The following is a 50758-nucleotide window of genomic DNA, read 5'->3' on the forward strand; positions in this document are numbered from 1 at the left end:
GACCGGGACACAATGGGGGGGGGGGGTACTTTCTTTTATCTCGACCCACCCTATCCAGGAGCGTACCAAGGACATTACAGAGGCTTCTCTCTCGAAGATTTGGAAGAGTTGCTCTCTTCTCTGGGCGCCATCAAAGGGAAATTCATTCTATCCAATTACTGGAGTGATACACTCAAAGATCACATTGATAAAAATGGTTGGAATTATAAAGAGGTTGATGTATCACTTCGGATCACCAATCTGGGCCGGTTCAATCCGGACAAAAAAACACAGAAGCGCACGGAAGTGCTGGTATATAATTACGATGTACAACAAGGATTATTTTATTAAATATCAATAATATGGCAAAAATATATGTAGCAAGCAGTTGGAAAAACAAATATCAGGAGGATGTCGTCAGCTTTCTCACGGATCATACGCATGAGGTATATGATTTCAAAAATCCCCCGCACGGAAAAGGAGGTTTTGCGTGGGCAGATATAGACGAAAATTGGGAGGAATGGAGTGTGAATGAATATATAGATGCCCTCAAACACCCGATAGCATCCCATGGGTTCAACTCCGATTTTGATGGCATGAAATGGGCGGATGTTTGTGTGTTGGTCCTTCCCAGCGGTCGGTCGGCTCACTCCGAAGCCGGTTGGATGAAAGGAGCCGACAAGAGAGTCTATGTCTACCAACCCATCAAACAAGAACCGGAGCTGATGTATAGACTCTATGATGGAATAAGTGCCTCTTTGAATATAATCAACTATATGATCACATATGATCAGAACACTTGCTATAAAACGGGTAAACCCTGCGGATGCGAGGGGTTATGCCGGGATGGATATTGAAAAGAATGACATTCAATGGAATATTTTGATGCCGATTTCAATAAAGCGCTTGGAATAATTAATTCGATATATTGATGCTATGGACCTCTCCCACTACCGCCTCACAGATCTCTCCCAATTAGATTCCTTTAAGGAGAAAATGGGAGAACGGAAATTCTACGATTACGCTTTTTCCGTCTATGGGCGCCTGTTCAATATGAAGCCGGGAGAGACGTTCGATATCACTAAAAAGGTCTCAGAAGAGAACCGGGAGATGTTCATAAAAATTGCCTGCAGCTATATAATAGACCAGCAAACACCCACACATTTCAATGATACGTTCACCATAATTAGACGATTATGAATCATACAGAAAAAGATACCCCGCCCAGGGAAAGATGGACCCTGCAGGAAAAAGAATTCGTCCTGAGCCAACTCGGAAAAAAGAATTTCGACGATATCGGCCGGGAAATCGGTCGCTCAGGAATGGCCATCAAATTGTTTGTACACAGGCAACGCTTACCTGTAAGGCGAACGGTAAAGAACAATATCCTGATCCGTCTACTCGAGTTAAAATTTGGGAAACCCGAGTATTTCACCCCGACACGCGAATTCTACCGTGAAGTAGGGATGACACAGATGCGTTTTTGGGCGTTGTACAAAGGTGAAGCACAAATCACGGAGAAAGAATATATTGACATTCGAGATCACTTCAAGATAGACGCTGAAGTGGCATTTGAATCTCGTCAATTGAATCTTTTTACCCCCCCCCATAAAAAAATAGCTAAATGATTCCACAAGAAGTAATCGATCGGATCCTGCACACGGCCGATATCGTTGATGTATTATCAAATTATGTCACCTTGCACCGCACGGGCGCGAACTACAAATGTGTATGCCCGTTCCACGACGAGGACACCCCCAGCATGGTGGTCAGTCCGGCAAAAAACATCTGGAAATGTTTCGGCTGCGGCAAAGGCGGCAACGTGGTCAATTTCATCCAGGAACATGAAGGGATATCCTTCCCTGAAGCAATCAAGCTTCTGGGCGACCGCTACCAGATCACCGTGCCTCAGAAAGAGATGAACGAGAAAGAAAAGGAAGCCCTCAAGCACCGGGAATCCCTTTTCATCGCGCTCGAGTTCGCCCAGGAGCAATTCCGGGCACAAATAAAAGACAAGGGAGCCGCCGAATACCTGGCCGACCGGAAGATTCCGGAAGAAATTCTCCAACGCTATGGTGCCGGCTTCGCGAGAACCCAGCCATCACTCAACCACCTATTTCTTGAAGGGCAGAAAAAAGGATATTCAAAGGAGGTGCTGGTGGCCGCCGGACTTGTCAACGAAAAGGAACCCGGCAAGGTATATGACCGGTTCATCAACCGCATCACTTTCCCGTTTTACTCGCTATCCGGCAAGATCATCGGCTTCACCGGCCGGAGCATCGAGAAGGAGTCGCAGATAAAATACCTGAACAGCCCCGACACGGAACTTTTCTCCAAGGGAAATATCCTGTTCGGTTTGTACCAGGCACGCCAGCATATCGCGGGTCAGGACAAGTGCTACCTGGTGGAAGGGCAATTCGATGTTTTGTCGCTGGTCGCGGCGGGACTGCCCAATACCGTCTGCGGATCCGGCACCGCCTTTACCCCCGCCCAGGCAAAGACGCTCCGGAAGTTCACCCAGAATGTCACCGTCATATACGACGGCGATGCTGCCGGCATGAAAGCCTCCATCCGGAACATCGATATCCTTCTGGCCGCCGGTCTCAACGTGCGGGCCGCATTGCTTCCGGAGGGTGAAGATCCCGACTCCTTCGCCCTTAAAGTGGGAGGTGCCAAGCTCAAGAAATGGCTCAAGAAAAACGAGGTCGATTTCATCTCCTTCGTCTGCCAGCTGCATGAAAATGAACTGAACGACCCCATCGAGAAAACACGGGTCACCGAACTCCTCGCCAAGTCCATGGCCTGCATACCCAACCAGTTGCAGCGGGAAAACTTCATCAATAACCTGGCCACCCGTTTCAATTCCGATCCCGATCTCCTCCGGAACCTTGTCCGGAAAGAGATATCCGCCAAGGTCGCCCGTAAACCCAAAGAAGACAACACCGACCGGGACCCGGATCCCGGCAGCACCATTGTCGGTCTCGACGATGCCCGTGAATTCATCGGCCAGGGAAAGAAAGAACTCACCATCACTTTCGACCGGGATATCTACGCCGAGGACTGGGGATCCGCCCCCACCGTCTTCATCGCCGGCGATCCCGGCAACAACGATATCCAGGAACTCCGCTCCGTGGCGTATGTCATCCGGTGCCGGGATACATTTTCCGTCAACGCTGACCTCGACGAACCTGAAGGGTTGGAACTCCTCAAGCACTTAGTAAAATCCGGCTTTACCGTCATCATGTCCATCTTCCGGTATCGCTTCGAGGAGATCGACGGCAGCCGCAAGAAAGTGGAAAAGGAGGAGCGGTACGGCTTCATCGAGTATTACATGCAGCTCTATTCCGGATTCAGGAACGAAACGGAATACATCCAACAAATAGCCGTCGAGCGGTGCGCCGAGTTGATATCCTACGCCCCCGCCACCACCCGCACCCTGAAGATGAAGGACTACGCCGCCGACCTGGGTATCACCAAGGCGGGGCTTGAAGATGTGGTGAAACAGTTCATCGACGTGCGCCAGTCCGATATGAAGTTCCGCAACGACGTGGAAGACGACGACTCCGGATACATGATGCAAAGCTACTCATCGGTACCGGGATATGTGGATGAAGACGAAGAACTATCCCGCATGTACCGGCAGTTCGGATTCTTCCCGCTCCTGGACAGGGACAAACGCCGGGTGGCATACATGTTCCACCGCAAACGGGCGTTCGAGCGGGTCGGAAACTTCTTCATAGAACCCCTGCTGCACATCCAGTCCAAGAATTCCGACGAGAACAAACGCATCGTGGAACTCACACAGCGACGCATCCCCTACCCGCTCTATATGGAGTGGATATCGCGCGACATGATCACTTACCAGTCGTTCCGCCAGCGCCTGTGGGAGGAAGGCGACATCAACTTCTCCAACGGCAACCAGGATGCCCTCAACTCCATCGTGGAATCGTGGGAAGGAAAGTTCCGCAAATGCACCGAGCTGCGCATGTACGGCTATTACGACGAAGGGTTCTTTGCCTTCTCCAACGCCATCTTTCACGAAGTAGCCGGCAAGTACATGGTCGATCATATCGACGAGCTGGGCATCGTCACCCACAACGAGTTGAATTATTACATTCCGGCCTTCTCCAAGATCTACGCCAACGAGCGCCGCGATACCGACAAATACTACTTAGATCGCTTTATGATGTACCGGCCACAGAAACAGAAAACCACCTTCAAGGAGTGGGCTTCACTCATGGACGAAGTTTACAAGTACAACCACAACGGAAAGTGGGCCATCCTCTACGCCTTCATGTGCATGTTCCGGAGCGACATCTTTGCCGTAGACCGTATTTTCACAGCATTATTTTTCATCGGTCCCACCGGATCGGGCAAGTCGGAGATCGCCTACTCCATCCGGTCGCTCTTCATGCCCCGGGAGGCGCCGGTGTTCGACCTTAACTCCGGTACCGCGGCGGCCCTCTTCACCCTCATGGAGAAATACCGGAACGTCCCCATCATGCTCGAGGAATATAACGACCAGCAGATCGACGATGTGAAGTTCCAGGGCCTCAAGTCCGCCGTCTATGCCGGTGAAGGCAAGCAGAAGCGGAAGGATGCCAGTTCCAAGGAGATCGACAGCTCAGAGGTGAACGCACCCCTCATCATCCTGGGACAGGAAAGCCCGCAGCGAGACGACAATTCACTCTCCAACCGCTGTATCATCTGCGATGTCCCCAAGAAGGACGACCGCACCGAACACGAAGACATCATTTTTAAACGACTGAAAGATATGGAAAAAGAAGGACTGCACGATATCCTGCTCGAGCTGCTAAAGCTGCGTGGCATATTCCGGGAAAAATACACCCGTGTGCAACGCGAGGTATACCGGGAACTGAAGAACATAGTACAGGTATCTACCACCAATACCGACGGCCTCAGCCGTATCCTCAACACATCCTCCATGTTCCTGGCCGTATGCCGGATCATCGAGACCGACACGACCCTCGAACTCCCGTTCACCTACGAGGATTTCTTCGGGATCGCCGCCGAAAAGGTACTTAAACAAGTTGAAAGTATCTCCACCAGCAACCGCCTGCACGGATTCTTCTCCGCCATCAACTACCTTGTCGACAAAGGTGCGGTCAAGGAAGGCCGCGATTTCAAGATCGAGCAGCCCGGAAAGATCACCCTGCAGAAGCAAGGCAGGGAAACATTCCAGAAAATACTCGAGCCGGCCGACATGCGCCTGATACATCTGAATGTGGAGAACATCCATCACGAGTACCTGAAGACAGTACTCCCCAAGGAAGCGCTCTCCAAGCAGTCGCTCATGACCTACCTGCAGAGTCACGAGGCATACGTGGGCCGTACCCGGTCCACACGCTACCAATGGAAGGATGTGGTGGAAGTACCCCGGGTGGCACCATTCAAGACCGCCGACGGCGAACTGGTCGACCCCGACAATACCATGAAGCGTATCCTGCAGGACAGACAGTCCGTCACCTCATCGGTAGTCCTGAATTACGACATCCTTCAGGAGTTACTGAATGTAGATTACCAGCGCGATGTTCCCACACCGGAGGCGCAGGCCGCCATAGAAGAAAATGAAGTTGAATTTTAAATAATAGCTAAACATATAAAGTAAACCGGTTTCAAAGCCTTCTCCGTTAAAAGGCACACGCGTTCTCTCGGTTCAACCCCGCCCCCGGCAGCCACAAGCAGTGCCCGGGGGCTTTTTTTCGCCCTGGCCGCTTGGGTTCCTCTCCCTTTCCGCCCGTTTCTTCCCTTCTCTCCCGGTTCCCCCGCACCCCCTTCCTTATAAACAAAACCGCCGCCCCCGGCGGCGTATATAAGGCGTGAGCGGCTTTGTTGTTCCCCGGTAGCGAAGCGCGCAGCGCGAGCGTCCGGGAACAACAAACAAAGCGAACACCTTTTTCTTTGCATTCAAAAAAAAGAGGGATCAAAACATCAAAATCCCCCCCCATCCCCCCCCAATTAAAAAAAGAGTATTACAGTAAATATTTTTCCGAAAAGTTTTCACCCAAACAGGACCTACAGACCTACAGACCTACAATCCGCTAAACTTTTCAAGAACGTAATATATAACTATATAATAATCAATAATATATAATATAATAATATCCCTGTAGGTCTGTAGGTCGCTGTTGTCGGGGCATTCCTTTTTGTAGGTCGCTGTAGGTCGCCATTCCTACAACCCGCGGGCCGGAAACATCCCAATATACCCGGGTTCTTTCTTCCACCAGCTGGTGACACCTCACCGTTTTTTCTCCCTCCGGCCGGCGATATCGCCCGGGATTTTTCTTCTCGATCTGGAAATTTACGACAGGCCGTCCAAGGAGCGACCTACAACATGACCTACAAAACTACGGAGCGACCTACAAGACCTACACGATTTTTTAACGTCGAAAATTTTCCTATTAAATTTATTATTAGTAACTTACACAAAATTTGGACTCTATTTTCTGACCGTCTGTAGGTCTGTAGGTCTGTAGGTCACGAAAAAAGAGGGTCAGAGTGCAAAAAACATGAAAACGAGGGTAGTCGTTTTTCATTTTAACATTTTAAACGATTATATATTTAAATATCAAGATATTATAAAATTGAATTAACATTATAAAATGATGATTACGACGAAAATTAACATTAAACCCCATTTGAAGGAGTATATTATCGGAAGGTATAACAATTTCGATGAGAATTCCCCGGTACGTTTCCCCGACCATACCGACATATACATGCTCATCTGGGATCTCCTGGTGAAACGGCCGGTCAACTGTTTTGTGGACGAAGGGAACCTGGAGATTGTTTTGCCGGAGAGATACGGTTCCAAGTCTCCGGAATATTACAATTATCTGGGCACTCGATCCCAAAAAAGGATTGAACGGAAAATACAGATGATGATGTGGGCCGATTTCCGGGAATTCATGGAAATAGAGCGTTACCGGAATGGCAGCGGAATAGTTATTTCGGTGCATATTTTCATGAAAAAGTACGGGATCACCTCCATCTCGGAAGATGCGCTGGTAAAAAGTTACTACCGTTGGAGAAATCGTGTCCGTGAACGTGAAAAACGGCCCTATTCCATGGCAAGCAAATGACTAACTTTTATGGAAAATTTCAATGAGCAAGTGTACCTGTTTTTCCTGAAAAGTGTCAACGACTAACCGATTAAACTATATAATTGATTATCAATATAATATTTCTGTATATGGCAAAAATTATTTGTAACTCCATCGAATTCGTGTTTTTATCGGAGATCCGGCTGATGGTTCCCGATAACGTGATCCTGAAAACCGGTCATGACTGGAAAAAACTGAACGTGAAAGAAAAGCCGGTTTACCGTTCCGAAATAAACCAGGCGGATGCCGGTCCCGTGAAGGAGATATCCGTTACGGCTGTGACTGATTTCAACACGGATGCTATCCTGAAACAATTCAGTGGTTTTCCCATAATACTCCGGATGAAAACAAACATGACCACCTTTTATGTGGGCTCTCAGGAATACCCTGTAATAACGGAAATATCCGATGACGCAATCTTTGACACCTACGCTTTCAAATGCAAGTCACCGGCGTAACCCTTTTTAGTCCTTTACACCCTAATAAATAAGGAATAACATTGCGTAAATTTATTACGCATAATGTTAAGACAACAGTTTTTACAGGAAATACAGGCATCAAACCTGATGATCCATTCATCAGGTTATGAGATGCTGAATCATATTTCCAACGCGATCATCGATGGAACATTCACTCCTGAAGCAATCGAACAAACCATACTATCTACCCGTGGAGACATCTACCTCGAAAAAGATGACGCCGGAAATCCGGTAAACCCCTTTGATTCCTGGACGGAAGGATCCATCGCGATCATCCCGTTGACGGGAATCATGATGAAGTATGGCTACTGGTGGAGTTACGGCGTGGACGATATCGCCGCCATCATCAGCATGGCTTACCTGTCTGAGAAGATATCGGCCGTCATCATCAAGGGAGACACACCGGGCGGATCCACAGACTCTCTCTTTTTACTGCAGGAAGTATTATTGAACAAGACTAAGCCCACGTATGGATTTATTGACGGAATGTGCGCCTCCTGCGGATACATCGCTTTTTCATACCTCGATAAAATATACGCAATCAACCGGATGGCCCGCGTGGGCGGTATTGGCGTGTTTGCCCGGATGATAGTACCTAACAAGGATAATGCCTATTACCGGGTGGTTGAAGTGTATCCCGATGAATCGAAAGACAAGAACCTGCCTGAACGTGAAGCCATCGAGGGCAACGACAGTAAGATGAAAGAGGATCTCTCGAAGCTTGCCATCTATTACCGCGATACAGTCACATCCAACCGCCCTGGAATTAGTGAAGAGACCCTCACCGGTAAAGTCTATTACGCATTCGAGGCGGAAGGACTCGGAATGATCGACGGAATAAAATCCCTGTCACAAACAGTAAAAGAACTGGAAACCCTTGTGGCAAAGAGAAAAGAAATATTATCCATAATTTAATTTTTTGAACGATGAACAAAACAGCTAACAAAACAGCTCTACAAAGAATCAGCGCTGTACTTGCGATCCTTGGATTTTCTACCAAGGAAAAACGCACTGCGATGACAAATGAGGACTGGAACAAATTCAAGGCCGAATACAAGAATAAGTACGGCACTGATTTTCAGGAAGACCTGGAGCAACCGGAAGAGGAAGAAACACCTCCGGCCGTAACGGATCCCCAGGGATCCATCAGCCCGGAGATCCGCGCGCAGATACTGGGCGCACTCGAAGGGGCATCCGAAGCAACCGGAGAAGCTGCACCGGTAAATGTGCCCGATAGTGTGGAAGGAGCCACCAGCTCACTGATCTCCGCCCTTAATTCTGCCACCGAAACCATCCGCACGCTGGGAAGGCAACCGGAGAATGACCGGCCTGCAGCAGTTGTCACAGGTGCGGGGTTTGCCATGACACCCCAGACAATGGCCATTGTGATGGGGCACGCCCCTCACACACCCACACATGTGTTTGGAATTGAAAATGATTATTTCAAACGCGGCAACTGGTGGAATGACCTGGTTGTTTCCGGAAAGGGAAAAGATGATTACCGCGATGAAGACTCAACCGCCTTCCGTGCTGCGTTCAACAACTTCGCCAAGGACTTCAAGGCAAGGTGCAATGAGCTGGCCACCACCAACCAGATCGGTCTGCTGGATTACGGCAAGATGGTCAGGGGTGAATCCTATCTGGATTACTCCAAGATGAACACCAAGCTGGGTGAATACATCGTGCGCCGCATGGATACCATCATCGCTTATCTGCGTACCTTGAAATCAGTAGCCGGTATCTTCCCGGTGGTTTCCAATGTACAGAATAAGATGACCGCCCCCACGGCGTTCTTCGAGGAATTGTCACAAAGCTACAAATCAGGCCACCACTTCAAGGGTGCCGTCAATTTTGATGGAGAGATCTATCATGTGGACGACGTGATGTTCAAATTCTTCTTCGATGATCCCAAGCAGCTCGAAAAGGAATACATCGGTTATATGAACCGTGAAGGCTCCAACCCAATGAAATGGACACTCTTTGAATGGTGTATCGTGCACTTCGGCACTTTGTTGTTCAATGAACAGCAACGTCGCCGGGTGGTAGGTGTGAAGGTTCCCCGCCAGGGCGACTTCCCGCAACCGGCAATGCTGGCGGCTGATGGAGCATTGCGCGCCATCCAGCGTGTGGAAGAAGAACGGAAAGTGCTTCCGTTCAAAGACCTAAAGGTCTATGACCGGTCGACTATCGTGGATTACGTGGAAACATTCTACGAATACGTGATGGCCATCCTGCCTAACATGGAAGGCTATGTCGTTCACGCGAACGAAAAGCATAAACCCTGGTACCTGAAAGGTTTCCGTGAGAAATACGGCAAGGACACCGATTTCACCGGTACAAAAGAGAACATCGCCGATCTTTCCCCGGCCAATATCGTTTGGGTACCCAATATGGCCATGAACGATTACAAGATGTGGATCGTGAAGCCCGGAAACGTGGAGAACTACGAGAATAGGCCTAACGAGATGTACGGTTTCTATTTCCAGCAGGATCTGGAACAGCTGATCCTCGCATCATGGTGGAAAGAAGGATCCGGCGTATTGGCCCCGGGCGTCCAGTTCAACACCCTGGCAGACCTGGAGAAATCCGGCCGGCGGATGCAATGGCTGTTCACCAACTATCCGGTGGTCGCCTTGGATCCCGATGCCACCGTGATCAACGGGCTGGATGGTTTCGAGATCGAGACCGGAGAAAATACGGCTGCAACTGCCATCACCGATATTGAGAACGCCTCCATGGAGCGTGTGTACAAGATCATTTGCGGCTCGCTGACCAACAAGTCGACCATCGCCAAGGCGGGTAAATTTGCAGGGATCACTGCAGCCTGGTCACCCAATGCTGTGGGAGATTATATCAAGGTTTACGCTGAACTGACTGAGGAAACTCAGACTATCAACGGTAAACAAAAGAAGGTTGTGGTTCATTCCGGGAACTTCCTGGAGTTAGAACGCAAAGTCACCGTCTGATCCATTCTTGCCTGGTAGGGATGTGAATTGAGTAGCATCCCTATTTTTCATAACTCATTAAAAAAGAATATTATGTTATTCAACTTAGACAAACAGAATAAGAATTCGAAACAGAATTCTCCCAAATACCGCATCTGGCTTGCACTGCTCAACGATGTTGACGTGGAAAACTGGCCGAAACCGGAGGATGCTACCATTTCTGAAACTGTACTGAAGGAAGGGAAAAAATGGAATTACCTCGATTCAACGCCAACTTCCATCAATCCCAGTGCCGCGCCCGGTGAATCTCCGCTCAATGGTGTGCTTACCCTTACTCCTGTCATAGAGGGGATATCAAAAAAATCCCTGCAGTGGGTTTTTGACAATACAGGGGAAGATGTCGTTGTCATTTGGGAACGTTGTGCCGACGGCCAGAAATTTATTGGTGGAAATCCCTGTTCCAGCGGATTGAAACTCTCCTACACCAATATCGGCACGCTCGATGGAGGCATCGGAGGTATTGGACTGCAGCTCCAAGGGCAGGAATGCCCGGAGCCGTTCTATTTTTACGACGGCCCCCTGGAAGTTGAACCGGACGCAGCTCCTGCTCCATAAATGCGTTGATATGGAATTCACGAAAAAGAACGACTTTATTGTCAAGAACAAAAAGGAAGAGTATTTCCAGGCAGACCTGGATATGTTCAAAAAGAATTGTCCAAATTCCAGGCTCAACGATGAACTGAAGCGGTTGAATTCGTTCAACCGGTCAAAGATCCACGGCATGATCCTGGTTGAATTGCTCGACGCTGCTTCAATCGAAGAAATCCTGAGTAACCGGTTGGAAAGCATTGATGACACTTCTGAAAAGCAACCCCAAGTAATTGATACGGTCGAAGGTGTAAAAGTGATTGTCGCCGCTGAAATGGATCTGGAACTCATAGAAGAGGATGTGTTTTCGCACCTGACAGGAAAAACGGAGGAAGAAATCCGTGCGCTCATAGCGTTGACAAAAGGCTCTATTAAATTGTCCAAAACACCGGTTGAAAATCCGATTCCCGATGAGCATCCCAAGGTTTCGGAAACAAAGGTGGACGAAATTCCGTCTGAAGAACCCAAGGACAAAGATCCGGCCCCATCCTCCGGCGAAAAGGATCCGGAGCCGAAAGCAATTTCCGAAACAGCTCCTAAACCCAAACAACCGGCAAAACCGGCTGTGATGAAGAGCCTTCCTAAAAAAAAAGGAGCAAAAAAGAAGAGTTCCCGGAAATAAACTGGATGGATAACGCCAATCCGGACATACAATTGTGCATTCTCCTGTATGACGAACGTGTAAGTACTTACCATCGCATGCAGGAGATTGACGTTTTACTGGATGACAACCCCGATCTGTCGCTCGAAATGGTGGAACTTGACAACCGGAACCGGCAAGCACATGCAGAACTGGAGGCATTCAGTAAACACAAAGTGTTCGCGTACAAACATCCCCTGGTAATCCAGCGGAAACAGTACGATGACATGCTTTCGGAATTGTACGAACTAAAACGGTCGGATCCCGGAGCGCTCATCAACGAGATCACCAACGTCACACAAAACATCCGCCGGATCCAGAGCAATATCAAAAAGCAGAAATTCAAATCCGATGAAGAGAAGCAATCCTGGGAGCAAAATTTATCCAGGGCGGAAACAAGAAAAAAAGTACTGGAAGAAGTAATCTCCAAATAATTTTTGAGCCTCTATTTTTAGAGGCTTTTTTTATTTCTAAAACCCCTCCGATTCTCTCCAAAAAACCACGGAATTCCTGAAAAAACATACGGATTTGACCCTTTTGATATTTTTTATATACCTAAAACATTGAAAATCAGTAAAAATTTTAAGTAAAATGATATTTGGTTTTGATTTGTCTCCTAGATACCTCGGTGCCGCTGGTATTTCCGTTTGCATTACGAGAAAACCCCGAAAAGGGTTATATGATTGAAACCCTCTCCTACAAAGGGTTTCAGAAAAGGTAAAATTTCAACCTCCCGCACCCTCGAAAAACCCGCGGATTTTTTCAAAAACCCCTCCGATTGAAAAACGTCCTTTTCCCCATGAAGCCGATCGCATAGCTTTGTGAAAAGAAAATATTGACAACGGCCATCACACGGATTGCATTACAATGATAGAACATCTTCAAAAATTATCGCCTGAAATTGTCGAGCGTTTTTTAGAGGCCCGGGATCCTGAACCGTTCGGTATTCCTCCGAAGCTGGCCGATTATATCCTCCAGATCAATGAGGCCTCCAACCTTCACCGCACCAACCATTCTATCACCGAGTGCGCCAAGAAGCTACAGAAGAGCTATCCTGAACTATCCATACATACCTGTAAGAGCCGTATATACGATGCCATCAACTACCTGAATAACGAGTGTACGGTTACCTCGGAAGCCTGGTACTTATACTATGCCGATATGTTCATGAAACTCTTTGAGGTGAACCTGGTGGGGCATAACTTCCGGGAAGCGCGTACCTGCCTGCAGAAGTCATGTGAATACAGAATAAAGGCATCGGCCAATGCCATCGATCCGGAGAGGATCAAATTCAAGCACCAGATCGTATCACCCGATTTTGACCTGGAGAGGGCCGGTGTGAAGAGGAGTGGCATCCTGGGCGCCTACAAGAAAGCCATGGGCATTATCTCCAAACAGGATGCGACTGATATGGAGAAGAAACGACAGATAGATGAAGTAATGCAGGAATTGAATATAAAGGATATCGATTATGAAGAAGTCGCTGAATGAGGATACATTTCAAAAGACTTATCTTTCGGTCCTGCAGACAAAGGTAAAGTTGGCGGATCCCCAGATACTGCTTTGTGAACTGGGCCGCGGCTCCGGCAAAACTACCCATATCATGGCAGCCAGGCTCGACAGGATCCAGTACTCCATGCCCGGCGCCTGTCTCACCCTGGGGGCTGCCACATACCGGGATATCTTCAGCAATATTTTGCCCGGATTATTGGAGTATTTTACTGAAAACTACGAACGCGGCATTTACTTTGAAATAGGAAAAGAGCCTCCAAGACATTTCGGAGAATGTGTAACACCCCTTTTCGACTGGAAACACACAATCTCCTTCTGCAATGGGTGTGTGGTGAAATTTGTATCGGCAGACCGTCCGGAATCGGTTTTAGGGATCAGCACTCCCCATGGCATATTCGATGAGTTGCTAAAAATCAAAAAGGAGTTCATGCAGGAACGGTTCATGCCTACATTGCGGGCCGACCGGTCGAAATTCGGGAATTCGCCCTATTTCATGGGATGGTCCGGTTTTACCTCCACACCCAATTTCGAGACCGACGAAGATTGGTTCATCGACATGGAAAAGGAGATGAACGAAGAGTTGATTGGCCTGATCACTGAAATTGCCCTGGAAGTGGATGCCCGGATCTATGAACTGGAAATCGCCCGTAAAACGCTGGATTTTGAGCGTGTGAGAAAACAGGAGCGGTTTATTGAGCGATGGAACCAGAGGCTGGTTGAATTACGTAGAAATCAGGTGTACTATGTGCGTGCTTCATCATTTTCAAATCTCAAGGTGTTAGGAATCGACTATATTGAAAATCAGATAAAATCGACCAAGGATAAGGATGTGCTCTACACCTCCATTTTCGCGATCCGGAAACTGAGGGTGAAAGACATGTTTTTCGGCAGGTTCGGCAAACAACATCTCTTTGATGATGGCTACGATTACCGTTTTATAGACCTGATCTCCGCAGGGGACCGGATAGACGAATCATCGAGGCATTTGCGGTATTACGACAAAAATAAACCGTTGATCGCCGGCTATGATCCCGGTCCGTTTTCCTCGATCATTTTTTCACAGAAAAACACCCTGAAGAAAGAATTGAGAGTGCTGAAGGACATGTGGGTCATCCACCCCGACCAGCATGGGGAACTCGCTGAAAAGATAAACAAGTTCTTTCCTGATGGCAGAAAGGTGATCTATGTCCACTACGATCGTGCCGCGAATCAGAAGGATCCTGAATGGAAAAAGTATTATCCCGATTATAGAACAGCCGGCATCAACGATACCGATGCCAAATTATTGAAAAAGGAACTGGTAGCGCGCGGATGGACCGTCCACCTCATGTCCCCGAAACAGAAAACGATATTCTATTCACAACACTACAGGCTGCTGAATCTATTATTCGGGAAGAATGATGGCAAACGTGATAAGATTCTTATCGACAGGAACGAATGCGAGGCGCTGGTATCATCCATCAACCATAGTCCATTGAAACGGCATGAGGGACGCATCATACTCGACAAAAGCAGCGAGCGCCTTCCATTCGAGGAACAGGCGTATAATTCCACACAGCTGGCATCCGCTTTCATGTACCTGTTATGGGGCGAATATTCGAAATTACTCCCGGATACGGATCAGGGATTCATGTACCCCCAAGGCGCGGGAACATACACCTCCTGACGCTCTTTTGTCCTTTATCATCCTCTTTTAGATGACCATTTTTGTGTATGGAAAAGGAAAAAACGATATCCGGATCAGAAGCAATACAACGGGCGCGTAATCTTAAATTCGTTTCCGGCGCGTATTTCACGCTGCTACACCTTACCTGTAATTTGAAAACGAAAGAATGCGGCCAGCTGGTGAAAGTTGAGCGGTGCCGTGTACGCCCGTCGCTTAGGGAGGACACTTTCCAGCTGGATGGTGATCTGTATTTCCCCTATGAAGATCTTGATACCGGACAGCCAAAAATGTGTTTCAAGAAATTGATGCGATATATCGCATTTCCTCCTAATTATGAACTGCTAAAAATTAACTGGTTCGATGGAACAGACGATTGAAATTAAAAACGGCCGGGGCTTCGCAACCATCCCCACCGGTGGTGTGCTGACTTTCGAAGTGCAGGGGATCTCCGAACGGGATAGCATCCTGCAGAAAGAGTACCGGAATATTTATTCCCGGTATATTTCGGAAAACATGACCATGCGCCTGGATGACTTTGTTGTCCCGATCTGGGGGGATGGCCACAACCTCTATCCCCAGGAAGTGTATTCGGTCACTTCCGAAAACAAACTGCTCCCGGAAGTAATCAACAAGCAGGTTAAATTCCTGTTCGGCAAGGGTCCACGGTTGTACAAGGAGGTTGTCAATGGTGAAGGTGAGAAACAAAGGCGCGTGCGGGTACCGGTGGCAGATCCGGAGATACAGGAAGCATTCGACCGGTGGGAGGATCTCGGGTATGATCATCCTTTTGAGTACCTGAAAAACATCATCACCGATTTCTACTACGTGAACACCTGTGTGAGCCGGTACCACTTCTCAAGGGCCCGGAGGTTGACCGGTAACATAACCGGCCGGTACCTTCCAATCTTGGCGCTCAGTTATGTCGGATCCGACGAAGCCAGACTGGCCACGAAAGAAAAAAGCCCTACCAAACGTATCAAGAATTCCGATTGCAAGTATGTGATCGTGGGAGACTGGATGAATCCAAACCGGTATGATTACGAAGTGTACAACCGACTGGACAAATCCAATCCGTTCAAATATCCCACGGCCGTGGAATTCAATACGGATAAAACATTCACGAAGTGGATTTATGCCTTCAATGATTGGTTCAAAGGGCTGTTCGAGTGGATAAAGGCCTCCAACTTGTCGCCTCAATATCTCAATTCTTACTTGAAGAATGCCCTGAACGCGCACATCCACGTGGTAATTCCGGGAACATGGTACAATGCACAAAAGGAGATCCTGCAGAATATCTGTTCAGAGAATTTAACGGGTGATTCCCCTGTACAGACAGCCTACAAAGGGGTTAAGTTAGTGGATGAACAGGGTAAAATAATCCCATTCTATGAAAGTATGATGGAATCCCTGATCCGGAACGAGCTGCGTACCATCACCAACCTGATGACCGGTGAAGGAAAGAACCAGGGCAAACTATACGCGACCACCAAATGGGGCGAAGATGGTTGGGAATTCCAGGAGATGCCCGGAAAATTCAAGGATTTTGTAGACTCCATCATCACGTATGACAAGAGGGCCGACCAGGTGATCCTGGCCGGGAAAGGTATCGCTTCCTCCATCACCAACGTGGAGAACGACGGCGTGATCAGCAAGTCGGGGAGCGATGTCTATTACAACTACCTGATCTATGTGGCTTCACTTACCTGGGACGAATACATCTGTACCAAGTCGATCAACAACTATATCAAGTGGAATTGGCCGGACAAGTGGAAGGAAGGCATCAGGGTCGGGTTCTGGATCGATATCCCCGCCAAGCTGCAGGATACCACCCCTTCCGATCGCCCGGCGCAAACAGCTACTGCAGACAACAAGTCGAACCTCCAAAAAACAGAAGAACAATGATTAAAGTGCCATTCAAGCCGGAAAACTTCGCCAAGGAGATGAAACCTAAAATTTCCGGAATGAACCTCTCCCTGGAATACTACAACATTGAAAGTAGCCTTTATAAAGTCGCCGCGATGATCCCCGACATCATTTCGAAGGAAATGTATGACAAAATTGTGGAAGCTGCAGAGAGTGCCGATATCGAGGAGAAATACAAGCCGGTGGTAGATTACCTCCAGCGTGCAATGCTCCATTTTGCCGTTTATGAGCACATGATTTACATTGTTCTCCGTATCAGCAATGATGGTATCACCACGAAGAAGAACGACAGCGAGACGACGGCATACAAGTATCAGACGGACCAACTGAACAATAGCCTGATCACCACCGCATGGTTCTGGATGAATATACTGATCCAGTACCTGAATGACCATACCGATGATTTTCCGGAATGGGAGGAGAGTGACCAGAAAAAGGATTATGACAATCTTCCGATCACGCTCACCGACTTCAATAAATGGGTGGGGGTTGAATCTTCCGGAGGCGAATATTTCATGATGTTTGCCGGATGGATCATCCGGGAAGTGTGGATGGACTGTGTGCGCTCCAGGATGAAAGAACCGGTCAAGACCGACGCCATTACCCGGGCGGTATGCTACGAGGTGATGGGGCGCGCCTGTCAGCGCCTGGCCTATTCCTGCCTGCCGGCACCCATGCGGATGGATATCGACAATGAAATGGGAAAGAACCACCGTGCCCAGGCCGACAAGGATATCAGGGAACGGATCTCCCAAAAATTCATTGTCCAGGCAAATACCTATTGGAATGCAGTGGATCTGGAGATCAAGAGAGCTGCTATCGAGGAACAGAAAAAAACAGTGTCAAGCAAACCGGTCATCGGACAGGACGGCTATTGGGAATCCGATAAATTTGTCTATATATGAAACAGATCAAACTGAACAAATCATCCGTATCGCTTCCCGAATGCTGGGAGGAACTGTCATTCAAACAGAAACTCTTTTCTTTCGGCGTTCTCATCCGCGTGATGACCGGCGATCTCAGGGACCGGCCACACAAGGGACTGATCTATCTGCTTATCTACTTTACAGGATACCGGCCATCCATCCGTATCTGGACGAAGTTTCTTGCACTATCCCATTTCTACCAACGACTGGCATGGGTATGCCTGCGGAACATTCCATTCCTGTTCAAGTATGGAAGAAAGGAATATGTGTCATACCTGCAGCTTTGGAAAAAGAATAACCGGCCGGATCCCGATGCCGAGACAAAGCAACGGGAAATTATCAACTTCAATCTGTTGCGCCTGGCAGAGCAGTTGAAATTCATTTATACGATCGATTCCGAAAATCATAAGATCATACCCCAATATGACTTCCACACCAATCCTTTTCCGTACATCAAGATTGGGAAAAGAAAGTATTGGGGCAAACGGTTTGAACTGGACATCACGGCCAAGACGGATATCAGCGCCCGTGAATTCGTCGATTGCGCCGATCTTATGGGAGCCATGGACAAAATGAGCACCGATGAAGAAAAGCAGGAATGTATCAACCAGATATGCGCCATCCTCTATCCAAGGTACTCGAACTACACGAAAAACATGGTATCCGGACATAACAAGGCAATGCGGAAGATAAACCCGGTACTCAAATTCGGGATTGTCTACTGGTTTACTTCCGTCTTCAAGTTCTACACGGAACATGAGATATACAGCTTGCTGTTCAAGGGTGACAAGCAACCGGAGAATGAAGGAAAGGTACGGCTCGGGAACGAAGTGATTTTGATGCTGCAGCGTGAAGGGTACGGCCTCCCGGACACGATGAACCTGAACGACTATTTCGACGCGCAAATCAAGCACCTCAAGGATGTGATCAATAAAGCGCTGGGGGAAGGTATAAAACCATTCGACATTGCCCGCAAAACGGGGATATCCATCGATGTAATCAACAAACTGTAATGAACGACCTGATCATCAATCTATTCAAATACTTTTCCAAGTTCGTGCCCAAAGAGGTGCTGGAAAAGGTATTCATCCAGCCCAACGGATCCAAAAAGACCGGCTATGATGAAGTAATGACCGAGGTGATGTCTCTCCCGGATGATAACATTGTTACGGAATTGGATAAGTTCGTCCTCTCCATCAATGAGAGTTTTGTATCGGAACGGATAAAGAATGCCACCGGCTTTGTGCTCTTCGTGGAGTATGGCACGATTTCGGCCGACCACTCCGCGATAAAGGGGATTGCCCAGCAACTGGCGTTAACGGTTGTCTATAATTTCTCCAACAATAATAACGACAACCTGAACGAGGTCCTGAATATGAATACCTGCCTTGATATCCTTGACAGGATTATAAGGATGATGGGTGAAGAGCAGGAAAGTCTGGACTTTTGTGCGGACGGTGAACTGGTCACCTATCCGGTGGAGATCCGGCCGGTGGATCCGGTCGAATTCTATGGCTTCGGTGGATGGAGTGCGATGTTTTCCAATGCAAACACAATGCTATGACACTCAAAGAAAAACAGGACCGGTTTGTGGATGAATTCGCCCTTTTCGACCAATGGAGCGATAAATACAACCTCTTGATAGAGTATGCCGACGATAATCCATCACAACTCGCAGAGGATCTCCTCCGGCACCGGATCAGCAATTGTGTAAGCCGGACCTATTTTAAAGCGGAGAATGTGGATGGTTGCTTATCAGTTGACGGATGGAGTAACAGCAGTATCATGCATGGGTTAATCGTGTGCGTCAAAAGAATGTTCGATAACGTACCGGTACAGGATCTCCGGGAGACCCCCATTGATTTTCACGTCCGTTCCGGACTGATAGAGAATGTAACACCCTTCAGGAAAGCCGCTATCCTGGAAATCATAGACCGGATCAATGTCCTTTTATAGGAGGATGGATAAGATGAAATTTGAAGAAAAATCAATATGGACAATGGAATCATGTCAATAGAAGAATGGTTAAGGGATATTTTCACAAACACCTATTCGGTTTGTGCAGGGGCGGTTGCGAGCATATTGGGCTATTTTCTACCCTTGAAGGATCCGGTGAATCTGTTACTGATATTTTTTGTGGTGGATTGCATCATCGGCTACCTGAAGAACCGAAAGCTCTATAAGCAGAAATTTTCGAAACGGAAGATTTTTGAGACGACCATTCCCCGCATGATGGCCGTTACAATCTTCATGATGCTGCTCTTCTCCCTCGATATGACATTCAACCAGGACATGGTGCAAACCTACATGATAGTCGGGTATTTCGTGGGAGGCGTATTGCTGTTCAATATATGGAAGAACCTGTATGAACTGACGCGCTGGGACGCATTCCTGAATATCGGGGAAATGCTGCAGAAGAATGTCAAGGACAGAACAGGGATGGACGTGGATAACAAAAATAACAAGGAGGCTAAACATGAGTCGAATAACTAAAAATTTCACATTGGATGAATTAACTCATTCCAATACTGCTAAAGCCAGAAAGATACCCAATCAGCCGGGAAAAGTGGAAAAAGAGAACCTGGTCAAGCTGGCCATCGGGTTACTCCAACCGCTCCGGGATCTCTACGGAAAACCAATGGTCGTGAATAGTGGATATCGCTCCCCGGAAGTAAACAAATTGGTGGGCGGTGTGCCCGCCTCACAACATACGAAAGGCCAGGCGGCCGATATCTCCTGCCAAAGTCCCCGGGAGTTGCAAAAGCTACTCATCAAGTCCGGTTTACCATTCGACCAGGCTATCCTGTATGATGACGGCCGGAATAACTTCCTTCACCTTTCGTTCAACGAAGGTAAGAACCGGAAACAAGTATTATATTCAAAAGGAACCCGGCCATGAAACAGATTGTTATTATAATTTTCTTGCTCTTACTGATCCCGGGATGTGGATCCAAGAAATTTACTTCCCATACTGACAAGAAAGAAAATACAGATATCTCCCTGGTCGATAATTCCACGGTCGTCAAGAATATTGAACAGGAGAAGCAATATGTCGACACTCATACCACGGAGCGGATCATAACGTATTACGGTGTAAAATTAGTTCCTCATTTAGTGAATGGAGATACGGTCTATGTTCCGGTTTCCTATCCGGAGAGAAAAGAGGAAGAAAGGGATATCAATGAACAGGCTGAAATCTGGAAAACAAGGGTTCAGGATAGTATCCGGAATGCCATCGACCTGCAGTACCGGAGTGAAATCGAAAAGACGGAGAAAAAGATATCAAAGTATAATAATCAAAATGTGGTTATACTTCTTTTAATATTAATCCCATTATTGATTTCGTTGGCATACCAAATTCGCGGAGCCAAACTTAAGTAATAATATTTTCATACAATAAATTTCAATCATTATCGGTTGATCGCAGTAGGGGAATTCGAGAGAATTTCCCTCTTTTTATCTCTAATATGTTTTATAACATAAAAGTTTTCGGTTAAATATTTGTATATTGATAGATAATTCTCTACCTTTGTAGGGTATTAATCAAGTAAACGTAAAAATAATGAAGTACAACGAACTGCACAGGCTTCTCATTCAGGCAAAGTGCCACAAAACAGGAAAGCAGCGGGCCGGACACCCTGAATGGTACAGCCCGATAACAGGCAGGAAATTCACCACAAGCAACCACGGCACACAGGAAGTGCCGCCGGGAACATTAAAATCAATCAAAAGGGATGCGGGGATTTAAACCCCCGCTCTCTAAACAATATATACGAAAATAAAGGAATAAAACGATGAAAACGATTAAAGTCTTTGTAGAACGCGCATCCGACGGAACTTTCAGCGCATATATGCCGGAACAATCATTGAATTTCGGGGCTATAGGGGAAGGCAAAACCGCCGCCGATGCCATGAATGATTTTATGAACGTAGTGAACGATTATGTGAGCGATGGCGAGACATTGCCCCCCGGGGCGGAATTTGCTTTCTGTTACGACGTTCCCTCGTTTTTGGCATACTACAAAAATAAAATCACGCTCACGGGATTGGGTGCACTCACTGGCATCAACCCCAAGCAGTTGAACCACTACGTTACCGGGGTACGTAAGCCAAGCCCGAGTACGGTAAAAAAAATAGAAAAGTCCCTGCACGAATTTGGGAAAGAATTAAGCCAATTGGAGTTTGCTTGATTAATACACTTAGCAATTTTCCTGGCTGCCGCTCCGGTTTTCCGGGGCGGTTTTATTTTTCACATATATCAACTTTTTTACTATCTTTGCCATTGCCCAAAAAGTTGAACATATCAGAAGCCTCTCAGACGTGTAATCCGCAAACAATCGGATTCCGGGATCAACTCCGGTGGGCACACGTCTGAGAGGTTTCGGTTGTTAGTATTATTGATAAGTCTGCATATAAGTAATCTGTATTTATAATATTAAATGCTATATAATTATGCCCAAAACGGAATTTATTAACATTGAAGATCTGCAAATAGATCTACATAATTACCGGACTGTACCTCAGAAAAACGAAGAAGACGCTATTAATGCTATGATAGCCATAAAGCCTGATCGTTTCTTTGCTGTTATGGAAAGTATTATTGATGATGGGTATTTACCGACAGAAAACATCATAATACTGGATAATGAAGGGAAAATAGTAAAGGAAGGGAATAGAAGGGTTGCTTCCATGAAAATAATCCATGGCATCCATAATCCGGACAAATTCCCTATACCAGCGAATATCCAAAATAAAATAAAAGATATAAATTCAGAATGGAAAGATTCAAACGGATCTATTCCGTGTACAATCTTTCAAATTGAAGAGAAGGAAAAAGTTGACAGGATTGTCAGTTTAGCGCATGCCAAAGGTGAAAAAGCAAGTAGGGATCCTTGGACTTCAGTTGCTAAGGCCCGTCACAACAGAAATGAGAAAGGAGCATCCGAACCTGCATTAGATTTATTGGAAAAATACCTTTCTGTAGGAAAAAACCTCACATTACAACAAAAAGATCGTTGGAGCGGTGACTATCCGGTAACTATTCTTGATGAAGCACTACGGAAGATTATTACAAGAATCGGATATAGCACTGTTTCAGAATTAGCGGAGGATTATCCAGATATAAAATCCCGAAGTCAATTGGAAGACATACTTAGGGATATAGGTATAGATCTTATTAGCTTTAATATCATCAGGGATAAATCCTCTGACTTTGCAGAAAGCTACGGCATACCTCCACTAAAGACAGATACGAAAGAAGCCTCGCAACAAGAATCAAAAAATAAAACGGAAACAGGAACAAAAGAAGATGTTAAGCCGGATAATAACACAAATACCTCTTCTAACCCTCCTTCAAATAATTCCCAACCGGAACATTCTTCTCATCAAAATGATGCCACTTCAAAACCATCCTCTAAACCTAAAGCCCGCGCAATTAATGATCCCAAACATATCAACCTATTGCTAAGAAAATTTAATCCGAGAGGGGAAAATAGGCAAAAAGTTGTACTTTTACGTGATGAATTGAAGAACTTGAATATTCAGAAAAATCCATTGGCTTTTTGTTTCTTAACTCGTAGCATATTTGAAATTTCCGCCAAAGTTTATTGTGAAGAAAATAGTATCAGCCTGACAAAATCAAATTCTAAAGAGAAAAAATTAGTGGAATTATTAAAAGAAGTTGTGGATCACCTGACAGCAAATAGAAGCAACAAAGAAATGCTCAAAGTTCTACACGGGGCCGTTACCGAAATTTCAAAGCCAGTAGGGCTTTTATCGGTTACCTCAATGAATCAGTTGGTACATAATTCAATTTTCTCCATACAACCATCTGATATTTGTATTTTATTCAGCAATATTTATCCTTTATTGGAGGCAATGAATTGATTTATTATGGCAAAGAACAATACTCCCTTGCGGTATCCGGGAGGAAAACAAAAACTGGCGCCTTTTATAATGGAGATACTCTCATGTAATTCCATTACGGACAACTACGCGGAACCCTTTGCGGGGGGGGCAGGAGTGGCTATTGAATTACTGCTCAACAAGAAAATAAAGAATATCCATCTCAATGACTCCGACATAGGAATTTATGCATTTTGGCATTGCGTTAAGAATGAAAATGAAAAATTATGTAGGAATATCACAACAGCCTCCCTTACTATTGAAGAATGGAAAAGGAGAAAATATATTATCCAACATCCACAGGACTATGATTTATTCGAATTAGGCTACAGTGTCTTTTATCTTAACAGGTGCAATAGATCCGGCGTGTTGTCTGCAGGTGTGATCGGCGGCCTATCCCAGTCAGGAAACTATAAGATGGACGCCCGTTTCCCCAGAAATGAACTGATTAGGAGGGTTGAAGCAATAGGCCTTTTTGCTGAAAGCATTTCAATAACTAATATGGATGCCGAAGTGTACATACAAGATTATGTCTCTCATTTATCTTCCAACACTTTAGTTTATTTGGATCCCCCATATTACTACAAATCTAAGGCCCTTTATCTCAACTCGTATGAAAATAATGATCATCTTGAATTGTCGTTATCCATTAAAAACAATATTAAACAGCCATGGGTGCTTTCCTATGATGCTGTATCAGAAATAATAAATCTGTATTCTGACCGGAGATATTTTATTTATGATTTGCAGTATTCCGCATCGAGATCTTATATAGGAAAAGAAATATTTATTTTTGGGGATCATGTTGAAATCCCTACTAAATCTCGATTACAGAATATTCAATCAGCTTTAGAACTGATAACATCGGATAGTTTAAGTATATAATTTATCACCCTAAAAATTAAATCGATATGAAGAAAGTTTTATTTTTAGCCTTAACGGCTTTGTTTACAATTAATCCGGTTTTCTCACAGGAAGAAAAGATTTGTGATCTTATCCCGTCAAAGAATGGGAAAGTGTTTTACACGGAGGTGGTTAATGTTGAAAATTCAAAATCTATTGAATTATACAACAATGCAAAAATGTGGATTGCAAGCACTTTTAAAAGTGCAAAATCAGTAATTCAGTCTGATGTAGAAGGTACTTCAATTGTTGTAAAGGGCAGATTGAACTACGTGACAGATGGAGATAGCCCATTCATTTTGACAATTCAATTCAAAGACGGCAGATATAAATATGAATTGACGGATTTGTATATGGATATGAACATTGCAGGTAAAAAGGTTACCTACCCAATAGAAAACGCTCCATTTATAAAGAATTGCAGCGAGAAGCCCTTAGAGGGTTACAATAAATTTATCCTTTCATTTATTGATGAATTAAAATCAGGAATTGATGTGTCAGATGATTGGTAATTAATAAACAAGAAGATATTTGAAGCAGCCCCCCCCGAAAAAAATCGGGGGTCTTTACATATCCTCTCCTAAAAACATATCCTGCATATCCGAGGTATCTTTTATGTTTTTCCAGAGCCGGGCATATCGCATGCGGGTTTCGGTAAATTCTGCGTATTCAGGCATATTATTAAGGGTTGCTTCTAATTCGCTGAGTTTCTTTTTAGCCTTAGCGAGCTCACTGTACATTTCAGCCTTCCGGGTAATTACACCATGAAAATGATTGAAAAGAACGTCATAGCATTCTTTCTTATATTCTATCAATTCAGGGCTATTACTTTTTATTGAGAAGATCCATCCGTACACTAAATATTCCGGTAAACATGCCATATTTCTGGCTTGGTCATTTGGTACCTGTATTTGCTGATTAGCAAATGCAGGTCCTAAAATAGGATCACCCTGAATGTTCTGGAATTGTCGATTGTAGTTAACGTTAAGTGCCTCACAAACAGATTTAATGCTTATCCAATATTTGCCATTTATGCGAGCAAAAAGAATGCTTTTGCCGTTAAAGTCAATAAAATTAGTAAATTTCTGTTCCATAATGCTTTATTTAAATACCTGCAAATACAGGTATATTGTTTTTCCTTATATCAGAGCGATAGAACTACACCTTCTCCAAGAAGCGTTTCAATTCTTCGGGGGAATCGAACCGCTTCAATTCTCCTTTGTAATCTATAAATGCCGTGAAATCAGTGGTATTTTGGGGTGCGAACAACTCCGGGACGGTGACGCCCAGCGCGTCCGCTATTTTTTGAAGGGTATCAAGGGATGGATTTATTTTCCCATTCATAATATTAGACATGTTTTGCTGAGTAATCCCAATCATCTCAGCCAGTGCTACGCCAGTAACACTCCTTCTTTTGGCTATTTCTTTAATCCTTAGTAGCATATAATTCTTTCGAGAGTAAATTAATATCTACAAAGATATATGTTTATCATGTATTACGATGTTAAATATGTATAAATACAATCTAAAAAGTGAATATATATTTGTTTTATCATGTACTACATTGTATATTTGTCCCATCGAATAACAATTAAAAAAATATGGATATGGGAAAAATGAAAGCAAAAACAATCCAAATGCCACTCCCGGCCGAAGCTGCCGGAGGCAAACCCGTGCAAATCGCGGAGAGATCACCCGAAAGAGCCGTGGAACACATTCAGGAGTCATTCTCACTCCTGTTCTCCCAGAGCGACTCGGTGAAATGTATCATGGCAACCACGAACGGAGTACTCAACCTCCAGTTTATCGGCAACGGCTGTGTGGCAAACATGCAGATCTATGAAGTGACAAGCAAGGACGCCATCGAGGAGTACACTCCCCACACTCCCATCCGTAGGACACTCAATCCAAGGAAAGGAGGCACGGCATGAAAAATGTGAACTTATCCCCCGAATGCGTGAGCGCCCTGCAAGATATGCAACGGAACTACGATACTTACGTGGGAATGCTGGAATGCGCCTGCGATTACATCATCGACTCGGCCGACACGCTCAGTGAAGAGTTCAAACCGGGAGAGGCCATGGCCAGCCTCAAGCAGCTGCGCGACCTCAAGAATGTGATAGCCATGTTTGCCGGGAAAGGGGGTGAAGCATGAAAACAATCATACTTTCAGGCCCCGGGGCCAGCGGGAAAACGACCCAAGCACACCGCTTGATAAGGGAGATAAGCCCCGAAGAGTACAAGTATTACGAGATATTTTATCCCGACATCCCGGTTATTCAGGAAATTATGCGCCATCTGGAAAAGGAAAAATGTCCTACTGTGTTGATGGAGTGTGCTCCGCCCTCAGCCATTGAGAGCGTAGGCGTCAACCTCTATGAGAATGGTTTCAAAGGCACTTTCATTGCCACTACCAAAAATACGGAGATAGATGTTGTGAGACTGATTGATACGCATGCAGTGCGAATCTGTTTCCTTCACCGGGAAGAAAATGGCCTTTTGATAGACAGGATAGCCGATGTTATCACTCCGATTGTTCATGAGCATAATGCGGAATTCCGGCATATTGCCCCCTTCGGACATCCACCCCAATATAAATACATTTTCCCCGATGGGACTGAAGTATCAATAAAAAGTGGATGTTTGATTTGACTACTCACATAGCCCTTAATGTTTTTTCGTATATTTACAATTCAAAAAACATGCAATATGAAAGTAAGTAAGGCATATAAAAATGAGGTGAACATGGATGACGGAGATAGAAAACGGGAAAAAATCCTGTCGGACCTATCTCCGGAAGATGCCATTTTCCGGTGTGGTGAACTGCAGCTCTCTTATGAAGATACCTGCAGGCTGCTCTCATCCGAGATGAATCCGGAGAGACTGATGGATGACCTGAAGGATCCGGGGAGTAATCCCTACAAATGGTACCAGAACGGTGTGGCGGAGGGAAACCTGAAGCTGAACATCGAGCTGGAATATAATGTGGGTGAACCGAAAGCAAAGGATGCTTATAAAAACCTGTCGGCCGAACGGCGCCGGCAGGCTGTGAATAAAAAGCTGGATGATTTGTTCGGACTTTAATAATTGATTATTTTTGCCTTATGACCGCAATGATTATAATAATGGTACTCCTGCTCTACCCTCTTATCACGGTGATAAGATACGGTAAGGGCGTATTATTGCCCAATTTTGCCAGGGTAGACCGCCTGTTAACGCAGAAAACAGGGTTTCACTTCCGGGGTCCTTATTCCTGGAACAGTCTGTTCGGCAAGATAGTCTATTATCTGTTGCTCTCCATTTTCCTGTTTGGTATTTCACTGATTATTTACAGCCTCGCCCAATAAGCGGGGCTTTTTTTGTCCTTTACCCGTCTATGCCATCTCCCTATTTTCGTGGTAAAATATTACCGCGATGATATCTGACAGGATAACGAAATCGGAATTTGTCATTCAAGTGCTCGAGCGTGACGTTAAGAATATCTTTAACGCCCAACTGCTTATTGCCCGGCAAAACATCTATATCAAGGGACGGGCATTAAAGAAAGAAAAAAGAGGAGGTAATATTATCGGCCGGAAAACCGGGCGCCTGCTTGAATCACTCGAAAATCCGGATTACGTAATCGCCCAGCGTGACGACAAATTCATCGTGTCGTCCGGGATTGTAAAACACATGCGTTTCCTCGATATGAAGCGCCTTGGTAACCGGAAGATCTATAACCGGCAAGTATGGGGGATCCTGTACAATAATTCATTGCGAGATCTAAGACAAGGTTACGGCAAAGAATTGTATGATTTTGTGGGTGCCGCACTTTCGGAAGCATTCAGTTCCCGGTTTTCCTCGTCGAGTACTTCCAGTTCAAACAGTCAAAGCAAACATGAAAAGGCGATTGAGAGAATACATGAGTTGCAAGCAATGGGATATTAATTAATCAATCAAATAATGGCAAAACTAAGAGACGATCATATAAGGTGGATCCTGGATGTGGATGCGAAAGGAGTGCAGAAAGAGATACAAACCCTTTCGTCCAACATCAACCGGCTGAAAAAGGAGAACGAAGAGCTCTCTGTGACAACCGGCAAAGTGCAGAAAGCATTGAATGCGAATGAAAAGGAGATGCTTAAACTGGAGAAAGCCGGACAAACCATGTCCGACAGGTACAAGAGCCTTATTGCCATCACTGCCGGACAGAACGATATTATTGCTAGGAATACTGCTAAAATCAGGGAAAACGATGCTGCCATAAAGGAAAACAATAAAAACATAGACGATGTCATCAAGACGATGAAAATCGAGGACATGACAATGTCTCAATTGAAACAGCGGTATCAGGAGCTGCAGAAGACGATGGATAACACTTCCGCTTCTTTATCTCCTGAAGCATGGAAGGCTCTGGCCAAAGAACAGGAGGAAGTGGCCAAGCGAATGGATATTGTAAAAAATACCAATAAAGGCCTTATTGCCCAATTGGCAGGTATGAATCATCCGATTGGCACTGCAGCCAAGGCAGTACAGGGATTTGGCCAGGCGCTAAAGGCGTTGGCCGCAAATCCGGTGGGAGCTGTAATAATGATCCTGGTGGGTTTGTTTACGGCACTCAAAAAAATCATCGACTCCAATGAAGAATCGGTCAACGCGCTGAACAGGATATTGGCGCCATTGAAATTATTATTCGACGGCATCCTCTTTATTCTCCAGAAACTGACTGTCGCCTTCTTGAATTTTATCGAAAAGACTTTAACTGGCCTGTCGGAAATGATAGAACGTTTTCCATTCCTCAATAAGATCCTGGGAGGAATCAACGAGAAAGCCAAAGAAGCCGTTCAACTTGAAAAAGACAAGCAGGATCTCCGCCTTCAGGAAAGGGAATCTTTGAAAAGGAATGCGAAACTGGAGGCGGAAATCTCCGAACTCCGCACCGAAGCTACCCGGCGGGACAAATACTCAGCAGCACAACGGTTGAACATGCTGAATAAAGCGGCTGCCAAAGAAAAGGAAATTGCCGACGATAAGTTGGCCCAGGCAAAAGAGTCATTGAGGTTGCTCCATATTGAAGCGGCCAGGACTAAAAACGCGTCGCTGATGGCTGATAAGATTGCCGAAGCGGAATCAAACCTATCGAGAGTGCAAACGGAGCATAACAATAAAATGCGGGAGATAGAAAGTAATACCGCGACGGCCGTCAGGCAAATGAATAATGAAGCCAAGGAAGCCATGCAAAACCGTATCAAAGAGATTGACAAAACCCTTGACTACGAGATAAACCAGTTGAAGAAAAGCCGGATGGAGGGGCTTATAACCGAAAAAGAATACAACGATAAGGTTGAACAACTAACTTTAGAGGCCTTACAGAAGAAAATGAACATCAAAGGCCAGGAGAAACATCAGATCATCCAGTATGAATCGCAAATACTGGATGCCCAGATTAAACAGCAGGAGGAAGCTGATGCCATACTGCTCGAAGAACTCCGTAAAACACACCAAGAAAAGCTTGATATAATTAATTCCGACAGAAATACACAGTTGGAATCCCTGCAGGAGACGGAAAAAGACCAGGCTATTTACGCACTCCGTGCAAAGGAGATTGAAGTGAATGCTGCTGAAGCAAGAATGGCTGTGATAAAACAATTCTCTGAAACGCTGCAGCAGGTTGAGTTCAATAATGTGCAAAACCGGAAGAAAGCGATTGAAGACAATAATAAAGAGATCCTTTCGGCCGAAAAGGAAACATTAAAAGCCAGGGAACAATTACAGAAACAGTTTGCCAGGACTACCGCTGATTTCGAGCGCCAATACAACATAAAAACATGGGAACAAAGGATGGACGACGAAAAGCGTATCATTGATAAAAATTACCAGGATAATTATATCTCCGCGGAGACTCATAGATTGGCATTGGCAGCTATCGACAAAAAGTATGAAGATGAGAAACTGAAAGCCCGGGAACAATACGGACTGGCCTCGATGGCAGAACTCTACAATGCGGAAATGGATGCTCTGTTAGAACAACATGAAAAAGGGTTATTGGAAGAAGAAGAGTTTGAAAAGGCAAAGCTCCAGATAAAACTGAAGTATGCCCAGGAATATGCCCAGAGAGCAGCAGAGTTCGCGTCCATGGCAGGTGATGCCATATCGGCATTGATGTCAGCGGAAACCGCCAATGTGGAAGCCCGGTACGATGCCGAAATACAGGCCGCCGGGGATAACGCTGAAGAAGTGGAACGCCTGGAAAACGAAAAGGCGAAAAAGAAACTGGATATCGAAAAGAAATACGCCGACGTGCAGTTTGCGGTCACGGCTGCCGAAATAATTTCGAATACAGCCTCGGCAATAATGAGGACTTACGCACAATTAGGTTGGCCGGCAGGAGCGGTGGCCGGCGCCCTGATGGGTATAACCGGCGCGGCGCAACTGGCGGTGGCCAACACCCAGCGACAAAAGGTAAAACAAATGTCGCTCTCCGGATCTTCTTCCGATTCCGGTGTCCCGAAAACAGGCCAGATAAAATTAAAGGAGGGTTTCGCCGATGGCGGGGCCAATATGGGTGACCATACCGATGGCGGTTATACCGGCCAAGGTAACCGGTATGATGTGGCCGGTTGGGTTCCGTATCACCATGGGGAATATTTTGTGGCTGTTCCGGAGATGAAGGATCCTGTAGTGATGGACCATGTCCGGGCCATCGACAAGATCCGACGGAAAAGAACTACCAAAAACGCCCTCCCTCCCGGATTTGCCGACGGTGGCGCAAACATGCCATCTCCAGGATCTTCCTCCGGATCCGATACAGGTGCAATTGACAGTAGTATTGCCCGGCAATTGCTCGGCGTGCTGAATGATCTGCGTTCCGGCCATGTGAGGGTAAACTATGGCATCACTGAAATGGAAGCTGCACAAAAGGAGAAAGTAGAATATGAATCAAAATTTGATCTGAAATGAGTCTGAAAATAAAGAACAAAAATGGAGAGATATTCGACCTTCCGGTTGATTATGTCATTGAAGCGGAGAAAAACAATCCGTTATTCACCAACAAGGGAAGCAAGACCGTGCCCATCCATTTCCCGGATACTAATAATAACCGAAAATTATTGAACAACACCAACCGGCTCGATAAAGCAGAGCGACCTGAACCCATTCCGGTGGTAGTTGAAACCGATGCCTCTCAACAATCGGGACTGATGGTGATCAATTCAGGGTTCAATGCCGGTATCGGATTCGACGAATCTGAAATGTACAATAGAATGAGTTCCATGCTTTTGAAAGATCTTCCCAACCTCCCGTCTTTTTCAGCAGGTGGATCCACAACATCAGCAAGAGTGAATTCCATGCTCTCCCATCTTACCGCAGTGATGAAGGAGCAGATAGAGGCTGATTATTTCGTTTTTCCGGTATGCCTTGACTATCAATCAAAGTTTGTACCTGAGCCTGTCTCTGAATTAAAAAAATATTACATTATTCTGAATGAAGTGGAGAGAGTAGTGGAAAACCCTGAAGACCCTAATAACTGGCCACACGGCAGAATGGCTGAACTATTGGCGCTCAATCACCGGACATTGAGCTGGTATATTGATGGAGAAGAAGTGTATTTGGACGTTCCGAAAGGATATGGTGTTTCTCCGTTTATAAAAGTATACAGGATCCTGGAATTAATCTTCGACCATTTCGGTTTTATTATTGATGACAATCCTTTTAAGGATCACCGGCAACTGAAAAAATTGGTCGTATTGAATAATACCATGGATGCAATCCTGACCGGTACACTTTATTATAAAGACATGATGCCGGATATTACGATCAAGTCTTTTCTTGATGGATTGTACAACAAGTTTGGTATGCAGTATTCCTTGAATTCAAATGCGAGAACTGTCAGTTTGAAGTTTTTAAAAGATACATTAATACCGATGAAACTGGGGAGTGTAGGCCTTGATAATTTTAAGACAGAAGAACCAACTATCACCTATTCATCTCCCAAACAATTGAAATTGATAGCAAATAGGGAATTAGACAAGACTAAAACATTGTTCGACACCTACGAGGAATTCCTGCAGGCCAACAACCATGAGTTTACAGAAGTAAAATGGAGTGATAATACTCCCGTGGCAGTAACGTCACGTTTTCAAACATTTTGGAGCAGATACTTTATTGGCGACGCTCTTGGAACGCAAAGTTCGTTTTCTTCAGATTTTTTTGATTGGGACAAAAAGGATCCTGAGTTGGATTACGAGGAAATCAAGATGGATGACTTGTGTGTCCCTCTTGACTCAGTATTAGGGCAAATTTATCCGCATTACCTGGTTAATTACAAACACGCTTATTCCGATATCAACGTATCTGGTGAACTATTTGTCCCGGAGGTGAATCCCGCAAAACTGGCATTCGTATTTGGATGGGGAAAAACTAATCGTTCCGGGAACTTCGTTTTCAACTATTATTTTGCTTCACAAATCAACAGGGATGAAAATGGGGATTTCATATATGACCAGGCAGGGGAAAAATATGACATATCACTAACAATCAACCGTGAAGATGGTTTGTTTAACCGGTTCTGGAAAGAATATGATGCATTTCTCCGTTACTCGAATTTTGAGGTGAAATGCAAATTAAAATTGTCGGATGCCGATATTTTCAATTTTGACATGTTCAAAACGGCAATCATCAATAATCAGCCATTACTCCCAAAACAAATCAAATATAAGCTCAATCAGGAGGATGCCATTACTGAATGTACTTTCCAAACATTAAGACTATATGAGCCATACAATCTTGAAGAAGAACAAAAGATACCGGTTTATATTTCACAAAAATATTACTGGAGTTGGACGGATGTGAAAGTACCCAATACTGAGCAGGAATGGACTGATGAAGAAATAGAATACTGGATCATATCCGGACAAACGCTTAAGGAAATTATCATTGATGAGGTTCCCTATCCCACAAAGCAGATAGCCATGTTACCCCCTACCGAGGAACAGTTCCAGAATCAGGAACATAGGGTTTTTATCTATGATTATGTGATTTTTAGATTGCCCATAATAACAGTACAGATTCGACAAACTGTGACCTATGTACCGGCAATAATAAACTACTAATTTGTCCTTTACCGGTAATCCGGGGAGAGATATTTTTGAACAAAAATTGTATGCGGAAACAGACAATCATATCAACTCCTTCCATCACGGACACAAATATCCTGGTATCAAGATGGAGGGCAATCCCTGGAAACAGCGGCAAGTCATTATCAGAATTTTATGCATTCCTGACGGTTGAATCCGTTGACAGAACCCTGTTCCTTGCAGATCATACGGTTGAATCGTATGATGATGTGAAAGGTGACATCGTTGTATTAAAAGTGACTCCGAAATGATTACATTCACAAAACAGCCACCGGCAAACGTTTTAGTCAATAATCCTGTATCCTTCGAACTCCGTGCGGATAATACGGACCCACTCCGTTATATTGTCCGGATTGAAAGATACCATGGCATCTCGAATCATATAATATTCAATGGGATCTTGTTACCGGTACTCGATTTTGCGACGTCACAATACTATGCCACCCTGAATATATCAGAACTACTCAGGTCCTATCAGCTCAAAGCTTCCATATCAAACCCGGCACAACTGGCCAGCAAGGTAAATGATTTCTCAATGGGTTTTTCCGTAAGCTTCCACGACGGATCCGGATCAAACTTATTATATCAAGGCAAATTTTTCCAGGGAGGTGTTGGTAAAAAAATGCTCCGGCATCTCAATAATAACAATACCGACATTTTCGCATACAAGCTGCAGGATGCCGATAAGCAGTTCTTCCTCACAACCCGGACTTCCGGACGGCATATAGTTATAAAGGAAAATGAATTATCTCCTTTATATTTTATTGCAACGGATAAGGCTTACACAGTTGTCACGGAGCATGGCCAGACATTTACATTCCCCTTGATGACCGCTGGTGATGTATACGCGTTCAATATTGAAGTATTGAGACGGCTCAGTTATAATACATACCGGAAGATCCCCGCTTTTTTGGGTGTTATGATAGATGGCCGGTTCGTTTTCGATATCACCATTAAAGAGCCGGTAAAATCTCCTAATAAATACATCATTGAATTTCGGAATTCTTTTTCCGCCTTTGAAAGGCTTGAAGTTACCGGCAAAGCAAATTCAGAACCGGAATTTGCAGAAGACAATGCATTCATGGCCTATGACCGGTATATTGATGATTACATAGAACAAAACAACCGGTTAGGGATCAGGGAAGTTGTTAAAGCCGATTTTGGATACAAGTCGCTTGAAGAGTTCCTTTTCATGCGTGACATGCTCCAGAGTGATAAAAGATACCTGATCGATCCGGACGGGACCAGTCACGAAATAAGGGTCAGTGTCGAGAACTTCTCTCATAGCCTATTCCCAACCGAACCTGGATCCGTCCAACTAACCATCCGGCTTGTAGACAATGACAGTAATTACTCTCCAGGTATTGATGATTCCCTCCCCGATTTCAGTTTCGGAGAAGCCATCTGGCTGACCGGAAACACCAACGGTTATGGATTTTTATTTTCAGCATCAACGCTTAATACGATATAATTATGGCAGAACTTAAAAAAATATATTCGAATTATAACGGACAAACTCCAAGTACCGGCAAAGAAGTAGAAGACGCTTTCAATGAAAATTTTGAAACGTTGAATGAAAATTTAGTTCAATTAGCGGGTGAAGTGAGTGCTAATGAGGATTTAATTACACAATCCTATGCCCCTAACATCAATTTTATTAGATATTTCCCCATAATGGGGAGTAATTTGATAAAGACAAATGAGGGATTGCTTTTAAATCCAGGTAGTGGTGGTCCAACTTGGTCAGCCACAATTCCTAAATTTGCAGGTAAGGTTGCAATTGTGTTTGATGGCACCGTAAGTGGGATTGAAACTCCTACCGATAAAATTAGATTCCTCATTCAATATACAGGATATTCAGCCTATATAGAAATCACTCAAAACATGGATGGTATTAGAGTTTTGAGAGAAGTGGATTTCGACGAAAATATTGCGAATATCACAGTGATAAGTATTAAATCACAAGGCAATGCTCAAGCATTAGTTCGCAACATGTATGTAGGGAATAAGGATAGATACAATGAACCTACATTATTGCAGTATGAAATTGATAATCCAACTTTAACAGTTGACAACCTAATGTATTTAGGGGAAAACAAAAGTATGTTACTACCAAATCCTCATGATGTGGCAGTCCCTATTCAGGAGGTGTTAGACGTAAGCAAATATACGACAATATATTTTAGAGCTGATATTTCTTCTGTGGGAGCAGGTGTGAATGTAACTAATTTTGCTTTTTTAGATGCAGATACTAATCTAAATGCAATTAATCCACAGCCTCTATTTAGGCATCAAGGAACCAGAGGTTATGGCTATATCGAGGTTAACGTTTCATCTATAAATAGATTAAGAATAACCGTATCTGGTCAAGGATTACTGCATGAATTAGTTGCAAGTGAAAGTATTATGACTAATAAAACCAAAGCGGTTAAAAGTTTTGGGGCAGACATGCTTTTTAATAATCAGGTGAACCTGACCAATTTAGTCAAAAATACACCTATTAATGAATTGTTGGATGAAGGTCTATTAAAATATCAGACAACGCGTAATGAGGTAACGTTTCAAGACGAGTATGTTGGGTTTAATGTCAATAAAACTACGTCAATATGGACTGTTCCTCCCACCTCATATGATAGGTACTTCAGTGTTGCAGATTTTAGGAATATTACGGGTACACCGAGGATAGGTTACCTTAATTCGGATGCATCTATTACATATTTCAATATAAAAAAGGACGAGTCTTTTAGGCTTCCAGCAGGGCTTACAAATATATTCCTTCATCCATCAGGCGGAAGTATAGAGGTAAAACAATTATATTTAGGACGTCATCCCTACAATAGAGAATGGGTTGAAAATCTACCTCCCAGAGAAATGGATAACTATTTTGAAAATCCTGAACTGAAAGGTTTTCAAAATGTAATTACAAATGAAGAAGGTGAAAGAGCTATAAGGATATATGGTGATGGAACAGAGAAGTTCATAGAAGTAGAATATGATAAAGTTTTCGATAACGGCGTATTTGCTTTTCAATATAAAACAAGCGTTGATGTTATTAAGACTCGGACTGGTCATATAAATAGCGCAGGTGTAATAACAAATACCCTTATACAAGAAGGAATATATGTTTACCCGAATGTCAATCATATAGTACAACGTGAATTTTCTGAAGATAATCCCGGTGGTAGTCTTAGAGTGTATTTTACTGGGTCTCCATCTGATTACCTTGAAGTCTCATTACCTTCAATTACAAAAGATTCTCGTGGTGTTCAAGATGTTTTAATTAATAAACATACATCTGGAAATCAAAATGGCGGAGGTGTTGCAGAATATGACACGGTAAAAGAAGCTATATTAGACAATCCCGAGGGATTAATAAAAGTTGGAGAATATTTGTTAAGCAAGAATACTTCAAATCCTGTCAATAAGTCAGACTTTGAAAATATAGTTGGTCATAAACCTTCAAAATCAAAGCTATTAGGAAAAAGGTTTGTTGATTTAGGGGATTGGACATTAAAACTAATAACAACCGATAAAATGTTTATCTTCTTAAACTATTTGACAGTTAAATATACTTACGATTTAGAAAGTTGTTTGGTAAAAACTGAATTTGAGGGAGAAGATAGATATACGTTGGATGACTCTAAGCTGGAAACATTAACTACAGCTGTAGGCGTTACTGTTGCTATTAGAGAACTTGGAAGTGGAGAACTTGTATTTATAACATCGGGAGTAAAGCACTACTACACTTCAAATAATAGAACAATTATAAATGAATCTAATACACATACTCCAACAGTTGGGAGTCATATTGATACTTGGGCTTTTGATGCTTACGATGATACCGTGGTTTTCAGTACGTATTCAGCGGCTGGAGCAACGGGATATGGAAAAGGAAGTGTAATATTATCTATAGATTCAGGCAAAACATACAATGAAATATTAAACATAGATAGCGATTATGCTCGGGGGTTATTTGGTACAACAGCTATTAATTTAGCTCACATACACGGTGTTTTTATTGACCAATATAGAGATGCAATAATAGTATTAATGGGAGATTATAATATAGATAGCGTAGCATCTGGAAAGATATTAGTTCTGGAAAACTACAGGGAGGACACTGAATGGAGAATAATTGATTTAGATTTTGAGAATGGGAAACCAAGAGAGCAATACGTTAGTGGGATTGCTATGCAAAAATGTAATTTATTTGGAACAGATATGAATGAAACTTGTGTATCGAGACAAGCGATAGGTATTGAAGGGTTGAACAGTCCTAGAGAAGCTGTAGGAGACATCCACATAGGATTGGATTATGTTCCTTCATTTACAAGACCTATGGAAGAAGGCTCACCAATAGGTATTCATTTTTGCCACACAGGTGGTGCTGGTGGGGGTGATTACGCATATATGCAATTAACGATGGATGGTTTTTATTTTCCTACAGTATATAAAGACAACATAGAAAATAAGGGGTTCGGTAATTCAAATGGTAGAATATGGTGCTCAAAATCAGGTGAGGTATATATAACTAATTTTGGAGGTAGATTTACAAGAGAGCTTATCTTAGGTAAGTATAATGGTTTTAACATGGTGTAAATAGTCATATTCATTTAATGCACAAGAAAAAAGTTGTATCTTTGACGCTATAACGGCTGTCATTCCTGATTATATTTGATCCTCTCAGGCATCAACATATGATATAGCAACGGGAAATGGCGGCCGTTTCTCTGCCTTAACCAACAGATTAGGATCATGGAAGCGATAAGATTACAACCTTTTAGGATGAACCTTTCCCGTTCGCGTTCTCGTTATTATGATGTCGACAAGATATTTGTTGATTTTGTAAGTGAATACCTTGAGAAGAGCCATAGACCGGAAGGATATAAAATGATGTATTTAAATACGATGGATCACCTTGCCAAATTTTGTCAATTGTATGGGATCGACGTATTAACCGATGTGTATACCGATTCCATCGGTATGGAGTTCTGCGAGAATTTTGTTTACTACCTGAGAGCAGAAAAAAAGCTGATGCAAAATACGGTAAAAGGACATCTTGAGCGATTACAGGCAATGATCCAGAAGGCCATGTTGTTTGGGTATTGCGTGGATAACTCACACAAGGAAGTATCGGTCGCAGAAGAAGAGGTAGAGTCTGTTTTTCTGTCCATGACAGAGATTATACGGATTTATTACTTCGATAGATTGACAAGGTTCCAAGCAGAGGTTCGGGATCATTTCATCTTGGGATGCATGACCGGATTGCGTTACTCTGATTATTCAAGGCTCAATGAATCTAATTTTGACCGGGACACAAATATGATCCGGATCAAGACGAAAAAGACGGGAGTGGTGGTTTCTGTACCGATGCACAGGTTTGTCCGTGAATTGCTCAGGAAATATGATTACAACTTGCCAAAACCCAGGTGTATACAGTACTTTAACCGGTGTATCAAAGAAATATCCAGGAAAGTAGGATTAACGGATCCGGTACTCTGGGAACGGACCGTAGGTACTGAGGTTATAAGAAAAGAAATCCCCAAATGGGAATTGATATCATCTCATACAGCCCGTCGAAGCTTTGCGACTAACATGTTTCTTCAGAATATTCCGACTTATCGCATCATGTTGATAACCGGCCACAAAAGCGAGGAGTCATTCTTCAAATACATCCGTGTCACCAGGGAGGAAAACGCAGCCACACTGGCCGGTCACTTATTCTTTCAGTAATGAATAAAACTTTTGTAGGTCTGTTGGTGTATAAAAATTATATATCAGGGAAGTTATTCTTTATATTGTCGCCAGTACCTCCAAGTCTTTTCCTCCAGTATCCTTCAGTTGTTGTTACGCTTTTGTGCCGGAAATGACGTTGGATATCATACATGTTTGCGCCGGCATTTTTTAATTCCAGAGCTCCTGAATGTTTCCAACTATAATACTTGATTTCTTTCGATAAGCCCAAATCATCGCGGCACTTATTAAACCGGTAGCGCATTGCATTTTTACCAAGCGGTTTCGGCCCGGGTTCTCCATTTTCCCCGAATAAATACAACTCTTGTTCATAAGCCTCCAGATCGAGTTCATCCATCAACTTATAAAGCTGCTCAGGGATATCCACGACTTCCGTCCGTGAATTTTTTGCAAGATAATTCCTAACGGTGATTATCCGGGCTTGGTAATTAATCTGTTTTAACCGCATTAACCTCAATTCGGTGCCAGGGCGGATGGCGCAATAATATTGCATAGAACAGGCAAGCCACAATTGAGGATCTTCTTTTTCGATCTTCTTTTGCAACGATCTCCTTGTCTCAATCGGTAATGCCGGCGCCGACTCATCGACAACCCGTCCAATTCGAGGAACATTGAGTACCGGATTGGCCATGTTGATTTTCTTCACGCTGACTAAAAAAACGAAGAAACTATGCAACATCTGCTGGTACTTTTCAATCGTTAGCCTCGACAAATCATCTTCATCAGCCAAATTCTTTAAGAAATTGACGATTATATTATTATCAATTAAGTTGATTTGTTTCTCATGTAAATTCTTTTTCTCCAGATAATTTTCAAACGCGCGTAATTTTGATTTATACGATTGCATTGATTTTTTGCTAACTTCACTTCGTTTATATTTGAAAAACTCAGATGCGAGAACCCGGAAGGTATTCTCTTTTCCTAATCTTTTTCGTGATTTGAATGTGTTTGTGTCAAACATCAACTCATCTTCGTACTCGATCATCTTCTGTGTTGACATCTGACCGTTTTTAATCCTTTCCGTATAATCCCGGATGAGATTCCGGGCGTGATCCATTCTCAGTTCATACGTTTCCAGATCATTAAATCCGTCATAGATCCGCTTTCTTTCCATTTTGCCGGTATCCGGGTTACGCAATGAAAATTCAACATACCAATCCTTATTGATATTGCCATCCGCATTATTTAAGTGCGGCCAGATGATGTCTTTTTTTGTTCTGCTCATAAAAAAATAACTGCTTAACTGTCTATTAAATGTCTGTCAGACACATCATAGACAATCAAGCAGTTTTAATTTTTAGATTATCAGTCAGTTAGCGTACATTCGTGGAGCTGGAGGGAGTCGAACCCTCGTCCAAACGAGGAAGCAATCCGCTTTCTACATGCTTAGCTTCATTTTGGTTGTCGGGAGGGAGCGCGACTGAAGCCACCATACTTCCTCCTTATCTTCTTTATTTCGGAAAGGCGCCGAAGCCTCGCCTATCCTATCTCCGATTTACCTGCACCACCTGTTCGGAATGCTTCGAAGCCACAGCTTCCGGGTGATGTCTTGTTCCGTCACCTGTGACGGAATTAAGCGATTGATCTACTATACTTCGATCACGCAGCAAGAGCGTAATTGTTATTATTGCCAGTTAATGGTTCGACGTTTGAGATTAAAGTGCAAACCGACAACGCACTGCATGCTTACAAACCTCTTCTACCCGCTGTCAAAACCGGTCAACCCCGAGTTTTAGAAAACTAATTAATAATCAAAAGTAAACGGGCTGTTATCGAGTACGTGGGAAACGTGTCGGTAACGAAATATGTTTTTCAACAATATTTCTCCCCTCCTTTGATACAAAGATAGACGTTTTTATTGAAATGGCAAAATTTCAGAATTTCTATCGTTTTTGTGTTTGTCTTTGGTTATTGGTTCTTGGCTCTTTTTATGGCAGCCTATCAAAATCTATCTCCGGGGGTTGATTCCCGGCTGCTTTTTGAAATTTGGCATGAAATTCGGTCGAATCATGGAAGAAACCACAGTTTTTCAGGTAGAACCGTTTCGAATGTGAATCGTATCCGCCCTGATAATCAATACGGGCACCTGCTTTTGCCGTGGCATCATAAGAGAATAAAGCCTCCGTTGCTGATACCCATTCACCTGATTTAGTAAGAAACCACTGATTCCCGAAAAAGACCATCCGCGTAAGATATCCTTGCTCGGGACTGAAATTTTCCAGGAACGAATGGGCACGTTTATAGTAAGTATTGGTCTTCGGACGAAGGAATGAAGCAATAAGCCGCCATCGATTCTCTTCGGGAGCAAAAAACCACGAGGTATAGGTTGTATTACCCTTATTATCGGGATACACTCGGGTAAGGAAACGATAACTATACCCTGCCTTCCACGGATATCGCAAGAAACTCTGACCTCCCGATCCTTCATTGCCAAATTCGCCGGAATGGACACCCTCTCCTCTTTTGAGCATCACAATTTTCATGCTGTCGGGAATCTGCTTCGGATCCTGTGTTTCGAACGGGCTCCACACCGAAAAGAGTACCCTCCGTTCATTCTCCGAGTTGCACTGCATCCCGAAATATCCTTCACCAAATCCATTTGCCATATAATAGCTTCCAATCACATCATTATGCAAAGGCACGGTTATTTCATTGTAAAACCATTCAACAGTGTCTTCAGGCATGGTATAGGAAAGATGCACCGATGGTCCCCGACGTCCCCAATAATCGGAAAAATCATCTACGAAAACAATTTTTTCATCATCACTCTCGACGGTCAACGACTTGATTTCCCCAAAATCAGCTCCTGTTTTGGATACTCCTTGCAATGTGACCGCTGCATAACCTGGCTCAACAATATGGAAAGGTTTCAATTCTACACTAAACACTCCACCATTCAATTTGATATCCCGGACTTGTCTTGGTTTGTCTTGTTGAGATTCTACACTCACTTTTATCTTGGATTTCCCCTCATGGAGAACACCGTTTACCGTTATCCGGATCGTTTGTGGCCTGGAAAAGTAAATGAATGACTTTATCTCGCTTTTTGGATCGGTCCATTTCTCCAATCCATCGCGCCCAATTCGGGCTCCATCACGATGTGAAGTGACATAAGCATTTCCGCTCAGCCGGATCTCTTTCTTACTGATCGTTTGTGCAGGCAGGTAGGATACAAATAACAGCGCACAAAGCAAAAAGGGAAATTTAATATTCATTTTATCTATTAATTGGTGGTAAGTATCAATATCTAAATAGTTTATACCGTACAGATCATAATCACCCCGACAAAAGTACATTAATTTCTTTTACAAGACCCTAAAAAAAACTTACATTTGTACTCCGATTAAAGAATCCGACACAACATGAACAAAATCATTTCGAAAGAGTACTTATCCGATAAAGTAGTAAAGTTTGAAGTAGAAGCTCCATTGATCGCTAAAAGCCGCAGGGCCGGACACTTCGTGATCGTGCGCGTGGGGAAGAAGGGCGAGCGGGTACCTTATACTATTGCCGATGCCGATGTAAAAAAGGGAACTATCACTCTGGTCGTTCAAAAGGTAGGGAGATCATCACAAAAACTATGTGAACTCAATGCCGGAGATTATATTACGGATATGGTAGGGCCATTAGGAAAAGCTACCCACATAGAGAATTTCGGAACGGTTGTATGTGCCGGCGGTGGCGTGGGCATCGCACCAATGCTACCTATCATGCGAGCCATGAAAGAGGCGGGAAACAGGGTGGTTGCGGTACTTGCCGCCCGTACGAAGGAACTGATCATCCTCGAAGGACAGGTACGGGAACATTCCGACGAAGTGATCATCATGACCGACGACGGTTCGTATGGAGAAAAAGGATTGATCACTGCCGGAGTGGAAAAAGTGATCCAACGTGAAAAAGTGGATCTCTGTGTCACCATCGGTCCTGCCATCATGATGAAATTTGTGTCACAACTGACAAAAAAGTATGACATCCCCACTGTGGCATCGCTGAACACGATTATGGTGGACGGCACCGGAATGTGTGGTGCATGTCGTGTCACCGTGGACGGACAGACCCGGTTTGTTTGTGTAGACGGACCGGAATTCGACGCCCATCAGGTGGATTTCGACGAGATGCTGATGCGGCTAAAGGCGTATGATAGGTAAGTGGTTGGGTGATTAAGTGCCTAGGTGGTTAAGTGCCTAAGTGATTAAGTGGTTAGGTGGCTGAGTGGTATATCCAAAATTTTGAAAACTGAACGAACAATATATGAGTGAATATCTGAAAGCTGAGCGGGCTCAGGAGTGGCGCGAAACGCTGCGCAAATCGATAAAGACTAAAGAAAGGGTATCCATCCCCCGGGTGAAAATGCCTGAAGTAGATCCTGTAGTACGTAGCCGTAGTTATGACGAAGTAAACCTCGGTTTGACATCCGAACTGGCCGTCAACGAGTCACATAGATGTCTCGACTGTGTGGATCCGACCTGTATTAGCGGTTGTCCGGTGGAGATTAACATCCCCAAATTCATCAAAAATATCGAACGGGGTGAATTCTTGGAGGCAGCCAAAACACTAAAGGAAACCAGTGCCCTGCCCGCCGTCTGCGGTCGTGTATGCCCGCAGGAACGGCAGTGCGAAAGCCAGTGTTTCTACACGTTGAAGTTGAAAAAAGAACCTGTTGCTATCGGCCATTTGGAGCGGTTTGCAGCGGATTATGAACGCATGAGCGGTAATATCTCCCTACCCGGGACAGCGCCGGCCAATGGGATTAAAATTGCCGTGGTAGGCTCCGGTCCGGCCGGACTGGCTTTTGCCGGGGATATGGTGAAGTTGGGATACGACGTCACCGTATTTGAAGCGCTCCATGAATTAGGAGGAGTACTTCGTTACGGTATTCCCGAGTTCCGCCTGCCTAATGATATTGTAGATATTGAAATCGATGGCCTGAAAAAGATGGGCGTAAAGTTCGAGACCAACTGTATCGTGGGCAAAACCATTTCAGAGGAAGATCTCAAAGCAGAAGGTTATAAAGGTATTTTTGTGGGAAGTGGTGCCGGGTTGCCTAACTTTATGAATATCCCCGGTGAAAATCTGATAGGTATCATGTCATGCAATGAATACCTTACCCGTGTAAACCTTATGCAGGCTGCCGACCCGGAGAGTGATACCCCGGTGTACAAGGGAAAAAAGGTAGCAGTCGTCGGTGGTGGCAATACCGCCATGGATGCCGTACGGACCGCACGGCGACTGGGAGCCGAGAGAGCGATGATCATCTATCGTCGTTCAGAAGAAGAAATGCCTGCCCGTGTGGAGGAGATCAAGCATGCCAAAGAGGAAGGGATTGAATTTTATACACTGCATAACCCTCTTCGTTATGAAGGAGATGAACGTGGCCAAGTACAGAGAATGTTATTACAACGAATGGAACTGGGAGCACCGGACCAGTCCGGCCGTCGCCGTCCCGTCGCAATTGAAGGAGATACAATCTGGCTGGAAGTAGATGAGGTGATCGTAAGCGTAGGAGTCTCCCCCAACCCATTGATTCCACAAAGCTTTGAAGGAATGGAAGTCACTTCATGGGGAACTATCGTAGTGAACAGCGATACCATGCAGACTGCCGACGAGATGATCTTTGCCGGCGGTGATATCGTGCGTGGCGGAGCAACCGTCATCCTTGCCATGGGAGATGGAAGAAAGGCAGCCAAGGCAATGAATCAATATCTGGCTGATGTGATGATTTAACGATTTGATGATTTGATGAAGTTCTTCACTCTTAATTTTTAATTTTTCACTATGAAGATATTGGCAGATGCACATATCCCCTATTTGAGAGGGGTTGCAGAACAGTTTGGTGAGGTGGAATACCTTCCGGGAAATCAATTTAACAGGGAAGCTATCAGGGAAAAGGACGCGCTCCTCGTACGTACTGTTACCCATTTCGGAGAAGAGATCCTTACGGGAACCAACGTAAAGTTGATCTGTTCTGCCACTATTGGATTTGATCATATCGACACGGAGTGGTGTGATACTCATGGAGTTGACTGGCGTACAGCACCCGGCTGCAATGCTGCTTCTGTAGAACAATATATAACCGCCTCCCTATTATATCTGGCCGATAAATACCAGTTCGACCTGACAAGAAAAACCATTGGCATAGTAGGAGTCGGTAATGTAGGAAGCAAAGTTGATGCCGCCTGTAAGAAACTCGGGATGCGGGTATTGCTGAATGACCCTCCACGGGAAGAAAGTGAAGGTCCGGCCCTTTTTACGAATATAGAAACTATTCAACGCGAAGCGGATATCATCACTTTCCATACTCCTCTAACCAAAACAGGCAAATACAAAACTCATCATCTGGCAGATGAACAATTCCTTGCTTCGGTCGAAAAAAAACCTTTTATTATCAATGCAGCCCGTGGTGGCATCACCGATAATCAGGCATTAAAAAAAGCAATCCATCACGGACAAATTAGCGGAGTGGTAATCGATTGCTGGGAAAATGAACCGGAGATCGACAGGGAACTGCTTCAACTGGCCGACATTGCTACGCCCCATATCGCCGGTTATAGTGCCGATGGTAAATGGACAGCCACAAAAATGAGCCTCGAAAATTTAAATAAATTCTTTAATTTAAATCTTGAAAATATTCAATATCAACCGATTCCCGTTCCGGAAAGACCCTCGATTAACTTATCTGGAATCGCACCCGACCTACAACTTCAATATGCTGTATGGCACACTTATCATCCTTTAACGGAAACCATTGCACTGAAATCCGCACCCGAAAAATTCTACTGGTTCCGCTCTAACTATCCGTTACGAAGGGAATATCCGGCATACACGGTGCTTCATGCAGATGAGATGATTTTGCCAATCCTACTCAACCTGGGATTCAACGAAAAGTGAAGAAAATAATGTGGCGTAAAAAATGAAAAGCGACACAAAAAAGACCTGATGCAAACGCACCAAGTCTTTTTTCCTTATGTATGTTTAACTTATTTATTCAGGTTTTTCTTCAGCGGCTTCTTCTGCTTCCGGCTCTCCCTTTACTTCTGCAGGTTCCTCTGCGGCGGGTGCCTCCTCGGCTACGGGAGTTTCTTCTGCGGGAGCAGGAGTTTCCTCTACTTCAGCAGGGATTTCTTCTACAGTCTCTTCAACTGCTGGTTCAGCCGATGCAGCCTCTTCTACTGCCGGTTCAGCAACTTCTACAGTTTCTTCAGCAACAGGTGCTTCTGCTTCTTCTACCGGAGCAGGTGCATTGGCAGCTTCTTCTTCAGCTCTTTTCTTAGCCAAAGCTTCGGCTCTGGTTTTATTAACCTCTTTTTCGGCATCCAGACGAGCTTTTTCTTCAGCACGCTTTTGCTCATCATCCTTGTCCATAATCTTTTGGGCAAGCTGCGATTTCGAGTTTTTCCATGCTTCGAATCTTTTTTCAGCTTCCGCTTCATCAAAAGCGCCTTTTTTCACACCTCCGAGAAGATGTTTTTTCAATAATACCCCCTCTTCCGATAAAATATTACGTACAGTATCGGTGGGTTGTGCCCCTGTCTGCAGCCAATACAAAGCTCTTTCGAAATCTAAAGTGATCGTAGCAGGATGTGTGTTCGGATTGTAAGAACCTATCCTTTCAATATACTTTCCATCTCGTGGTGCTCTGCTATCTGCAACAATAATCTGGTAGAAGGGATAATTTTTACGTCCTCTCCTCTGTAAACGAAGTTTTGTTGCCATTTAGTAGTTTCTTTTAAAATTGTTTTTTTGCATTTGCGGGTGCAAAGATAGCGATTAATTCCATATCATCAAAACTGATTCATCCAGAAATAAAACATGAGCTCATTTTTTTCCTGTCTGATAACATAAAGTGAAATAGCATTTATATTAGAAACAATTTTTATTTGGAACTTTTCACAAAAATCTATATATTTGAAACTATATTGTCCTGTTATTGTTAAAACAAGACAAGATAAATAGATGAAAGTCGAAGATATTCAATAGAGGTGTGATTATTTTGTTTGGAGCGGAATATCTGATTTTTTCAAAACTTTAAACCGGTAAAGCTATGATCGACCATCTCCACTTTTTTTTCGCTACCGGAGTTTTCTGGACCACGCTAATACTCTCTTTGGTATTTGCTTTCGGTTCAACGCCCCAAGACAAGCACCTTCGCAATTACAACAGGGCTAAATATATCATGGCCTTTACCTATTTGCTATTCACGGCCTTTAGCGTATTTATCATAACCGGCAGATTACAGGAATTGGATATTCTTTCCCTCAAGATATCCATCCTCATTCTCTTCACTTTCCAACTGCTTCTCTTTACATACATAAGCCTGACCCTGATCAATTACAAGTATTTATCAATCAGATTATTGATATATCAGTTGATTCCTGTGATTATCCTGTGTCTGCTCTCCATATTGTCGAATCTTTTGAATTGGGGTGAAAAAATAGTCATTATTCTCTTTTATAGCCTCTTACTTTTCTTTGTACTCACTCTTCTGATCGTTACCCGCTTTTTCTTTATCCACTACAGGAAATACCGGAAAAGAGTGGACAATTACTTCAGCGAAGTTGGGACCGATCACCTGAGATGGATACATGTCTCCTATCTGTTCTTATTCATTTCCGGTATGGCTGTCATCATCATCTCCTTTACCACCTTGGAGATTATCATACCATTCTACATATTGGCCATTCTTTTCTATACTGGTTATGCCGTCCACTTTCTCAATTACAAAAATATTTTCTATATCATGAGACCGGTACTGAGAGAAGAGGACGAAAAACCAATAAAGTCATCCCAAATCACATTCTCCCAAATAGAAAAGGCCGTGGAAAAGTGGGAACAGCAAAAGTTATTCATCAACCCGAAAATTACCATTGCCAAGGTAGCATCCCATATCTCCACCAACAAGTCATACCTGTCGCAATATATCAACAATTCAAAACAGAAGACTTTCAATGAATGGATCAATGGATTACGTATCGAAGAAGCTAAAAGGCTGATGACAACCAATAAAAATATGACCATTGAAGAAGTAAGTGAAAAAGTTGGATATACCGACACAAGTTATTTTAGCAAATGTTTCGTGAAATACACAGGAATTACGGCCTACAAATGGAAAAATAACAACCCCACGCAGGTATAAACACCTTAATATAAGCTTATTTGCAAAATATCATCCCATTGACAACCCATTGTACGTTTTTATCAAAAATAATAGGGTATCGTGTTTTTTTAATTTTGGTAAAATCAGCAATAAGATTTTGTTGATTTTACCATCTACCCATGGCCAATATTATTAATTTTACAGACTTTTGGTTGCAAATTCAAGACAAGTCAAAAAAATATATAGGAGGGTCTGGTGGTCTTTTCTCGTACTAAATTGTTTGCTTTTAAATATACAGCGTTAAAAAATATCAGTAATCAAACTTATAATAAGAGATTTATCATTATATGCGACAGAAAAAACATATATTGAATCTGTATGCACAGAGATGGCTTATTTTTGCCTCATGCATTATTTTGTTTGCATGCATCCCGGAGGATATGAGAATGATGGAATCAGCCACAGACATACTATCCCCGGAGAAAAATTACAATGCGATAGACAGGTCAACTTATGAAAAGAAATCAAATGAAAATGAGAAAACATTGCCGACTGTACAACTTGATAATATTGAGATAAATAAAACAAAGTCCACACAGGTTGTCTTATTAATTATTACGGCTTTGACCGGTTTCATACTCTTTCTTATTCAACAGTATCATTTGAAAAAACAAGAGGAAGAGTCCTCCCTTTATTTAGATGGAATGTCATCTGAACCGATTGCTTACTCGGATGAGGACATCCCTCACAATAATCCATCGTTACTCATTATAGAAAACAATAAGGATATGTTCTATTATCTCTCTTCATTTTTGGAAGAAAACTACCACATATTCACTGCCGATAATGGAAAAGGAGCCATCCGAAAAGTTGCTGAAACCATGCCCGATGTTATCATTTCAAACATAACAATACCAGGGATGAACGGCTATGATTTATGTAAAGAGATAAAAAAATCGGATGCCACCGCTCACATACCGGTCATCCTGCTCTCTGCTTACGGTTCCAGGGAAGAACGCATAAAAGGATTTAGATGCGGAGCCGACGCGTTTCTTTCCAAGCCGGTGTTTGAAGATGAGTTGCAGGCCGTAATCGACCAATTAGTGGATGTGAGGCAGCAGATAAGTAGCAAATATGCGCTCGCCGCGATAAACGCGGAAAAAAATAAAAAAAAATAAAGTAAGGAATTTTTCTCCTTACACATTTTATTTATCACAGCTTTTACATTTTATTTATCACAGCGATAGGCAACGGTGGAAAACACCGATGCCTATCTCACATTTACAAAAAAGTGTGGAAAACCGCTTATATAAAGCAAAAGCCGCTTGAATTCTTTCGGGGTAAATAAAAACCCTGATAATCAATTGACTACCAGTGGTTTTATTTAAGAGTGATCCGCCTGGGATAACATTCATTACTATAAATCAACAGATTACAAGTACAGGTCTAAAAACAGTCCCAACTCCGTACGGATGTTTGAATAGTAAATAGAAGATCCGTCCGCCTGCGTTCTGGTCAGTTTTACCCATAAATCCCGCTTTCTGTAAACCTTTCCTTCTTTGTCCTCGACAAATTGATACATCTCCCTCAGCATATTATATGCTTTATCATAGTGATCAGTTCCTGTAAATTTGTGTATTAAATACAAACCTCCGTCTCTGAAATAGTACTCTACCTTGTTATATTGGTCTATACGGTAAATAAGGAATGTCTCCCCCTCACTTTCGAGCGTGTTTTTTTCTTTTAATTTTATGATATCTTTTCCTGATCCGAATAATATTTCCGGCTCTTCGATGACCCCATCAGTGGGGAGCACGGTTATTTTGCATGAATCTGATTTGTCTTTATATTTAACTATCAGATAAGTCTCACCCACATGCTCTGCAAGAACTCTAAAATCTGGCTCTTTAGTGTAAGCAGTGGCAATAAAATCATCCTTAATATAAGAACCTGTTTTGAATTTATTTCCTAATTTTTCTAAGCATGATCTGGCAAAATGTTATTTGCAGCATAGCTTCTGCCGACTCTGTTTTATACTCGTAATCAGTTGTCATCCTCCTGTAATTCTCGATCCAGGAGAATGTTCTCTCTACAATCCATCGCAGGGGAAGAACCTGGAATTTCTTTGATGATTCATCCGGACGAAGT

52 protein-coding genes, 1 other RNA gene and 3 pseudogenes are annotated in these 50758 nt (G+C 43.8%); 46 read left to right on the plus strand and 10 right to left on the minus strand.

Going from position 1 to position 50758, the window contains the following annotated elements; genetic code table 11:
- From ABV001_RS07645 to dnaG, 5 genes and pseudogenes are all read left to right on the plus strand, one after another.
- A pseudogene (locus ABV001_RS07645) lies at positions 1-330 on the plus strand (DNA adenine methylase); the annotation flags it as partial.
- A gap of 11 nt (positions 331-341) precedes the next feature.
- A complete protein-coding gene (locus ABV001_RS07650) occupies positions 342-836 on the plus strand; it encodes a hypothetical protein (protein WP_352422243.1) in 495 nt (164 codons plus the stop codon).
- Between the two features lie 79 nt (positions 837-915).
- The gene (locus ABV001_RS07655; protein ID WP_352422244.1) at positions 916-1179 is read left to right on the plus strand and encodes a hypothetical protein; all 264 of its coding nucleotides are present in this window, start codon (positions 916-918) and stop codon (positions 1177-1179) included.
- Positions 1176-1607 carry an XRE family transcriptional regulator gene (locus ABV001_RS07660; RefSeq protein WP_352422245.1) on the plus strand — a complete coding sequence of 144 codons (432 nt, stop codon included), beginning with the start codon at positions 1176-1178 and terminating at the stop codon, positions 1605-1607. Before ABV001_RS07655 ends, ABV001_RS07660 begins: the two co-directional genes overlap by 4 nt.
- A pseudogene (gene dnaG, locus ABV001_RS07665) lies at positions 1604-2776 on the plus strand (DNA primase); the annotation flags it as partial. The gene ABV001_RS07660 and the pseudogene dnaG, both read left to right, overlap by 4 nt.
- 417 nt (positions 2777-3193) lie before the next feature.
- On the opposite strand, the gene ABV001_RS07670 reads toward dnaG, so the two are convergent.
- Positions 3194-3559 (minus strand): hypothetical protein, encoded by a 366-nt coding sequence (locus ABV001_RS07670; protein ID WP_352422293.1) that lies wholly within the window; start codon positions 3557-3559, stop codon positions 3194-3196.
- On the opposite strand from ABV001_RS07670, the gene ABV001_RS07675 reads away from it, so the two are divergent.
- Complete coding sequence (locus ABV001_RS07675) at positions 3554-5584, plus strand: hypothetical protein (protein ID WP_352422294.1); 2031 nt, start codon at positions 3554-3556, stop codon at positions 5582-5584. The genes ABV001_RS07670 and ABV001_RS07675 overlap by 6 nt on opposite strands.
- Here the strand turns inward: ABV001_RS07675 and ABV001_RS07680 are convergent.
- Positions 5581-5907 carry a hypothetical protein gene (locus tag ABV001_RS07680; RefSeq protein ID WP_352422246.1) on the minus strand — a complete coding sequence of 109 codons (327 nt, stop codon included), beginning with the start codon at positions 5905-5907 and terminating at the stop codon, positions 5581-5583. The two genes, ABV001_RS07675 and ABV001_RS07680, sit on opposite strands and share 4 nt — an antisense overlap.
- 695 nt (positions 5908-6602) lie before the next feature.
- Here ABV001_RS07680 and ABV001_RS07685 point away from each other — a divergent pair.
- The 23 genes from ABV001_RS07685 (at position 6603) to ABV001_RS07795 (ending at position 25161) form a co-directional block, all read left to right on the plus strand.
- Positions 6603-7082, plus strand: coding sequence for a hypothetical protein (locus ABV001_RS07685; RefSeq protein WP_352422247.1), 480 nt, complete (start codon positions 6603-6605; stop codon positions 7080-7082).
- A 110-nt stretch (positions 7083-7192) separates the two neighbouring features.
- Positions 7193-7561 (plus strand): hypothetical protein, encoded by a 369-nt coding sequence (locus ABV001_RS07690; protein ID WP_352422248.1) that lies wholly within the window; start codon positions 7193-7195, stop codon positions 7559-7561.
- A gap of 63 nt (positions 7562-7624) precedes the next feature.
- Positions 7625-8497 (plus strand): S49 family peptidase, encoded by an 873-nt coding sequence (locus ABV001_RS07695; protein ID WP_352422249.1) that lies wholly within the window; start codon positions 7625-7627, stop codon positions 8495-8497.
- A gap of 11 nt (positions 8498-8508) precedes the next feature.
- Complete coding sequence (locus tag ABV001_RS07700) at positions 8509-10548, plus strand: hypothetical protein (RefSeq protein ID WP_352422250.1); 2040 nt, start codon at positions 8509-8511, stop codon at positions 10546-10548.
- Between the two features lie 72 nt (positions 10549-10620).
- Complete coding sequence (locus tag ABV001_RS07705; RefSeq protein WP_352422251.1) at positions 10621-11142, plus strand: hypothetical protein; 522 nt, start codon at positions 10621-10623, stop codon at positions 11140-11142.
- A 10-nt stretch (positions 11143-11152) separates the two neighbouring features.
- Positions 11153-11797 (plus strand): hypothetical protein, encoded by a 645-nt coding sequence (locus ABV001_RS07710; RefSeq protein ID WP_352422252.1) that lies wholly within the window; start codon positions 11153-11155, stop codon positions 11795-11797.
- Between the two features lie 5 nt (positions 11798-11802).
- A complete protein-coding gene (locus ABV001_RS07715) occupies positions 11803-12249 on the plus strand; it encodes a hypothetical protein (protein WP_352422253.1) in 447 nt (148 codons plus the stop codon).
- Between the two features lie 433 nt (positions 12250-12682).
- Complete coding sequence (locus ABV001_RS07720) at positions 12683-13306, plus strand: hypothetical protein (protein ID WP_352422254.1); 624 nt, start codon at positions 12683-12685, stop codon at positions 13304-13306.
- A complete protein-coding gene (locus ABV001_RS07725) occupies positions 13287-14993 on the plus strand; it encodes a hypothetical protein (protein WP_352422255.1) in 1707 nt (568 codons plus the stop codon). Before ABV001_RS07720 ends, ABV001_RS07725 begins: the two co-directional genes overlap by 20 nt.
- Before the next feature lie 47 nt (positions 14994-15040).
- Positions 15041-15370 carry a hypothetical protein gene (locus ABV001_RS07730; protein ID WP_352422256.1) on the plus strand — a complete coding sequence of 110 codons (330 nt, stop codon included), beginning with the start codon at positions 15041-15043 and terminating at the stop codon, positions 15368-15370.
- Positions 15354-16895 (plus strand): hypothetical protein, encoded by a 1542-nt coding sequence (locus ABV001_RS07735; protein WP_352422257.1) that lies wholly within the window; start codon positions 15354-15356, stop codon positions 16893-16895. The genes ABV001_RS07730 and ABV001_RS07735 overlap by 17 nt, the downstream gene beginning before the upstream one ends.
- Positions 16892-17821, plus strand: coding sequence for a DUF6712 family protein (locus tag ABV001_RS07740; protein ID WP_352422258.1), 930 nt, complete (start codon positions 16892-16894; stop codon positions 17819-17821). The genes ABV001_RS07735 and ABV001_RS07740 overlap by 4 nt, the downstream gene beginning before the upstream one ends.
- Entirely contained in the window at positions 17818-18855 is a 1038-nt protein-coding gene (locus tag ABV001_RS07745; protein ID WP_352422259.1) for a hypothetical protein, read from the plus strand. The genes ABV001_RS07740 and ABV001_RS07745 overlap by 4 nt, the downstream gene beginning before the upstream one ends.
- Positions 18855-19406, plus strand: a complete 552-nt coding sequence (locus ABV001_RS07750; RefSeq protein WP_352422260.1) for a hypothetical protein — start codon at positions 18855-18857, stop codon at positions 19404-19406. Before ABV001_RS07745 ends, ABV001_RS07750 begins: the two co-directional genes overlap by 1 nt.
- Complete coding sequence (locus tag ABV001_RS07755; protein ID WP_352422261.1) at positions 19403-19798, plus strand: SufE family protein; 396 nt, start codon at positions 19403-19405, stop codon at positions 19796-19798. Before ABV001_RS07750 ends, ABV001_RS07755 begins: the two co-directional genes overlap by 4 nt.
- Positions 19799-19834: 36 nt before the next feature.
- A complete protein-coding gene (locus ABV001_RS07760) occupies positions 19835-20335 on the plus strand; it encodes a phage holin family protein (RefSeq protein WP_352422262.1) in 501 nt (166 codons plus the stop codon).
- A complete protein-coding gene (locus ABV001_RS07765; protein ID WP_352422263.1) occupies positions 20319-20741 on the plus strand; it encodes a D-Ala-D-Ala carboxypeptidase family metallohydrolase in 423 nt (140 codons plus the stop codon). The genes ABV001_RS07760 and ABV001_RS07765 overlap by 17 nt, the downstream gene beginning before the upstream one ends.
- Entirely contained in the window at positions 20738-21223 is a 486-nt protein-coding gene (locus tag ABV001_RS07770; protein WP_352422264.1) for a hypothetical protein, read from the plus strand. The genes ABV001_RS07765 and ABV001_RS07770 overlap by 4 nt, the downstream gene beginning before the upstream one ends.
- Before the next feature lie 181 nt (positions 21224-21404).
- Complete coding sequence (locus ABV001_RS07775) at positions 21405-21590, plus strand: type II toxin-antitoxin system HicA family toxin (RefSeq protein ID WP_352422265.1); 186 nt, start codon at positions 21405-21407, stop codon at positions 21588-21590.
- Between the two features lie 46 nt (positions 21591-21636).
- Positions 21637-22032, plus strand: coding sequence for a helix-turn-helix domain-containing protein (locus ABV001_RS07780; RefSeq protein WP_352422266.1), 396 nt, complete (start codon positions 21637-21639; stop codon positions 22030-22032).
- A gap of 262 nt (positions 22033-22294) precedes the next feature.
- Complete coding sequence (locus ABV001_RS07785) at positions 22295-23728, plus strand: hypothetical protein (protein WP_352422267.1); 1434 nt, start codon at positions 22295-22297, stop codon at positions 23726-23728.
- Positions 23729-23734: 6 nt separating this feature from the next.
- Positions 23735-24631 carry a DNA adenine methylase gene (locus tag ABV001_RS07790; RefSeq protein WP_352422268.1) on the plus strand — a complete coding sequence of 299 codons (897 nt, stop codon included), beginning with the start codon at positions 23735-23737 and terminating at the stop codon, positions 24629-24631.
- Positions 24632-24657: 26 nt separating this feature from the next.
- Complete coding sequence (locus ABV001_RS07795) at positions 24658-25161, plus strand: DUF4468 domain-containing protein (RefSeq protein ID WP_352422269.1); 504 nt, start codon at positions 24658-24660, stop codon at positions 25159-25161.
- A 54-nt stretch (positions 25162-25215) separates the two neighbouring features.
- On the opposite strand, the gene ABV001_RS07800 is transcribed toward ABV001_RS07795, so the two are convergent.
- Both ABV001_RS07800 and ABV001_RS07805 read right to left on the minus strand, forming a co-directional pair.
- The gene (locus ABV001_RS07800) at positions 25216-25743 is read right to left on the minus strand and encodes a phage antirepressor N-terminal domain-containing protein (RefSeq protein ID WP_352422270.1); all 528 of its coding nucleotides are present in this window, start codon (positions 25741-25743) and stop codon (positions 25216-25218) included.
- A 64-nt stretch (positions 25744-25807) separates the two neighbouring features.
- The gene (locus ABV001_RS07805) at positions 25808-26092 is read right to left on the minus strand and encodes a helix-turn-helix domain-containing protein (protein ID WP_352422271.1); all 285 of its coding nucleotides are present in this window, start codon (positions 26090-26092) and stop codon (positions 25808-25810) included.
- A 164-nt stretch (positions 26093-26256) separates the two neighbouring features.
- Here ABV001_RS07805 and ABV001_RS07810 point away from each other — a divergent pair, with 164 nt between their 5' ends.
- The 12 genes from ABV001_RS07810 to ABV001_RS07865 all read left to right on the plus strand — a co-directional run bounded on the left by ABV001_RS07810 (position 26257) and on the right by ABV001_RS07865 (position 39495).
- Entirely contained in the window at positions 26257-26580 is a 324-nt protein-coding gene (locus tag ABV001_RS07810) for a hypothetical protein (protein WP_352422272.1), read from the plus strand.
- Entirely contained in the window at positions 26577-26804 is a 228-nt protein-coding gene (locus ABV001_RS07815) for a hypothetical protein (RefSeq protein ID WP_352422273.1), read from the plus strand. Before ABV001_RS07810 ends, ABV001_RS07815 begins: the two co-directional genes overlap by 4 nt.
- Positions 26801-27301 (plus strand): hypothetical protein, encoded by a 501-nt coding sequence (locus tag ABV001_RS07820; RefSeq protein WP_352422274.1) that lies wholly within the window; start codon positions 26801-26803, stop codon positions 27299-27301. The genes ABV001_RS07815 and ABV001_RS07820 overlap by 4 nt, the downstream gene beginning before the upstream one ends.
- Positions 27302-27358: 57 nt before the next feature.
- A complete protein-coding gene (locus tag ABV001_RS07825) occupies positions 27359-27733 on the plus strand; it encodes a hypothetical protein (RefSeq protein WP_352422275.1) in 375 nt (124 codons plus the stop codon).
- A gap of 20 nt (positions 27734-27753) precedes the next feature.
- A complete protein-coding gene (locus ABV001_RS07830) occupies positions 27754-27996 on the plus strand; it encodes a hypothetical protein (RefSeq protein ID WP_352422276.1) in 243 nt (80 codons plus the stop codon).
- A 67-nt stretch (positions 27997-28063) separates the two neighbouring features.
- Entirely contained in the window at positions 28064-28576 is a 513-nt protein-coding gene (locus tag ABV001_RS07835) for a hypothetical protein (RefSeq protein WP_352422277.1), read from the plus strand.
- A gap of 15 nt (positions 28577-28591) precedes the next feature.
- Positions 28592-31588, plus strand: a complete 2997-nt coding sequence (locus ABV001_RS07840; protein WP_352422278.1) for a hypothetical protein — start codon at positions 28592-28594, stop codon at positions 31586-31588.
- Entirely contained in the window at positions 31585-33738 is a 2154-nt protein-coding gene (locus tag ABV001_RS07845; protein WP_352422279.1) for a hypothetical protein, read from the plus strand. Before ABV001_RS07840 ends, ABV001_RS07845 begins: the two co-directional genes overlap by 4 nt.
- Before the next feature lie 50 nt (positions 33739-33788).
- Entirely contained in the window at positions 33789-34013 is a 225-nt protein-coding gene (locus ABV001_RS07850) for a hypothetical protein (RefSeq protein ID WP_352422280.1), read from the plus strand.
- Positions 34010-35233 (plus strand): hypothetical protein, encoded by a 1224-nt coding sequence (locus ABV001_RS07855; RefSeq protein WP_352422281.1) that lies wholly within the window; start codon positions 34010-34012, stop codon positions 35231-35233. Before ABV001_RS07850 ends, ABV001_RS07855 begins: the two co-directional genes overlap by 4 nt.
- Before the next feature lie 2 nt (positions 35234-35235).
- Positions 35236-38361 (plus strand): hypothetical protein, encoded by a 3126-nt coding sequence (locus tag ABV001_RS07860; protein ID WP_352422282.1) that lies wholly within the window; start codon positions 35236-35238, stop codon positions 38359-38361.
- 156 nt (positions 38362-38517) lie between these two features.
- Complete coding sequence (locus ABV001_RS07865; protein WP_352422283.1) at positions 38518-39495, plus strand: site-specific integrase; 978 nt, start codon at positions 38518-38520, stop codon at positions 39493-39495.
- 37 nt (positions 39496-39532) lie between these two features.
- Here ABV001_RS07865 and ABV001_RS07870 read toward each other — a convergent pair whose 3' ends face one another.
- From ABV001_RS07870 to ABV001_RS07880, 3 genes are all read right to left on the minus strand, one after another.
- Entirely contained in the window at positions 39533-40741 is a 1209-nt protein-coding gene (locus tag ABV001_RS07870; RefSeq protein WP_352422284.1) for a tyrosine-type recombinase/integrase, read from the minus strand.
- A gap of 99 nt (positions 40742-40840) precedes the next feature.
- Positions 40841-41243, minus strand: a transfer-messenger RNA (tmRNA) gene (gene ssrA, locus ABV001_RS07875).
- 201 nt (positions 41244-41444) lie between these two features.
- Positions 41445-42731, minus strand: a complete 1287-nt coding sequence (locus ABV001_RS07880) for a DUF3472 domain-containing protein (RefSeq protein WP_352422285.1) — start codon at positions 42729-42731, stop codon at positions 41445-41447.
- Between the two features lie 147 nt (positions 42732-42878).
- Between ABV001_RS07880 and ABV001_RS07885 the strand changes: the two genes are divergently transcribed.
- The 3 genes from ABV001_RS07885 (at position 42879) to pdxB (ending at position 46404) form a co-directional block, all read left to right on the plus strand.
- Entirely contained in the window at positions 42879-43664 is a 786-nt protein-coding gene (locus ABV001_RS07885; protein ID WP_352422286.1) for a sulfide/dihydroorotate dehydrogenase-like FAD/NAD-binding protein, read from the plus strand.
- 103 nt (positions 43665-43767) lie between these two features.
- Positions 43768-45240 carry an NADPH-dependent glutamate synthase gene (gene gltA, locus ABV001_RS07890; protein WP_352422287.1) on the plus strand — a complete coding sequence of 491 codons (1473 nt, stop codon included), beginning with the start codon at positions 43768-43770 and terminating at the stop codon, positions 45238-45240.
- Positions 45241-45291: 51 nt separating this feature from the next.
- The gene (gene pdxB, locus ABV001_RS07895) at positions 45292-46404 is read left to right on the plus strand and encodes a 4-phosphoerythronate dehydrogenase PdxB (protein ID WP_352422288.1); all 1113 of its coding nucleotides are present in this window, start codon (positions 45292-45294) and stop codon (positions 46402-46404) included.
- Positions 46405-46695: 291 nt separating this feature from the next.
- On the opposite strand, the pseudogene ABV001_RS07900 reads toward pdxB, so the two are convergent.
- Positions 46696-47229 (minus strand): annotated as a pseudogene (locus tag ABV001_RS07900) (30S ribosomal protein S16); the annotation flags it as partial.
- A 328-nt stretch (positions 47230-47557) separates the two neighbouring features.
- Here ABV001_RS07900 and ABV001_RS07905 point away from each other — a divergent pair.
- Together ABV001_RS07905 and ABV001_RS07910 are read left to right on the plus strand one after the other, a co-directional pair.
- Positions 47558-48649: a helix-turn-helix domain-containing protein gene (locus tag ABV001_RS07905; protein WP_352422289.1), complete on the plus strand. Its 1092-nt coding sequence runs from the start codon at positions 47558-47560 to the stop codon at positions 48647-48649.
- 308 nt (positions 48650-48957) lie between these two features.
- Positions 48958-49788, plus strand: coding sequence for a response regulator (locus ABV001_RS07910; RefSeq protein ID WP_352422290.1), 831 nt, complete (start codon positions 48958-48960; stop codon positions 49786-49788).
- Positions 49789-50042: 254 nt separating this feature from the next.
- On the opposite strand, the gene ABV001_RS07915 is transcribed toward ABV001_RS07910, so the two are convergent.
- Both ABV001_RS07915 and ABV001_RS07920 read right to left on the minus strand, forming a co-directional pair.
- Positions 50043-50426: a hypothetical protein gene (locus ABV001_RS07915; RefSeq protein ID WP_352422291.1), complete on the minus strand. Its 384-nt coding sequence runs from the start codon at positions 50424-50426 to the stop codon at positions 50043-50045.
- Between the two features lie 145 nt (positions 50427-50571).
- Positions 50572-50758, minus strand: a 187-nt coding sequence (locus ABV001_RS07920; protein ID WP_352422292.1) for a transposase, incomplete at its 5' end; no start/stop codon positions are given.

The organism is Proteiniphilum sp. (assembly GCF_040307845.1).
Taxonomy (GTDB): domain Bacteria; phylum Bacteroidota; class Bacteroidia; order Bacteroidales; family Dysgonomonadaceae; genus Proteiniphilum.

Coding starts and splice junctions, on each gene's coding strand:
- ABV001_RS07650 (WP_352422243.1), top strand. CDS start 342: ATGGCAAAAATATATGTAGCAAGCAGTTGGAAAAACAAATATCAGGAG.
- ABV001_RS07655 (WP_352422244.1), top strand. CDS start 916: ATGGACCTCTCCCACTACCGCCTCACAGATCTCTCCCAATTAGATTCC.
- ABV001_RS07660 (WP_352422245.1), top strand. CDS start 1,176: ATGAATCATACAGAAAAAGATACCCCGCCCAGGGAAAGATGGACCCTG.
- ABV001_RS07675 (WP_352422294.1), top strand. CDS start 3,554: ATGCAAAGCTACTCATCGGTACCGGGATATGTGGATGAAGACGAAGAA.
- ABV001_RS07680 (WP_352422246.1), bottom strand. CDS start 5,907: ATGCAAAGAAAAAGGTGTTCGCTTTGTTTGTTGTTCCCGGACGCTCGC.
- ABV001_RS07685 (WP_352422247.1), top strand. CDS start 6,603: ATGATGATTACGACGAAAATTAACATTAAACCCCATTTGAAGGAGTAT.
- ABV001_RS07690 (WP_352422248.1), top strand. CDS start 7,193: ATGGCAAAAATTATTTGTAACTCCATCGAATTCGTGTTTTTATCGGAG.
- ABV001_RS07695 (WP_352422249.1), top strand. CDS start 7,625: ATGTTAAGACAACAGTTTTTACAGGAAATACAGGCATCAAACCTGATG.
- ABV001_RS07700 (WP_352422250.1), top strand. CDS start 8,509: ATGAACAAAACAGCTAACAAAACAGCTCTACAAAGAATCAGCGCTGTA.
- ABV001_RS07705 (WP_352422251.1), top strand. CDS start 10,621: ATGTTATTCAACTTAGACAAACAGAATAAGAATTCGAAACAGAATTCT.
- ABV001_RS07710 (WP_352422252.1), top strand. CDS start 11,153: ATGGAATTCACGAAAAAGAACGACTTTATTGTCAAGAACAAAAAGGAA.
- ABV001_RS07715 (WP_352422253.1), top strand. CDS start 11,803: ATGGATAACGCCAATCCGGACATACAATTGTGCATTCTCCTGTATGAC.
- ABV001_RS07720 (WP_352422254.1), top strand. CDS start 12,683: ATGATAGAACATCTTCAAAAATTATCGCCTGAAATTGTCGAGCGTTTT.
- ABV001_RS07725 (WP_352422255.1), top strand. CDS start 13,287: ATGAAGAAGTCGCTGAATGAGGATACATTTCAAAAGACTTATCTTTCG.
- ABV001_RS07730 (WP_352422256.1), top strand. CDS start 15,041: ATGGAAAAGGAAAAAACGATATCCGGATCAGAAGCAATACAACGGGCG.
- ABV001_RS07735 (WP_352422257.1), top strand. CDS start 15,354: ATGGAACAGACGATTGAAATTAAAAACGGCCGGGGCTTCGCAACCATC.
- ABV001_RS07740 (WP_352422258.1), top strand. CDS start 16,892: ATGATTAAAGTGCCATTCAAGCCGGAAAACTTCGCCAAGGAGATGAAA.
- ABV001_RS07745 (WP_352422259.1), top strand. CDS start 17,818: ATGAAACAGATCAAACTGAACAAATCATCCGTATCGCTTCCCGAATGC.
- ABV001_RS07750 (WP_352422260.1), top strand. CDS start 18,855: ATGAACGACCTGATCATCAATCTATTCAAATACTTTTCCAAGTTCGTG.
- ABV001_RS07755 (WP_352422261.1), top strand. CDS start 19,403: ATGACACTCAAAGAAAAACAGGACCGGTTTGTGGATGAATTCGCCCTT.
- ABV001_RS07760 (WP_352422262.1), top strand. CDS start 19,835: ATGGACAATGGAATCATGTCAATAGAAGAATGGTTAAGGGATATTTTC.
- ABV001_RS07765 (WP_352422263.1), top strand. CDS start 20,319: ATGAGTCGAATAACTAAAAATTTCACATTGGATGAATTAACTCATTCC.
- ABV001_RS07770 (WP_352422264.1), top strand. CDS start 20,738: ATGAAACAGATTGTTATTATAATTTTCTTGCTCTTACTGATCCCGGGA.
- ABV001_RS07775 (WP_352422265.1), top strand. CDS start 21,405: ATGAAGTACAACGAACTGCACAGGCTTCTCATTCAGGCAAAGTGCCAC.
- ABV001_RS07780 (WP_352422266.1), top strand. CDS start 21,637: ATGAAAACGATTAAAGTCTTTGTAGAACGCGCATCCGACGGAACTTTC.
- ABV001_RS07785 (WP_352422267.1), top strand. CDS start 22,295: ATGCCCAAAACGGAATTTATTAACATTGAAGATCTGCAAATAGATCTA.
- ABV001_RS07790 (WP_352422268.1), top strand. CDS start 23,735: ATGGCAAAGAACAATACTCCCTTGCGGTATCCGGGAGGAAAACAAAAA.
- ABV001_RS07795 (WP_352422269.1), top strand. CDS start 24,658: ATGAAGAAAGTTTTATTTTTAGCCTTAACGGCTTTGTTTACAATTAAT.
- ABV001_RS07800 (WP_352422270.1), bottom strand. CDS start 25,743: ATGGAACAGAAATTTACTAATTTTATTGACTTTAACGGCAAAAGCATT.
- ABV001_RS07805 (WP_352422271.1), bottom strand. CDS start 26,092: ATGCTACTAAGGATTAAAGAAATAGCCAAAAGAAGGAGTGTTACTGGC.
- ABV001_RS07810 (WP_352422272.1), top strand. CDS start 26,257: ATGGGAAAAATGAAAGCAAAAACAATCCAAATGCCACTCCCGGCCGAA.
- ABV001_RS07815 (WP_352422273.1), top strand. CDS start 26,577: ATGAAAAATGTGAACTTATCCCCCGAATGCGTGAGCGCCCTGCAAGAT.
- ABV001_RS07820 (WP_352422274.1), top strand. CDS start 26,801: ATGAAAACAATCATACTTTCAGGCCCCGGGGCCAGCGGGAAAACGACC.
- ABV001_RS07825 (WP_352422275.1), top strand. CDS start 27,359: ATGAAAGTAAGTAAGGCATATAAAAATGAGGTGAACATGGATGACGGA.
- ABV001_RS07830 (WP_352422276.1), top strand. CDS start 27,754: ATGACCGCAATGATTATAATAATGGTACTCCTGCTCTACCCTCTTATC.
- ABV001_RS07835 (WP_352422277.1), top strand. CDS start 28,064: ATGATATCTGACAGGATAACGAAATCGGAATTTGTCATTCAAGTGCTC.
- ABV001_RS07840 (WP_352422278.1), top strand. CDS start 28,592: ATGGCAAAACTAAGAGACGATCATATAAGGTGGATCCTGGATGTGGAT.
- ABV001_RS07845 (WP_352422279.1), top strand. CDS start 31,585: ATGAGTCTGAAAATAAAGAACAAAAATGGAGAGATATTCGACCTTCCG.
- ABV001_RS07850 (WP_352422280.1), top strand. CDS start 33,789: ATGCGGAAACAGACAATCATATCAACTCCTTCCATCACGGACACAAAT.
- ABV001_RS07855 (WP_352422281.1), top strand. CDS start 34,010: ATGATTACATTCACAAAACAGCCACCGGCAAACGTTTTAGTCAATAAT.
- ABV001_RS07860 (WP_352422282.1), top strand. CDS start 35,236: ATGGCAGAACTTAAAAAAATATATTCGAATTATAACGGACAAACTCCA.
- ABV001_RS07865 (WP_352422283.1), top strand. CDS start 38,518: ATGGAAGCGATAAGATTACAACCTTTTAGGATGAACCTTTCCCGTTCG.
- ABV001_RS07870 (WP_352422284.1), bottom strand. CDS start 40,741: ATGAGCAGAACAAAAAAAGACATCATCTGGCCGCACTTAAATAATGCG.
- ABV001_RS07880 (WP_352422285.1), bottom strand. CDS start 42,731: ATGAATATTAAATTTCCCTTTTTGCTTTGTGCGCTGTTATTTGTATCC.
- ABV001_RS07885 (WP_352422286.1), top strand. CDS start 42,879: ATGAACAAAATCATTTCGAAAGAGTACTTATCCGATAAAGTAGTAAAG.
- gltA (WP_352422287.1), top strand. CDS start 43,768: ATGAGTGAATATCTGAAAGCTGAGCGGGCTCAGGAGTGGCGCGAAACG.
- pdxB (WP_352422288.1), top strand. CDS start 45,292: ATGAAGATATTGGCAGATGCACATATCCCCTATTTGAGAGGGGTTGCA.
- ABV001_RS07905 (WP_352422289.1), top strand. CDS start 47,558: ATGATCGACCATCTCCACTTTTTTTTCGCTACCGGAGTTTTCTGGACC.
- ABV001_RS07910 (WP_352422290.1), top strand. CDS start 48,958: ATGCGACAGAAAAAACATATATTGAATCTGTATGCACAGAGATGGCTT.